This window comes from Streptococcus suis, from assembly GCF_016775005.1.
GTDB lineage: Bacteria > Bacillota > Bacilli > Lactobacillales > Streptococcaceae > Streptococcus > Streptococcus suivaginalis.
The window spans coordinates 57,672-114,377 of the sequence record NZ_JAEUXI010000003.1 but is presented as its reverse complement, the minus strand read 5'-3'; the positions used below and the strand labels follow the sequence as shown (position 1 = coordinate 114,377).

Below are 56,706 nucleotides of genomic sequence, written 5' to 3'. Positions count from 1 at the left end.
TAGAGATAGACCAAAGAGGTCCAGCCGGTTGAGCGGAGCAAAGAGCACCTCGCCCATCAGGACCATGTCCAAGTCCAGATGGACATTACGGGCAAAAAGGGAGATAAGGATAACAGCTAGGGCGAAGAAAAAGGTAAAGAGCAAGCCCGTCGCCGCATCCTGAGCTAGCTTGCGACTGTGTAGCCCCTCAATAGCTAGGACTGTCAGTAAGCCAAAGACCGCCGCCCCAAACAAGAGCAGGGGAGAATCTAGGTTTTGACTGACAAAAAAGCCCAACACAATGCCCAAGAGAACTGAGTGGGACAAGGCATCTGCCAACATGGCCTGATTACGCACCACCAAGACAGGCCCAATCAAGCCACAAGAAGAACCAACAGCCAGTAAAATCAAGAAGACCTCAAGCATGCACATTCTCCTTTCTGATATAGGTCACATAGGCAAAGGCCACTAGGGACGATACACTCAAACAAACGATGATGGTAGGTCCAGTCGATAGCCCCTTCACAACCGAACTCAAATAGGTTCCGACAAAGGCTGAAAAGCTGGCAATTCCAGCCGCCAAAGCTAAGGTTTGGCTATAGGATTTTCCCAGGAGCAAGCCAAAGACGGCTGGTGCTATCAAGAAACTACTCATCAGGATAGCACCGACCACCTTCAAGCCAACCGCAATCAAACTCAGCAGCAAAAACAGGGTCAGGCGGTCAATCTTTTCCACAGGAATCCCCACTAGCTTGGCAAATTGTCTGTCAAACAGATAGAGTTTAAGCGACTGGTAATACCAGCCAAATAAGAACAGGCCAAGCAAAGCAACCAAGCAAATGAGCAGAACATCGTCCAACTGCATAAAGGCGGCCTGACCAAAGACATAGTTTTCCAAACCTGCCTGGGCTGCTCCTTGAAAGGCAACATTGCCCTGAACATACTGCTTGAGAACCAAGCCCAGTCCAAAGAAGGCCGCTGAAACCAGAGCCAAGGCATTGACCCTACTGGTCCGCCCCCTTCGGCAGAGCCAGCCAACCAATCCGTAGGACAGATAGCCTGAACCCACCGCTCCAAGCAACAGAAGCAGGGGCTGGCGTGATTGAAAGACCATATAGGACAGGATAATGCCAGGATAGGCCGCATGTCCCAAGCTATCTCCGATTAAACTCTGCCTGGTCAAAACACTGATGGTTCCGATCTGACTAGCCGCCAGAGCCAAAACCAGAGTTCCCATAGCCACTGTCCAAAAAGAGTAATCCCGCAGGAGTTCAAGCATGACCAAGCCCCTCCTTTAGAAAGAAGGCTGGTTCCTGGCCATAGGCAAGCTGATAGGCTTGCAGCAGATCCACCTGATCCATTGGTCCCTCCGCTACCAAGCGACCATTAAGCCAGATGACATGGTCAAAGTACTTTTCCAAGGTCAGGAGGTCATGGTGGATGACCAGAGAGGTCTTTCCTGCCTGCTGAAACTTCTTCAAACAGTCCATGATAATTTGCTCCGTCGCCTGATCAATTCCCGCCAAGGGCTCATCCATCATATAGAGTTCAGCTTCCTGAGCCAAGGCTCTGGCTAGAAAGACCCGTTGCCGTTGACCTCCTGACAACTGATCAATCTGCCGATTACGTAACTCACTGATCTTCATCTCTTCCAAGGCCTGCTCTGCCTTTTCCTTATCACAAGAACTTGGTCGGCGGAAGAAACCACTGGTGTGGGCAAAGCGCCCCATCAGGACAATATCAAGGACCCTTGCCGGAAACTGCCAATTGACCTGACTGGCTTGGGGAATATAGGCAACCTTTTTCTGAATGACTTGGTCCAACTGCTGCGACTGACCCAGCAGCGAGACCTTGCCAGTCACCCCTTTTTCTAAGCCCAAGATAGCCTTGAACAAACTGGATTTCCCTGCACCATTTGGTCCGACCAAGGCTGCACGACAACCCTTGGGTAGCTGAAAACTGACCTGATCTAGAGCCTTGACTTGTCTAGCACCATAGTGCAAGGACAGGTTCTCCACTCTCAGAATTTCTTCCATTTTCCCAACCTTCCTACTGCAAATGCTCCACAATCAACTTGATATTGTGCTTGTACATCTCAATAAATGTCGCTCCGTCTTCCCCTTCTGGCGCTAGGGAATCCGAGAACAACTCCTTGCCCTCACCTGTTACAACAGCCACCTGACCACCCTTGGCCTTGACAGCTTCCTGCAATTTTTCCATCCGTTCAGGACTGGTCGTTGACTCTGTAAAGATAGCCTTAATACCATGTTCTAGAATCATATTGACCGTTTCAATCATATCGCTGTTGGCTACTTCCGACTCGGTGCTAATACCCTGCGGTGCATAGAGGGTAAAGTCATAGCTGGCTGCGAAGTAGTTAAAGGCATCATGAGGGGTTACTAGGTAACGGCTCTCAGTAGGCAGGACGCTCAACTCTTTTTCAATCCACGCATGCAAGTCATCCAACTGAGCCAGATAAGAATCGGTATTCTTCTGAATCAGCTCTGCTTTTTCCGGAAGAAGCTTTTGCAACTCCTCTGAAGCCACCGCTACCGCTGACTTATAGAGCGGAATAGAAAACCAGAAGTGGGGGTCCACAATCTGCTCGCCGTCCTCATCCATAGTTGTCAAATCCGACTGGGCAAAGTTCTTAGACACTGCCACACCCGTCTTTTCCAAGGCCTCCACCATCTTGCCCTCAAAGTGCAAGCCGTGGTAGAGAACAAGATCTGCTTTCTGCAGTTTGGACAGATCGCTGGTCTTGGCAACATAGAGGTGCGGATCCTCTCCCGCTGGAATCAGCAGGTCACGCTCCACCTCATCTCCAGCTAACTGATAGACCATATCACTAAGGAAAGAGGTTGTGACCGCCACTCGCGGCTTGCTGGAAGCCTCTGGGCTTTGCGTTGAACGACAAGCTCCTAGCCCGATTAGGGACAATAGCAGAGCGAAACTAAGAAGTAGTTTTTTCATATAGGTTCTCCTTTTTAAATAATTAGGTATACTTAACTTTGGTTTTAATATATACTAAAAAAATTATTCTGTCAATGAATTTCCTAATTTTTTGGTATAATATTTATAATTAGAAAGCGAGAGACTATGACACCAAACAAAGAAGACTACCTGAAAACCCTCTATGAATTAGGGCAAAGTCAAAATAAGATTACCAATAAATTGATTGCAGAAAAGATGAATTTTTCTGCCCCAGCCGTCTCAGAAATGATTAAAAAGATGCTAGCAGAAGGCTTGATTGAAAAGGACAAGACAAGCGGTTATCTCCTCAGCCAAGCCGCCTTGGAGATGGTCGCTAACCTCTACCGCAAGCACCGCCTGATCGAAGTCTTTTTGGTCGAGCAGCTGGGCTATTCCCCTGAACAAGTCCATGAAGAAGCTGAAATTTTAGAACACACCGTTTCAGACCATTTTATCAACCGACTGGATAAACTCCTGGACTATCCCCAGACCTGCCCACACGGCGGCAGCATTCCAAAAGAAGGACAGGCCTTGATTGAACGCTACCAGACACGGCTAGCCCAACTGACAGAAACAGGCACCTACCAACTGGTTCGTATCCATGATTTCTACCAGCTCCTCCAATACTTGGAGCAACATGAGTTAGCCCTCGGCGACCAACTGCTTGTGACAGACTTCGACCACTTTGCTCAAACCATTACTATCCAGTACAAGGACAAAGAACTGGCTATTCCTACAACCATCGCCCATGAATTATTCGTAGAAAAAACCAATCGCCCAGCCTAAACAAGCTGAGCGATTTTTCATTTTAAAACTCAAAATTAGTCATCATCTCTTCTTCCAATTGTGGAAAATTGACCTAGCTGCAAAAAACGCCTGACCGAGGATATAGAGGAGCCCGAGCAAGAGCCCAATATAAAAACAGGCTAAAAGGACGGAAGGATTGTAGGTGAAGGGCTGCAGGACAAATACTATGACTGCTACCAAACCCCACCGCATGCCCCAGGTCATCTTTCTCTGGATAATCCACTCCAGCCAATCTTCTCTAGTTGAACTTCTGGTTTCCAGATAGTCTTGATTAAGGTCTTGAAAAAATTTTCTCATCTTCCTGCCCCCCTTTCTCCTCTAAATCAACTGCTATTTAGCACATCTCCTTTAAGTATAGCACATTGGATGACACCAACCAATGCCTAGTAAAAAACCAACCTACTTGGGCTGGTCTTCTTGGAGTCGCTCTTTAAGGCGACGACGGTACAAAATCTGCGAAGGGATAAAATAGAGAAAGCTCGCTAAGATAATCCATCGCTTGTCGATTCCACTAAAGTAAATCACCAAAATCAAGGTGAAAGCCACCGTTAGGTAGAAAAAATGATTGGTCAGTAAGTTTTTCATGGCAAACCTCCACGTCTAATTCTCCTTTAGTATATCAAAATAGACATAAAAAGTATAGACGACTAGCGATTTTTCGTATCCAAAACAATGGTCACCGGCCCATCATTGACCAGACTGACCGCCATATCCGCCCCAAAAATACCCACTTCAACAGGCACAAAGGCTGACAAGGCTTGGTTAAAAGCATCATAAAGTTGGCTGGCTAGGGCAGGAGCTGCCGCTCCTGTAAAGGCAGGGCGATTGCCTTTTTTGGTGTCCGCAAAAAGGGTAAATTGGGAAATGGATAAAATCTTGCCCCCTATATCTTGAACGGACTTGTTCATCTTGCCTGCTTCATCTGAAAAAATCCGCATATTGACGATTTTTCGAACAGCATAGTCCAGGTCTTCCTGGCTGTCATCTGGCCCCACACCGACTAGGAGCAAAAGCCCTTGTTCAATCTGCCCATGGATACTTCCGTCGATGGTCACACTGGCCTGTGATACACGTTGTAATACAATTTTCATCTTATCCGTTGGTCCTTTTCACTGAGTAAACTTCTGGCACTGATTTAATCTTGTCCACCAGACTGGTCAAGGTTGCCAGGTTGGAAATACCAAAAGAAACGTGGATAGTTGCAAACTTCATATCCTTGGTTGGCTGAGCATTGACCGAAGAAATGTTCTTGCTGGCATTGGTCAAAACCTTGAGGACATCGTTGAGGAGACCTGAACGGTTGAGCCCGTAGATGTCAATGTTTGCCATGTATTCCTTGGTCGAATTTTCATCCTCCCAACCGACATCAATCAGGCGGACATCATAGTTTTCTTGACTCTTGAGGTTCATACAGTCTACACGGTGAACGGCTACCCCACGCCCCTTGGTGATGTAGCCGACAATTTCATCGCCAGGTACTGGATTACAACATTTGGCAATCCGTATCAGCAAGCCTGATGCCCCCTCAATGACCACGCCACCTTCGTGACGGATTTTCAGACTATCTTTGTTGTCGTGTTTGACTTCGCCACCGTTGACCAATTCATCCGCGACAGCTTTGGCCTTAGCCCGCTCAGCTTCGCGACGCTCTTTTTCTGTCAGACGGTTAAAGATTGATATGGCAGAAACTTCTCCAAAACCAACTGCCGCAAAAAGGGATTCGTCGGTCTTATAGCTGGTCTTTTGCAGGACCTCATCCATGTGGCGACGGTCCAGGTATTGGTTGGGAACGTAGCCATTTTCTTGGAGTAGGTTCTGAAGCATCTCACGCCCTTTTGAAACAGACAATTCCTTGTCCTGGTTCTTGAAGAACTGCTTGATTTTATTGCGGGCCTTGTGGGTTTTAACCAAGTTGACCCAGTCACGACTTGGACCGAAAGAGTTGGCAGAGGTGATGATTTCCACCTGATCGCCTGTCTTAAGCTTGGTCGTAAGAGGAACCATACGACCGTTGACCTTGGCACCTGTCGCCCGCTCACCGACCTTGGTATGAATTTCATAGGCGAAGTCAATCGGTACGGAGTCCTTAGGCAATTCACGCACCGCGCCATCTGGTGTAAAAACGTAAATACGCTCTGTAAAAATATCGTCCTTGACAGAATTTACAAAGGTTTGCGCATCCCCAGCTCCTTCTTGGAGTTCAATCAGGTTGTTAATCCAGCGCAACTCCTTTTCACTAGCAGTTGCCTTGCCACCACGCTTGTAAGCCCAGTGAGCTGCCACCCCGTACTCTGCTACCTGATGCATTTCCACTGTCCGAATCTGGAACTCAATCGGTCCCTTTGGCCCATAAACTGTCGTATGGATGGACTGATAGCCATTGGCTTTGGGACTGGCAATGTAGTCCTTGAATCGACCAGGCATGGGCTTCCATAGTTCATGGATATAGCCCAACATGGCATAGACATCGCTTGGGGTATTCATTAAGCACCGAATGGCAATCAAATCATAGAGTTGATCAAACCGCTTTTTCTTATCGTGCATTTTGCGATAGATAGAGTAAATGTGCTTGGGTCTACCGTAAATCTGACCATGTAGATGGCGCTCTTCTGTATAATCTCTTAGCTTATCAACAACTTCATTGACCAACTCTTCCCGTTCACGACGCTTCTCGCTCATCATTCGAGTAATCTTGTAGAATTCAATCTCATTGAGATAGCGGAAAGACATGTCTTCCAATTCCCATTTGATAGAAGAAATACCTAGACGGTGGGCAAGCGGTGCATAGATTTCCATTGTTTCACGTGAAATACGTTCCTGCTTGTCCTTGCGCAAGTGCTTAAGAGTCCGCATGTTATGCAAACGGTCGGCTAATTTGACCAGAATTACCCGCATATCTTGAGACATAGCAATCAGCATATTTCGGTGGTTTTCAGCCAACTGCTCCTCATGAGACTTATACTCAACCTTACCCAGTTTGGTAACACCGCCGACAATATGGCGAACCTCTGGACCAAATTCAGCCTCCATATCATCCAAGGTTACATCCGTATCCTCAACCACATCATGTAAGAAACCACAGGCAACCGTCACAGCATCCAGCTTGAGTCCTGCTAAAATACCTGCTACCTGGATCGGGTGTACAATATAGGGTTCGCCCGATTTACGAAATTGGGACTTGTGTGCCTCTGTCGCAAAATCCAAGGCTTTTTCAACAAAACGAACATCCTCGGCTGGAAGATAGGTGGCCGTTAGCGCAACAACCTCTTCCCCCGTAAAATTAACTTCTTTCATCTTCTTCCCTCATCAGAAACTGTTTCCTTTTATTGTACCACTTTAGGGGCAAAAGAAAAAGGGAAGCGCCGCTTCCTCCCACTTGCTCAGCCTGAAAAATGCCTGATAGTGCTTGATTCTCCTAGCCTTACCTCGCGCATCGTTCGGTTTTTGCTTGTCTTTCTGAAAGTTTTCCATCTGTTTTCTTGGATATTTAAGAAAAAACCTTGCTGATTCCGTTTTCAACCGGTATAATATTCTTGAGATAATATCAAATGGAGGTTCTCATGAAATTTCGTTTTAGTAAGTGTGCCCTAGCCCTCAGCCTAGCTTTACTGGCTAGCACCAACACCGCCCTTGTCTCTGCTGAAGAAACCAACACAGAGACCCCAGTCGTAAATGCTGAAACAGGACAAACAGAGACGAGCAGCTCCGTAGTCGCAACTGGGACTGAAACCGCTCCTTCTGAAACAGTTGTTTCAACAGCGATTGAGTCTGCCCCAGCTACTGAAAATCCAGCTAGCACCGAAACAACGACTGAAACTAGCACCCCAGCTAGCCTTGTAGCAACTAGCGACGAGACAACAACTAGCCCTACAACTGAAACACGCGTAGCCGCGACGGAAACAACAACTCCTGTCGAAGGCCAATCTGTCGATGTCCGTATCCTCGCAACAACGGACCTCCATACCAACTTGGTCAACTACGACTATTACCAAGACAAGCCTGTGGAAACCCTCGGTTTGGCCAAAACTGCCGTGCTCATTGAAACAGCCAAGGCTGAAAATCCAAACGTCATCCTTGTGGATAACGGTGACACCATCCAAGGAACACCTCTTGGAAATTACAAGTCTCTTATTGATCCGATTGAAGAAGGCGAACAACACCCTATGTACACTGCCTTGGATACGCTAGGCTTCGATGCCGGCACCCTCGGCAACCATGAATTCAACTACGGTCTAGACTATCTCCGTAAGGTGATTACAACAGCTGGCATGCCCCTTCTCAATGCCAATGTCCTCGACCCTACAACCAAAGACTTCTTATACCAGCCCTATACCATCATTGACAAGACCTTTACAGATACGACTGGCAAGGCTGTCAGCCTGAAAGTTGGTATCACAGGAATCGTTCCGCCACAAATCCTCAACTGGGACAAGGCCTACTTGGAAGGCAAGGTCATCGTGCGCGATGCGGTTGAAGCAGTCCGTGACATTGTTCCTGTTATTCGTGAAAATGGCGCAGACATCGTTTTGGTTCTTTCTCACTCGGGTATCGGTGATGACCAGTATGAAGTCGGCGAAGAAAATGTCGGTTACCAAATCGCCAGCCTGTCAGGAGTTGATGCGGTGATCACAGGTCACTCCCACGCAGAATTTCCAGGAACAGCTGAAAAACCAAGCTTCTACGCTAAATATGCTGGCGTGGACGACACAAATGGTAAAATCAACGGCACTCCTGTCACCATGGCTGGTAAATACGGTGACCACCTTGGTGTCATCGACCTCAACCTGACCTATACTGATGGCAAATGGACAACGACTTCTAGCAAGGCAGCCATCCGCAAGATTGACACCAAGTCATCTGTGGCCGACAGCCGTATCATTGACCTTGCTAAAGAAGCTCACACAGAAACCATCAACTATGTCCGCCAGCAAGTCGGTGAAACAACTGCACCAATCAACAGCTTCTTCGCCTTGGTACAAGACGACCCATCTGTTCAAATCGTCAACAATGCCCAAATCTGGTATGCCAAACAGCAACTAGCAGGAACCCCTGAGGCTAACCTACCAATCCTTTCTGCAGCAGCCCCATTTAAGGCTGGAACCCGTGGCGATGCAACAGCCTACACAGACATTCCTGCTGGCCCAATCGCTATCAAGAACGTAGCAGACCTCTACCTCTACGATAATGTCGCGGCTATTTTGAAGGTCAACGGTGCCCAACTAAAAGAATGGTTGGAAATGTCTGCAGGTCAGTTCAATCAAGTAGATCCAAGCTCTACTGAGCCACAAAATCTCATCAATACCGACTATCGTACCTACAACTTCGACGTCATTGACGGCGTAACCTACCAATACGACATCACCCAGCCAAACAAGTACGACCGCAGCGGTAAGGTGGTTAACGAAACTGCCAGCCGTGTTCGCAACCTTCAGTACAATGGACAGGCTGTTACAGATGAGCAAGAGTTCATCGTGGTGACCAACAACTACCGTGCAAATGGTACCTTCCCAGGTGTCAAAAACGCCTCTGTCAACTACTTACTCAATCTGGAAAACCGCCAAGCGATCATCAACTACATCATCGCTGAAAAGGTCATCAACCCAACAACAGACAATAACTGGACCTTTACCGATAGCATCAAGGGCTTAGACCTCCGCTTCTTGACGGCAGATCGTGCAAAAGACTTGGTAGTTAATCAAGAAGGTCTTGTTTACCTCCAAGCCTCTTCTGAAAATGAAGGTTTCGGTGAGTTCCGCTTTATCTATACCGAGCCAAAAGTAGTGACACCTCCAACTGGTCAAACAGATACCAATACGAACACAGCAACTGGTCAAACTGGCGTTCAAATCACACTTCCGTCTGGTCAGGTTATTACTCTTCCAGCTGAAAAAACAGCAGCGCCCGCACCAAAACACAAGCTGGCGACTACTACCTCAGCAGCAAGCAAAGCTTTACCAGCTACTGGTCAAGCCACTTCACTCCTTAGCCTAATCGGCTTCAGCCTGATTGGTTTTGTTGGTGCATTCCGCAAGAAAAAAGAAAACTAAACATAGATAAAAGTCGAGAGTTTGGGTCACCCAAGCTCTTGTCTTTTGAAAGGACAACCATGTTTGACACCTTCCCTACTCTACAAGCCGCCTCCTTCCAACTGCGGAAAATCGAGGAAACAGACCTTGATGACTTGTGGGAAATCTACTCCAATCTCATTCACTTTCAGATGACCCCTAACACTTCCACGCAAAACAAAGAAACCCTCCGCAAACGCATTGGGCATTTTCAGAGGGATTTTGATAAGAAAAAGCGTTTGTTCTTGGGGCTGGAACACCAAGGGAAATTGATTGGCGTTTTGGAAGTTTTTGACTACAAGAAACGGGCTGCGTCGGTGACCATTGGCTATCGGCTTCACCATGCCTTCTGGAATCGTGGTCTGGCCAGCCAAGCGGTCAGTCTGCTCTGCCATTTCCTACTAGACGAATGCCAAATAAAAACAATCACCGCCTTTGTCCTGCCGGAAAATCAAGCTTCTCAGCAAGTGCTCCTGAAAAATGACTTTCAACAGGTCGGGCAAGTCGAGGAGGTCTGGAAGGGCTTGGGACAGGTCAGCCTCTTGCAGTTTGAACGAAAACAGTAAAAACCAGGGAAATCCTGGTTTTCTTATGCAAAATAGCTCCAAATCACCGCAATGAGAATAGCCGGTAGCATATTGGCCACGCGAATCTTTTTGTCCCAAATGATATTAACGCCGACACAGAAGATGAGGGCGGAGCCGATAAAGGAGAGATTGGCAAGGGCCTGATCCGTCATCAAAGGCTCAATCAAGCGCGCCAAAAGAGTCACAGAGCCTTGAAAAATCAAGACCGGTACTGCTGAAAAGCCAGCCCCTTTGCCCAAGCTGGCCGTCATGATAAAGATGATGATAAAGTCCAGAATGCTCTTAATGGCGAGAAGGGTATAATCCCCCGTCAAGCCGTCTTGGATAGAGCCGATAATGGCCATGGCACCGATACAGACCGTCAGGGATGCGGTTAGAAAAGCATCTAAAAACTGTGAATCCTGACCATTGCCAGACTTTTCACGCAGCCAGATACCCAAGCGCTCAAACCAGCCTTCGATATGAAGCACTTCTCCTAAGAAAGTACCGAAAGCCAAACTGAGTACAAAGAGCATGGTATTCTGGGTAACCAGTTGACCATTTTCCACTCTTAAAAGACCTGTCAGCGTTCCTGAAATCCCTAAAAAGAGAATAGCAACACCACTCGCCATCGTCAACCCCGATTGATGGCGTTCTTTTAGTAAATGTCCAAACCAAGACCCTAGCAAACCTGCTAGGGCAATGGCCAAGGTATTGATAATCGTACCTAAGGCAAACATGGACTACCTCAACAATTCCGTCGCGTAGCTAATGGCAGAAAGAGCATAAAGTGGAGCCGTTTCCGCTCGTAAGATACGTGGACCTAGGCCTGTCTTGACCGCTCCTGCTCCTTCAAATGCAGCTACTTCCTCAGGCGACACGCCTCCTTCTGGACCGACGATGACAAGGACTGATTGGCCAGCTTCTAAGCCAGATAAGATTTTCACCAGGTTGGCTTGTTCGCCTTCTTTGGCAGCCTCTTCGTAGGCTAAGATAATCTGGTCAAATCCTGCTAGTTGGGCTAGGAAATCCGATTTTTTCTCAAATAAACGAACAGCTGGAATGCGATTGCGTTTGCTTTGCTCCGCTGCTCCTTGGGCAATTTTTTCTAACTTTTCTACTTTTTTGGCTAACTTTTTACCGTCCCATTTGACCACAGACCAATCCGCTGGGAAGGCCCAGAGGGCTGCCATGCCTAACTCTGTTGCCTTTTGGGCGACAAATTCGAGCTTGTCGCCCTTGGGAAAGCCCATAGCAATGGTAACGGAAACAGGTAATTCAACATTGTCTGTTAGTTCTTCGATGATTTCAACAGATTGGCTCTGGCTGTCCACTACCCGCGCCAAGCGTTTGATGCCGTCATCAAAGACCAGGACAATCTGGTCGTCTGCCTGCAAACGCATAACAGAAAACATATGCTTAGCAGTGTCCTTATCCTTAATCTGGAAAATGCCCTGCGGTGCTCTGCCATTGACAAAATACTGCTGCATCCTAGCCTCCAATCACACCTGAGCGGTCAGCGGTTTTCTTGAAGATACAGCAATTCCACTCACCCTGAATCATGTGGGTCTCAAGGAAGAAGCCAGCCGCCTCCGCAGATGCTCGCACCATGTCCCACTTGTCCGCAATGATACCGCTCATAATCAAGTAACCCTCGTCCTTGACCAGACGGTAGGCATCCTCGGTCAGATGGATGAGAATATCCGCCAAGATATTGGCAACGATGACTTCCGCTTCAATGTCAACGCCACGAAGCAGGTCGCCTGCCGCGACATGGATGTTACCCGTATGGGCATTGAGGTCAATGTTTTCCTGGGCCACACGCACCGCCACTTCATCCAAGTCATAGGCATAAATCTCCTTAGCACCCAAGAGAGAACTTGCAATGGAGAGGACGCCTGAGCCTGTGCCGACGTCAATGACCGTTTCGCCACCACGCAAGACCTGAGAAAGAGCAAAGAGGCTCATCTTGGTCGTCGGGTGGGTGCCCGTACCGAAAGCCATGCCTGGATCCAGGCGGATAATCTTCTCACCAGCAGTCGCCTCATAGTCGGTCCAAGATGGCACAATGGTCAAATCGTGGGTAATGCGGGCTGGCTCATAGTATTTCTTCCAGTTGTCCGCCCAGTCTTCCTCTGCCAACTCCTGACTTTCTAGGCTGACCTGACCAGTTTCCAAGCCAAAGCCGGTCAAATCCGCCAAGCGAGTCGCCAAGTCTGCCTTAACTTCCTCAATATCCACAGAGTCAGGATAATAGGCCGTAATCGCAATCATATCCGACTGCTCCACCTCGGGATAGAGTTCACCGAAACGGTCCTCCTGTCCCACATAGTCAGCCGAGTCGCTAATTGCCACCCCCTGACTGCCCGTTTCAATCATCAGATTTGAAACTGCTTCTTCTGCATCACGATGAACGTGAATGGTTAATTCTTGCCATGAGTTCATGTTTGTTTCCTTTTGTAAATTTCATTTTCCCAAACGCTTCAATACAGTTTACTTAATTACAAGCCAACTTATAACTAATCTGATTGAGCATTTTCTTGATTATAGATACTTTCCCATATCGTTTTCAGATCGTCTTGCTCTGTTGTATGCACCAAATTGTTATCGTTACTTCTATTGACAACCTTACCAGAAAGTATAGATATGGCTATTGCAAGAATAAATAGTATTACAGGCACTAATAAGAGATTAACGAGATTAACGAGATTAACGAGATTAACGAGATTATCAAGATTAAATATATCACCTAGTCTTAAATCAAAAAATTGAACATTTCTGGACAATTTTTCATTGCTGTTGGCAAAAAATAGTCCCTGTATCATCAATAAAGTAAATAAAGTTGAGCAGCCTACCAGCCAACCTGTCACCCAAGCTCCATTTGCCTCTGACTTTGAATTTTGAGATTGAGTTGAATTTGCCATTTGTATCCTTCCTCCCCATTTTTTAAGCAATTTCCTATAATTCTCATAAGTTTCTTCTACCAAACGACTATACCGCTTATTTTTATTTTCCCTATTAAACCAAAACAAATAATCTTTTGCCCCCATAGTACTTCTATAATCAAAATGATACTTGAGTAAAAACATAGCAAACAATCGAACAAACTGAGAGTTCATCGTATTCAACTTTTTAGACTTTTGGACAGTTGCCTCAGACTTCTCAAATAACGATAATCCTCCTACCTTAATTTGTCCGTTTGTAGTAGAAGATTTATCATCCTCCACTGTAACAACTTCACTATTCAAAATATACTTATCCAAATGAACAATCATAATATTACTAAACCATGTAAAAGAATATTCCTCCACCTTTTCAAAATTCGGAAAAATCCTAAGAGCTGTTCTCACTGTCTGTGCATCATCTAATGTCAACTCATATTTTGAAGCAACTGCAAACAATTTTTCACGCCAACCAGACTTTGTATCTAAGGAATCACTCAGTGTTTGATTGGAAACCCAAAATGCCATAATTGCCCCTAGGATAGCTGCTGTAATCTCTTTCATCACGTTTCCCTCTTCACCATATTACTTCACTTCTCCTAATACCTCGGATATGGGTAAAACTCCCCTTCCACCAAGTCTGCTCTGCCTTTTTCAAAAGCCTCACCGTCCCAAGAAATTACAAATTCTTGGGCTTCTGGGTCCGCCAAAAAGTCCATGAGGTCATCTAAACCTTGGTCGGCAGTGTCCTTGAGAAAACCTGCGAAGTAGGTCAGAAACTCTGCTGAAAAGCCCTTCTTGGCGTCAAATGGCAGAGCGACCAAGTAGTCTTCCTCGTCAAAGCGAGACTTGTCCTGGTTGTAGAAAAGGACATACTCCTCTAGGAAAATATCCTCCGCAGAGGCATTACCTTCATCGTCCACCGTTTCAATCCCAGCCGCGTTCTGTGCTTCCAAGATGAAAGCCAACTCAACTGCGTGGTTTTTCTTGTCCCAATTAAGCTCGTAATCGTAAGTAAAATGTTTGTCCAGTGCCGCTTCCAGCACATCTAAAAAGCCATGTTTTGCCATTCTATTTCCTCTTTTCTATAAATTCCAATAAATTTATTTCTCGACCGTATTTGACGGAAGCCTGCTTGTCTTTCTCCAAAATGGACTTGGTTAAATCTAGTTGATTCACCGCCGCCAAGGCTACAGCATAGTGAATAACATCAGCTAATTCTTCTGCCAGACGAGCAGAGCTGTCGTCTTCGCCATCCATCATCTTGCGGCCTGCACGTTGATTCAGTAGCTCTGCCACTTCACCAACTTCTTCCACTAATTTCATAAAGAGACTTTGCTCCGGAACTGTCGTCCCATAGTGGTCACGCAAGTATTCTTCCAAAACACTCACCGTCAACTCCGCCATCTTCGTTTCTCTCCAAATCCTAAAATTGTAGTATAATGATTATACCATAAATGCACTGAAAGGAAGCCTATGCCAGCCAATCTCGCCCTTCGTATGCGGCCCAAATCCATTGATGATGTCATCGGTCAAGAACACCTAGTCGGTCCTGGAAAGATTATCCGTCGCATGATTGATGCCAATATGCTGTCATCCATGATTCTCTACGGTCCGCCGGGGATTGGCAAGACCTCGATTGCGTCCGCCATTGCTGGTACGACCAAGTATGCCTTTCGGACCTTTAATGCCACGACCGACAACCAAAAACGCCTGCAGGAAATCGCTGAAGAAGCCAAGTTTTCTGGTGGCCTGGTCCTCATGCTCGATGAGATTCATCGCCTCAACAAGACCAAACAGGACTTTCTGCTTCCTCTTTTGGAAAATGGCAATATCATCATGATTGGGGCAACGACTGAAAATCCCTTCTTCTCAATTTTACCTGCCATTCGCAGTCGGGTACAGATTTTTGAATTGCAGCCTTTGCAAACCAGCCACATCCGACAAGCCTTGGAACTGGCTCTGACAGACAGCGAACGCGGTTTTGATTTTCCTGTTACCATTGAGCCTGAGGCTCTGGACTTCCTAGCTAATGCTACCAACGGTGACCTTCGTGCTGCTTACAATTCGCTAGAACTGGCTGTGCTATCGACCAAGGAAAGTGACGACGGTAGTCGCCACATTGATCTAGACGCTGTGGAAAATAGCCTGCAAAAGTCCTACATCAGCATGGACAAGAACGGCGATGCCCACTACGACATTCTCTCAGCCCTGCAAAAAGCTATTCGAGGCAGCGATGTCAATGCCAGCCTCCACTACGCCGCCCGTTTGATTGAGGCGGAAGACCTGCCTAGTCTGGCTCGTCGCTTGACGGTCATTGCCTATGAAGACATCGGCTTGGCCAATCCAGAGGCTCAGATTCATACGGTGACTGCCCTTGAAGCTGCCCAGAAAATCGGATTTCCAGAGGCACGCATTTTGATTGCCAATGTAGTAGTCGATTTGGCTCTTTCTCCCAAGTCCAATTCTGCCTATCTAGCTATGGATGCAGCTCTGGCTGATTTACGGAAAAACGGTCATCTACCTATTCCAAATCACCTGCGAGACGGCCATTATGCTGGTAGTAAGGAGCTGGGAAATGCCATTGGCTACCAGTATCCGCATGCCTATCCTGAAAAATGGGTGGACCAACAATACCTGCCCGATAAGTTACTGAATGCAGACTACTTCACCGCCAACAACACCGGAAAATACGAGCGTGCCTTGGGCATGACCCAAGAAAAAATCAAACAACTGAAAGGGAAAAGTTAGCCTCAAAAGCTAGCGCAACTAGTTTTTTGCGACACCGCTTACATTTTTTGCCGATTTTCTCTTGATTTTTCCAAAAAATATGGTAATATTAAATCATAAATAAGAACTGCTGTGGTATACGAATTCATACCTATGTGTTGACCGACTATTTTTGTATTACTAGGGAGACAAAGATCTTTTGACAGTATGCAGGCTGGTTCACCCAGAAGCAACTAAGTCAGAAACACGTCACCCACCTGCTTTTAGCGTGCGGGATCAATACAATCTTTGAATAACCGGTACCAATACAGCATTTTTATTTTGCCCTTCCTTAGCTCAGCTGGCAGAGCAGCGGACTCTTAATCCGTGGGTCGTAGGTTCGATCCCTACAGGGAGGATTTTCATATATCTCCGAAGCCTTGTCCTGCAAGGCTTTTTGCATGTCAAAATGTCTATTTGGTCATCTTTGATCAAAAAACACCAGCTGCCCAGGCAAAGAGGACAACTGGTTATTATTGTTTGCTTTTAGCTCAAATTATCTGGGAGATAAATGAATACCCATCATTTCTCCAACCTCTCCCAAATAACTACCTTTCCTTGTTTGAGCGACCTTTGCACATCAATGATGCGTTGGTTGGAAGAGCCTCTAAATTGCAACATGAGGTTGCGTTTGCTTTTGTCATAGCGGCCATCTACGAGAATATCCAAATGACTGAGTAGCTCTAGCTTGTCTGGCGTTTCCTGCATCAATTCTTCCCATGTGTAGCCTGTCCAGGACCAGATATCCTTGTCTGGCAATTCCTCCCGAACTAGCTTGACGAGTGGGAGGACCGTACCTGTGTTCAGAAAGGGCTCGCCACCCAAGAGGGTCAGACCCTGTACATAGGGCTGAGCCAAGTCTGCTAAGATGCGATCTTCCAGCTCCTTGGTGTAGGGAATCCCGGCCTTGAAGGACCAGGTGGCAACGTTGTAGCAACCGGGGCAGTGAAAGAGGCAGCCGCTGACATAGAGGGAGCACCGCACGCCTTCGCCGTCCACAAAATTAAAGGCCTTGTAGTCCATAATCCGTCCCTGACTGAGCTCCTCACTCTTCCACTCGCCTGGTTTGGGATTGTTCCAGCTCTTTTCCGTCATAGCTACCTCCTTCTGTTAGCCAATCCAGTAACGCTCTACTCCTTCGCGGACATCTTCTAGGCTACCGCCACAGGATATAATCGTGCGGCGACTGGCTTGATTGTCTGTCGAGCAGGTCACGAGGACCTTGGAAATATTTTTGGTTGCAGCTTCCTGCAAACCGAGTCGCAGTTGTTCCTTGGCATAGCCCTTTCCACGCTCGGTCGGGCGAATGGAATAGCCAATATGACCGCCTTTATTGAGCAGGAAATCGTTGAGCCGTAGGCGTAAACTAAGAAAACCAAGGGCTCGACCTGTTTGGTCAAATGATACATATTGAATGGAAGGAACAAAACCGTCTGGTAGGTTTAGGCCTGCTTCATAATCTTGGTTTCGCAAAATCCAGTCTTCAAAGTCCACATCTTTGGAGATAAAGCCTCCGTCCATAGCAGAGCCTGCTGCTTCAAACTCGGCCAACATATCCAAAATCGTTTCCTTATCTGCCACAGTTGGTCTTCTTAGTTCCATACTAGCCTCCATATTGTCTCTTGAAAAATTCGCTGATAATGTCAATATCCAGGCCCAAGTCTTGCACAATTTCTGCCTTGTGGAAATCGTCATAGTTGTCTTTGCCGCTCCAGACAAAAGAGTTGGTCACAATCTGATAGACCTTGTCTGGCTCGACTGCTCTGCCATTAACCATAAAACCCTCACCGTCTGGGATAATGCCCCACATCTGAGGGTGGAGGCCGGTCTGCAAGCTAGTCACCAAATCACTGCCCTTGATAGCAACCAGCAGGACACGTTTGGAAAAGGGCAAGACCTTAACTAAGTCTGAGTAGTAAATCGGTCCTGCCGACAAGGAAGCCCGAATGCCGAAGCCGTTGATAACCGCACCGTCCGCCTGCAAACCCAACTGACCGCCCCGCTCAAACAGGGCCTGACAAATGACAGGAGCTAGACTGGATACCCCTTGACGAATGCTGTCTCGTTCTCCATCTAGCGCCTGAGGTAAAGTCGCTATCGGTTTGGAAAAAGCTGCGTCACGTTCCGATTTCATCTGGTCGATAATGGCCTTGACCGCCCTGTCTTCTTGGGTCAGTTTTTCCACCTCAATCAAGTCATAGGCCAGGACTTCATGTCGCCCGTCTGCAAAACACCGCAGGGATAGATGACCGACAAAGCGACCGTATTGACCTGCTTGGCAAATGCTGACGCTCCCTACTTGAGTTGGTTCTTTCAAGATTGTGTGGGTATGTCCACCCAAAATCACATTGACTTCTGGGAAATCCTTGGCCAAATTCACATCTTCATCATAGCCTAGGTGACTGAGTACGACCAGATGAGCCGATGAATTCTGGCTCACAATCTGGTCCACCAATCGCCGCAGAGCTTGTTTATGGTCTTCAAAAATCACATTCTCCGACGGTGAAGCAACCTCCTGGGTTTCCAGAGTCGTCAAACCGAGGACATAGAGGTTTTTCCCATTCATATCAAATTCAAGGACATCCTCAAGCGGCACCAATTCATCAGCCGCCTCCTCGTCACGGTAGCAGAGATTAGAAGACACAATTGGAAACTGGGCAAAGTCATCCAAGCGACTGAGCAACTCATCTCCATGGTCAAATTCATGATTCCCCAAGGTCATGGCCTGGCAACCAATTTGATTCATTAGCTCGATTTCCTTAACCCCTCGGTACATATTGAAAAAGATGTTGCCCGAAAAAAGATCGCCGCTGTCAAAGACAAAGGTCGGAACCCTTTTTTGCTCATTACGAGCTCGAATATCCGCAATCAGTTGCGCCTTCTTTGGAAAATTCTCCATGTAGGAATGCATATCATTAGTATGGAGAATGCTGATATCTGTAAAATCCATATTATTTTTTCTTATTCTTGGCTTGCTTGAGCAATTCCTGCACACGCGCCTTCTTGTCCTGTTTCACATTGGAATTCTTCTCATGATAGCGTGCCACCAAGGCCTTGCCCTTGTCGTCTAATTGGTATTTTCCCATTATTTTCTCCTTTTTATGTAGTCGTTCAGTTTACTTTTAGTACTAGGCAACGAGCTGTAGGCAGTACTGGCGTACGGCAAAGCGAGTTAACGACGTAATAAAAGATAAACTGGATGACGATGAAATAGCAGAGCTATTAATTGTTTCCACTATTATAACAAACTTCCGTAGTTCCTCAAAACTACGGAAGCCCTCATGTCCATTCTTTATAAACTAGACCCGTTCATGTGTTTGACACGGGAAATAATTTCCTTGTGGCGACCCTTGACCATGGGTCTGGCCTGCGGATTGCCTAAGTAACCACAGGTCCGCTTGACCACGTCAACTGTTTTAGGATCGCTATTGCCACAGTTTGGGCACTTGAAACCACGCTCTGTCGGCTCGAAGTCCCCCTCAAAATCACAGGCGTAGCAATGATCAATCGGAGTATTGGTCCCCAGATAGCCCACACGGTCATAGGCATAGTTCCAAACAGCCTCCAAGGCCTTTGGATTTTGTTGCAAGACAGGGTACTCACAGTAGTGGATAAAGCCACCGCTGGCACCTGCCTCCACATAGACCTTTTCAAAGTCCAGTTTTTCAAAGGGAGTCGGATTTTTCCGTACATCATAGTGGAAAGAGTTGGTGTAATACTGTTTGTCGGTGATGTTTTCAACCAGACCAAACTTCTCCGTATCCAAGCGGCAGAAACGATCCGTCAGGCTCTCAGACGGGGTCGAATAAACAGAGAAATGATAGCCGTATTGGTCCGACCAAGCCTCTGTCAATTCCTTCATCCGCTTGATAATGGCAATCGTAAAGTCCTTGGCTTCTGGATTTTCCTCCCACTGCCCACCGTAGAAAACTGTCGCCACTTCATAGAGTCCTATATAACCCAGCGAAATGGTCGCTCTGCGATTTTTGAAAACCTCATCCACCGCATCGGTCTTGGCCAGTCGCTTGCCGAATGCCCCATACTGATACAAAATCGGTGCATTGGCAGGTATCGCCTCTTTTACTCGTTCCACACGATAAACCAAGGCATCCTTGGCAATGGCCATACGTTCTGCAAAGATTTCCCAGAACTTATCCATATCTCCTGCAGACTCCATAGCAATCCGTGGCAGATTGACAGTCACGACACCTAGGTTCATACGACCAGATGTCACATCCTGCCCATTTTCATCTTTCCAACCTTGAAGGAAAGAGCGGCAGCCCATTGGCACCTTGAAGGAACCTGTCAACTCAACAATCTTGTCATAAGATAGCATATCTGGATACATCCGCTTGGTTGCACATTCTACTGCCAGCTGCTTGATATCATAGTTTGGCGAATCAGGCTCCAAGTTCAAGCCCCGCTTGACTGTGAAAATCAACTTTGGAAAAATAGCTGTTCGACCTTCTCGCCCCAGGCCCTTGATACGAATATTGAGAATGGCCTTTTGAATTTCCCGTTCAAACCAGGAAGTTCCGAGGCCAAAACCAAGCGAGGTAAAAGGTGTTTGTCCATTGGAAGTAAAGAGGGTGTTAATCTCATACTCCAAAGACTGCATGGCATCGTAGATATCCTTTTGAGTCTTGGCACGCGCATAATCTTCCTGCTTGTCTGGCAAAACCCAGTCCGTTGCTTCCTTCAAATGTTTCTGATAATTGAGTTCCGCATAGGGAGCTAGCACCTCATCGATGCGATCAGCTGAGCAACCTCCGTACTGACTAGAGGATACATTGGCGATAATCTGCGAAATCTGTGCCGTAGCCGTCTGAATCGACTTGGGACTCTCCACATCCGCATTCCCAATCTTAAAGCCCTGAGCCAACATCCCCTTGAAATCAATCAAGCAACAGTTGGTCATGGGAGTATAAGGGCTGTAATCCAAATCATGATAATGTATATCGCCTTTTTGGTGGGCATTGGCCACATGGGCAGGCAAGAGTTTGAGGCCAATGGATTTTCCAACGATCCCCGCTGTCAAATCCCGCTGGGTATTGAACACATCCGCATCTTTATTGGCATTTTCATTGACCAAGGCTTGATCCTTGCTCAGCAACTTGTGAATTTCAAAGTTAATATCGGTCGCCTGATGTCGACGAAAATCTCGCTGGGTTCGGTACTGGATATACCGCTCTGCCAGCTCATACAAATGAGCCTTGAGCAACTCCTGCTCCACAATGGTTTGGATTTCATAAATCTGGATATCGCCTGTAAAACGGCGTCCAATCTCTTGCAAGCTTGCCTCTAAAACCAGCTGCAAACCAGCCTCTGACACTGGATGTTCTAACTCCTGATTGGCCCGCGAAAGAGCAGAAAAAATCTTTTGCTCATCAAAGGACACCGTCCGACCATCTCGTTTCAAGACAACCAAATCCAAGGTTTCTAAGTCGTTTTCTCGCACATTCATCTGACTGGCCTCCATTTTTCACTGGTTATAGTGTAACATTTCACAAACAATTAATCAATATATTGTGGAATTTTTTTTAAAAATGTTTGACATGCACTATATATAGTTTCATAATGCAAAAAAATGACTGCATTTGCAATCATTTTCAATTATTTTTTTCATATAAACGGAACTGCGTCAAATTCAAATCCAACTCCGAATAAGAGGAGTCCAAGGTAGCCTGAACCTCCTCCAAAACCGGTATATCCTTGTTGACCAAGATATACTTAGCATTGGTCCGGTTCAAATCATAGACAAGGGTTGACTTGCTCAACTCCGTTTCCAAATAAGGTTCAGCGGTGATAACCGTTGCCGATGAAAAGCGCTGGGCAGATAGATACAGAAGGGCACTATCATCCCAAGCAAAGATAAGGTCGCTCTGGCTAGTGTTTTCCTGAATGTACCGCGCCACCTCTTGTCTCTCTTCACGAACATAATCCTGAGTAATGTACTGGTAAAACGGCTGCCCGATGAAAAATCCAACGACTAGAAGGGGCAGATAGAAGGACCAGCCAAGGTAAGAAAAGTCTTCTCTCTCCTCCTCTTCCTTAAGACTCATGGCAATTAAAATGAGGCCATAAGGTACCAAAACCGTCGCCTGACTCCAGTCACCATTGGCATTATAGACGATGAAAACAGTCTGCAAAAGCATGGTCAGTAGGACAAATACGCGAATAAAGGCATTTGAGGCACGATTGGGGAGGAAAAGAGATTGGAAAATTCCTCTAAAAATACCTGAAACTAGCAAAAAGATAGCCAGATAGAGCGATGACTGCAACTGGAAGCTAAAGTCAAAGTTAAAGAGGAAGGTCTGTTGGATAGCCAAACCCAAAATCTGTTCAATAAAGGTATAGTAGCCGACAGAGTATAGGACCAAAAGGAAGCCAAAAATAGAAGCTAAGGTTTGATAAATCCCCCTTGCAAGCTGACGGTGACGGGTATTGAAGACCAAAAGGACCAACTGAGACACCACCCAGAGGATAATGGCCTTGGGATAAATCAAGAAAACCAAGGCTGCATCAATTCCAAATAGGATAAAGCTCTCATCCTTTACAGCCCTTTCGAAATACCGCACCAAGAACCATACCGAGGTCAAGACAAACGGCAAGGCATACAAAGGAGCCGTAATCCCACCTATGTTCAGGGCCCCAATCAACAGGTAGAACCAGCTAAGCAACTGATTCGCAACCTCTCTTGAACGCGCAAAATAGGCTAAAATCTTATGAAGATAAATCCCTGCAATGACCAGACAGAGAAATTGGAGAAGCGCCAAACCGATGCTGGTTTGAAAAAAGCTCCCCAAGTAGGTCAATAGATAAAACAGAATCCCGCTAGTCCCAAAGAAATCACTGTAAGGAACTTGGCCAGCTTGCATGGCTACACCAGCATACAGATTCTGGCTTTGAAGATTAGACGCTAAAAAGGTCAAAAAGGGATTGGCAACACTCAAAAGACTCAACAATAAGCTCCAAAAAAGTGGCAACCAAACTGCGACCTTGTAATCTTTGGGGTTGAAGTCCGTAGGTTCTTCAACAGCACGGCTTGCCCTTTTTCTTCTTTCTGTACGTGACAAATGGCTATCTTCTGAATGAGAAGCAATGAATTCCGTCATAGTTTTCTCCTTGCTATAATCTCAATCATTATATCAAAAAGACTGCTCCTTGTCACTCTTCTCCCTGATTTCCCTTACCTGGGCCAATTGTTCCAACTGGCGAAAGCTATACCATCCCGTCACCTTTGGCTGGGACTCAGTTTGATAGGGTATTCTTGTTTCCATACTTATCTATTCGAAAAAAGGATGACATTCGCCATCCAACTTCTTATTTTTTTTGATCCAAGAGCCATTTTCGAACTTCTGAGATAAAATAGAGAGAACCCGTCACAAACAGTCTGCCTTGCCCCTCTTTGAGCCAGGTTGCTAACCAACCTTGGTAGTCCTCAGCCCAGGCCCCCTGCCACTGCAAATCCTCTTTTTTTACAGCCCCATCATATGAAAAACTTGTTAAAACAAGCGTCGCCTCCGGCAATTCTCTTTCTAAACAAGCTAGCATCTCTTGAAAATCCTTGCGTTTCAAAGCCGAAAAAAGAATCGTCTGAGGACCATCCTCCTCTTTGATAAAAGCCACTAAGCTCTCAATAGCCGGCAGATTATGGGCACCATCTAGATAAATTGCAGGTTCTGACACTAACAATTCCAAGCGCCCCATCCAGCTTGTCTCTGCCAAAGCTAACGCAATACATTCTCTCTTCCATTCTTTCCCCAACAAAGGCAAGAGCAAACGACTGGCCTCCACAGCAAGTGCTGCGTTCTTGCGCTGATGATCCCCCTGCAAACCAAGTTGATCCAAATGGATTTCTACACCCTCTGACCAGAATAAATCTTCATTCCAACCAAAATCACGACCAAATTGATAGACTTCCGTTTCCTTAGCGCTAGCAACTTGCAGACATACCTGCTGGGCTTCTAGCGGCAAATCACCCAGGAGGACTAGACGATGTGGTTTGATAATCCCTGCTTTTTGATAAGCAATATCTTCTATCGTCTCGCCCAACAAGTCCTGATGATCCAGACCGATTGAAGTAATCAAACTCATTAGCGGATCAATGACATTGGTCGAATCATGCAGACCACCAATACCCACCTCAATCAGCGCTAGGTCCAAATCCTGGTCTTGAAAATAGAGAAACATGACCAGAACCATTACTTCAAAATATCGAAAGCCCTCATAGACCTGCGCGACTGCTACCTCTAAATCATGCACTTGCCTAACCAATTCCCAAAATCGAGGAGTAGGAATCGGCTCTGATTGTATCAAGATACGGTCCTCGATGGTCACCATGTGGGGGGAGACAAACCGCCCCACACAGAGTCCATGACTTTCTAGGATTTTTTGCAAGAAAGCAAGGGTCGACCCTTTTCCGTTGGTCCCAGCCACATGGACAAGTGGCACCTTCTCCTGCGGATTGCCCAAGAGTTCCAAGGCATAGCGCATCTTTTCTTCTTTAAAGCGGAAAACCTGACCTTGTTTTCCATCTAACCATTCTTTCACCTGCCACCTCCATCCTACTATACTAGCAAGTTGCGGGTAATTTTGCAAAAGAAAGGTCAACTAGGAAATCCACCAATCCTTCCAATTGGTCAATACAGCTGTCAGACTAGATAAGAATACAAACATGAGAAGCAAACTCCTTTTCTTTTTGCCACTAGTGTACTGTTTCCATAACAAAAAGAACAGGACATAAATGTCCTGTTACTGGGTCTCCTCTTTCCAATCTTCTTCCAATTGCTTTACTAAATGCGAATTCCCAATCAACTGGGCAAAAGCAATGGCTTCTTGATAATAATGAAAGGCTTGCTCTTCTGATTTTTCCACATGTCGGGCGTATTTCCAGCGCAACATGGACAAGATAGCTTTTTTCTGAAAATCCTGGGTGGCTTGCATGATACGATCAATCGCTTCAAATAGATCCGGCATCGGATGATGGACATGCCAATTTCCCAAAAGACCAACAATCGCAAACAAGAGGTCTCGCAAAACAAACAAATCGGCCTTGGCCAAATGATTTTGCTGCGTCAGCAAGGTCTTAATCAGTGCCAAGAGTTGCTCTTTGGCGTTTGAATAATCTGGATGATAGCGCACATGTTCCACAAACAGTCGGATAATCAGCAAGTCATTGAGGCTAAATCGATCCTTGATCTGAATTTGATGAAAATATTCAGCAATGATGCCATGCCCAAAATCACTGGTCTTGGTCTCGATCACATCATAGGTGGATTGGAGGGCATCCAAGGCGACCTGTTCATCCTCAGGCAAGTCATCATAGTAGTCCTCATACACCGTCTGAAGCAAGTCCGCCCGCTGTTGCAGCAAGTCTGGATGACCATAAGTCGGTGTCCGCAGCAAGTCATACTTGATTTGGAGATAGGCGGCAGGCAAGGGTTTGTAGTCAGGCATCAACTGATAGAGACTGACTCCCAAGCGCTTGGCAATACTATTCATCTTAGATAGGGTTGGCTTGGATTTTCCAGCCTCAATCCTTCCTAATTGACGGACAGAGATTTCTTTTTCATCCTCGCACAGCTGTTCCATGGTCAAGCCCTTTTCACGCCGCAATTGCCGCAAGCGTCTTCCGAATCCCTTGTCGTCCATAGCACTACTCCAAAACCTTTTTCTCTTTAATATTATACTAAAGTAATCCAGTATCGACAAGATGATTTTCTGAAATTTACACAAAAAACGATTGCTTTCGCAACCGTTTCTGTTTAGCCTTCTTCTTCGATGAAACTGTTGAAAACTTCTTCAATCATATCCCACTCTGCAGTCGCATCTTCTGGGATTGGTTGAAGGTCGCCTTCCGTACCATTTTCATTTTCAATGAATGAGTAAGCTTGAATTTCAATCTCGCCGTTCTCATCTTCGTCTGCTCCAGCAGGAACAAGCAAGACATAGTTTTTACCAAATTCTTCTTGGCCATCGATAGTCAAAAGAATCTCGAACAGGGTTTCATTTCCTTGGTCGTCAACGAGGGTAATCATTTCGCGCTCGTCGTGGTTGTGATCGTGGTCATGGTCATGATGATGTGACATGGTATTCTCCTTAAAATGTTCTATCTAAATAATTTTGTAAAATCAGCTGGGCAGCCAATTTATCAATAACTTTTTTGCGCTTATTGCGGCTGACATCTGCCTGTTCAATCAGCATACGCTCGGCAGCCACTGTAGTCAAACGTTCATCCTGGTAATCAACTGGGAGTTGAAACTCCTTTTCAACCAAGGAACCGTAGGCTTGACTGGCCTCCACTCGGGGACCACTTGTATTGTTCATGTTCTTGGGCAAGCCAATAACAAATTTTTCTACCTTGTATTGTTCAACCAGCTCGCGCAGTCTGTCCAATCCAAAGACACCCTTTTCTTCATCGATTGCGATGATTTCCAGACCTTGGGCGGTAAATCCAAGTGGGTCTGAAATGGCAACACCAACTGTCTTTGAACCGACATCTAATCCCATAATCCTCATTAGAGGTCAATCCCGTTGTTCTTCAAGTAGAAGCGAACCAATTCTTCTACGATTTCATCGCGCTCATACTTACGGATTTGATTACGAGCGTCATTGTAGCGTGGTATGTAAGCTGGGTCTCCACTCAATACATAGCCAACAATCTGGTTGATTGGATTATACCCTTTCTCGTCTAACGAGCGATACACATTGGTCAAGGTTTCACTGATTTCTTGTTTATTGGTATCATCTAAACGGAAACGGACAGTTTCTTCTGTAAATCCCATACACACACCTTCTTTCTTCTTTATTATATTCTATTCATTATAGCATAAAAGCGCTTAAAACTCAATAAGAACGCAGAAAAGAACCCTTTAAAACAGAGTTCTTTCCATCCATCTTATAGAGCTGCCCTCATTCTTGCCTGGGCGTTTTCAACATTCCGAACAGAGCGAGGAAGAAAAGCGCGAATATCGTCTTCTTTATAACCAACCTGCAGGCGTTTCTCGTCAATTAAGATTGGGCTTTTTAAGATACGCGGATTTTCAGTAATCAAATCGATCACTTCACTGACGCTTAATTCTTCAATATCGCATTCCAAACTTTTGGCATAACGGTTTTTTGAAGAAACGATTGAAGCAATCCCATTTTCTGTTTTTGTTAAGATATTCAAAATTTCTTCCTTGGTAATGGATTCCTTACCGAGGTTGTGCTCATTATAAGATAGCTGGTGAGCATTCAGCCAATTTTTTGCTTTTTTGCAACTTGTACAACTAGAAACAGTATAAATTTTAATCATGTAGGCACTCCTTTGCTACATCGTCCTATACACATTATAGCCCATTATACCACATTCTAACTCAGTCTGAAGACCTATTTTTCGATTTCTTTAGATTTTTTAGGAGAATTTCCTCTTTTTCAACCGTTTTCCTAAAAAATGAGAGAAAAAAGTTTAGGTTTCCCCAAACTTCTTCCTTAGTCTTCCAATTCGATGCCACCGTCCAAGTCCAAAACAACATCTTCAACGCTGTCGATAGCTGGAGCAGTGTCTTCTTGAACTTCCGCTTGGTCATCTTCAATCAAGCCATAATGCACACGAATCTTGCGATCAATTTCTTCAAAAATAGCTGGATTTTCTGCCAAGAACTTCTTAGCATTTTCAGAACCTTGACCAATCTTATCACCGTTGTAAGAGTACCAAGCTCCTGCTTTCTGTATGATGCCAAGATTGCTACCAATTTCAATCAACTCACCAGTTTGTGAAATCCCCTGACCGTACATGATTTCCACGACAGCTTCCTTAAATGGAGGAGCTACCTTGTTCTTCACAATCTTAACCTTGGTTTCTTTACCGACGTTTTGATCTTTCTGGTCACCAGTACCCTTGATTTGTGTATTACCACGAACATCCATACGAACTGATGCATAGAATTTCAGCGCACGGCCACCAGGTGTTGTTTCAGGGTTACCAAACATAACACCCACTTTTTCACGCAACTGGTTGATAAAGATTGCAATGGTTTTGGTTTTGTTAATAGAAGCCGATAACTTACGCATAGCCTGACTCATCATCCGAGCCTGCAAACCAACGTGACTATCACCGATATCACCATCGATTTCTGCACGTGGGACTAGGGCAGCAACAGAGTCCACAACAACCAAGTCAACTGCACCAGAGTCGATCAACTTGCCTGCAATTTCAAGACCTTGCTCACCAGAGTCTGGCTGTGACAAGAGCAACTCGTCAATGTTGACACCAAGAGCTGCCGCATAAGCCGGATCCAAGGCATGCTCCGCATCGATAAAAGCAGCAATTCCACCTTCTTTTTGCGCCTGTGCAACCGCATGAAGAGCAACGGTTGTTTTACCTGATGACTCAGGGCCATAAATTTCAATGATACGGCCTTTAGGATAGCCACCAGCACCCAAGGCAATATCAATGGACAAGCTACCTGAACTCATTACTTGCACTTTTTGCTCAGCCCGCTCACCAAGGCGCATAATGGCACCTTTACCAAAATCCTTTTCAATTGTTTTTAAGGCATCATCGAGCGCTTTTTTACGCTCATCACCAAATTTTTTCGTAATATCTTCTAATTTTTTACCAGGTTTTTTTGCCATTTCTTTCTCCTCTTTTGTAATCAATCCATTATAGCAAAGTTTTACTGTTTCACAAAGTTTTTCGCACGAAATCAAGGGCCTGCATCACTGCCAATTGACGAATGTGACTCCAGGAATACCCTCCCAGGTCCACCTCCATTTGGGCAATCCCAGAGGTACTTGCCAGAGCAAGACAAACCTTGGCAATGACGTTGTCCTCTGTCGATTCAGGCTTGATACGCACCGACACAGACAACCCCAAATCCGCTTGCAAATCCTGCCGAATGCGACCAGCTTCTTCCCAGCACCTGCCCGAACCTGTTCCCTGCTGACCGATGACTTTCCCACCGCTAAAATAAGCCTGATTTTCCAGAGCCAGGCTCAATTCAGCCTGCAAGAGGCCACCTGTACCTTGCTCCACGATGGCTATGCTTTCTTGTTTCGCCACCAACCGATCCGCTACCGTTTGTACCAGGCTATTTTCTTCACCATAGGCATAGAAGTAATCTGCCAGTTTGTCACGTTGCAAGATTTCTTCTTCCAACTGATTCAGACGTTGATCTGCAACTTCTTGGCTGGTTGCCTTGGTAGATAATCGAAGCGTGACTTCTCCAACTTTTGCATACGGAGCAAGAGTCGGGTCTGTTTGCTTGTCAATCAAATCTGCCAAAACAGTCACCAACTGACTTTCCCCTATTCCAAAAAAGCGTAGGACACGAGAGTAGAGTTGTTGACTTGACTGAATAAGCAAGGGCTGTAAACTTCTTGTAAACATAGCCTTGAGTTCGCTAGGCGGACCCGGTAAGACAACATAGGACACCCCATTTTGCTCAATCATGCCTCCAACTGCCAAACCAGTTGGATTTTGCAAGGCAAAGCTTCCCTCAATAATCTGTGCCTGACGTTCATTGTTAGGCGTACGGACACGACCTGGCCGACTGGCAAAAAAGCGGTCTAATTTTTCCATAGCCTCATCATCAAAAACCAAGTTTCTACCTAAGAAGGCCGCCAAGGTCTGCTTGGTCAAGTCATCTTCCGTTGGACCCAGACCTCCACACAAGATAACCAAATCACTGCGTTGGCTAGCCACCTCCAGAACAGACAAAAGCCTGCTTGCATTATCCCCTACAGCTGTGTGGAAGTAAACATCAATTCCAAGCTCTGCACATTTCTCCGAAAGGAACTGGGCGTTTGTATTAACGATTTGACCTGTCAAAATCTCTGTCCCAACTGCGATTAGTTCTGCTTTCATATTCCTCCTCTGATAAAGATACAGTTACCTGCTCATTTATTCATTCGTAAATCCGTCACAATCTGGTTCATTGTATCATAAAATGTCAAAAATCTCTTGAATTTTCAAGAGATTTTGATAAATAATAGAGTCTATTTCTTCGATTCCAGCCTATCCCTTTCATCGATGAAAACGAGTGAGGTAAACAAAGGTTATCGCAATAATTAGAACGAGACAGTGCATGGCATACACGACTGAATACTCCGAAGCATAATTTACACCTGTCATGCCTAGCCACTCATAAACTAGGGTAGGTACCAGCAGATAGGCTACAACAAATGGAAATTTTTTCTTGAACCAGTTCATAAATCTCACCTCTTTTTTGTATATTATTATACAATAAAACTGTAGCGATTAGTAAATTTGTACACTTTATTCATATTTTGGAGGCATTATGCGTTGGGATTTTGGAAGTATTTATAAAATGATTAGAGAGTCCAAGGGACTGACACAGGAACAAGTCTGTGGAAATGTTCTTTCACGAACAACTCTTGCTAAAATTAAGAACAATCAATCCATGCCTAAGTTTGAAAATATGATTTTCTTACTGGATCAAATCAATATGAGCTTAGAAGAATTTCGGTATATCTGTAACCTGTATCAACCCAGCTTACGACAGACTATTTTCAATAGAATATATCATTACAGCTCGTCATCAAACCGTTCTAATCTAAAGGATATTCGTGAACAATGCGAAAAACATCTAAAGACGCATCACGATATACCTATCGAATATATCCTTGACATGGTAACGGTTGGGATTGCTGTCCGCGAACATGGTTTTTTTACAGCCGTCCCAAGAACAGCAAATTGTTACTCAGAAAATGTGGAGTATGCTTGAAAAGTAAGATACTTGGTATGAGCGTGACCTAAAGATGCTCAATGCTATTTTGTTTCACTTTCCTCTAGAGCAATTGCCAGACATTACCAATAAGATTATAGACAGCCTTAAAAAATATACGGATTATTCTCAAATCTCTGATACCAAACACAGCTTGTTGAGCAACCTAGCCACCATCTACCTTTATAACCATCGCCTAAAGGAATGCGAAAAAATTACTTGCCTTGCATATGATTTTGCCAAACAAACCAAACGTTATGACCGACTTGGCTTTTCTTCCATTCGACTGGGAATCTGTCAGAACAATCAGGAATTAATTGATCAAGGATTGACAATTCTTGAATTAACTCAGGAAGAAACTTTATTAGAAACCATGCGTATCGAGTTGGAAAAATTCTACAAAAAATGAGCTGGATTATTCCGCTCATTTTATTTATATTGACAATTTACCTCATGCTCATTCAGCAAACCCGCCGCCTGTAAATAAGAATAAACACAGACAGGACCGACAAATTTGAAGCCTCGTTTTTTCAAATCTTTGGACAGGCGTTCGGACAGGGCATTCTTGGTCGGCAAATCTCGGAAGGACTTGACAGGATTGTCAATCGGTGTAAAGCCAACCCAATCCCAGAGATAATGATCAAAGCTCCCAAACTCCTCCTGTACTCGAAGAAAGGCCTGAGCATTGGTACGGGTTGCATACAGCTTAGCTTTGTGACGAATGATGTATGGGTTAGCCAGCAGTCTATCCAACTCACTGTCTGTCATAGCTGCAACCTTTTGAACATCGAAGTTGAAAAAGGCAGAGCGGAAAGCCTGGCGTTTGTTGAGGACAATTTCCCAAGAAAGTCCAGCTTGATAGGACTCCAAGCAGAGCAACTCAAACAGAGCCCACTCATCATGAAGCGGCTTGCCCCATTCTTCATCATGGTAAGCAATATATAAGGGATTATTGGGATTGACCCAAGCACAACGGGACATAGAAACTCCTTATCGGGAATAACTAAGATGCACTAGAGACCTACTAAAAGTTGCAGTAAAAACAAAGAAAGTCACTACTTGCTTCGTTTCACCTAACTCCTTAGTATCTGGACACGACATGAGCCACAAAAATCGATATTATTTTTGTGGCGAGTTAGTAAGGTAACTAGGCAAGTCGCAAATAGCGATTGCCGTAGTGGGAGCAGGAAAGAATTCTACAGATAAAAAAGAATTCGTCTTCCTGCCCCCGCACAGTTGATTAGGTCAGATTTGAAGTGTGAAACACGAACAAATCTGCCAATCAACCACTGCGCTGAGATGTTGACTCAAACTTTGAGTAACAAAACAAAACTTTTTAACCATCATATTAGTACGTTAATTGAACACGGACTAAGGACTGTGAGAAACATAACCCTAAATCCTAAATATCACCGAATAACGCAGTTGACATCTGGCAAGAGGCGTCGTTAAAACTCGCCTCTTACCTAGCTGTCATTGCGGAGGCCTCACAACGAAATTTCTAGCAAAATTTCTGTTCGCCCGTCTATTTTCTCTTTGTCCTTTACGTCCTTTGTATCTTATTACTTGAACACGGCTACGATACTTTGCAAAAAGATAAAGACTTCCTAGATGCCAAAGCATCTGCGTCAGCTTTCCTATTTTGCTTTGTATCGTTTAACGCCTTAGTATCCTATCACTTCATCAACATTTTGAGGGCTGACTTGATGTAGTTTTCTGCGGTGTCGTTGGTACCGTCGAAGAATTTCTTGATTTTCTTGAGTTCGGCTGGACGGTAGCCAAGAGCTTCCATAGCCTCCATAGCTTCATCGAGGGCGATATTTTCACTGGATGGTGCTACTTGTTGAACAGGACCCGCTTCTTCACTCATGACAAACTTGCCTTCCAGGTCCAAAATCATTTGCTGGGCTGTTTTTTTGCCTATTTTTGGAAACTTGGTCAGATAGGTAATATTCTTCTGCTCAATAGCCCGCACCAGACCGTCGTTATCATCAACTGCAATAATCGCTAGAGCTGTTGTCGGACCGATGCCTGAAACAGAAATCAGGCTGAGAAAAACAGATTTTTCAGCTTCTGTCATAAATCCGTAAAGCAAATGAGCATCTTCACGAATCACTTGATGCGTATAGACAGTCACTTCTTGGTGGACCTGCCCAGAGTAAGCGTAGGGATTGGCCACCTGCAAGAGATAACCTACTCCATGCGTTTCTACTACAATATACTTTGCAGTGATTTTTGTTAAAATTCCTTTGATATAGTCGTACATATACTTCCTTTACTAGTGTGTCAACTCTTTGTCAACTATGTTAATACTTGCCTAGTTCACGTAGACTCGTATGATTTTCCTGAATGCGACGGAACATCTTCTCCATATCCGATTTGCTAAAATGAACTAAAACTGGACGGCCGTGCGGGCAGTTATAAGGATTTTGACAATGCGATAATTGCCGCAATAAGTCGCGTGCTGAATAGTCATCCAAAGCATGGTTGGCCTTGATTGACCGTTTACAGGACATCATGATAGCCAACTCTGCCCGATACTGCTTGATGGACACCTGATCGGTCAAGAGCAACATATCGCACATCTCATAAATACCTGACTCAATCTCCTCTTCCTTCATCCAGATAGGATGCTCCCGCAAGATAAACTGGTTGACACCATACTCTTCCAAGTTGACACCAACTTGACGGAGGGCGTCCATTTTGTGAATCAGATTCATGGCATCATTTTGAGGGAATTCAAAGATATACGGTACTAATAACTGCTGGGCGGAGTTATCTACCTGACCAATCTTTTCCCGATAATATTCATATTTGACCCGCTCCTGTGCGGCGTGTTGGTCAATGATGTACAATCCTGTCTTCCCTTGTGCAAACAGGTAAGTCCCGTGCATCTGCCCAAAGTATTCCAATTCTGGAAAGGTTGAGGTTTCCTCTTGGTCTAGTTTATCTGCTAATTTAGCCAATTCTTTTGAAGACAGGTGGGGATGGTCGAGATCTTCCAGTTCCTCTTCTAATCTCTGCGCAAATTTGATGTTGACAGACTTGTCAACTTCTTTTGTCTTTTCTGTCAAGCCGGTGTCTTCTTCCAAGGGTTTGATTTCCTCGGAAACTACTTCTGGTTTTAAGTAGAAATCCTGCTTAAGGGTATCATAGTAAAGATTACTTTCCTTGAGAGGCAAGGTTCCCTGCTCTACCTTGACCTTTACCCTCGGACGGGTGCTAGACTGGGCAAGGTTTTCAAGAGCGTCAGGAATCAGGTCCTGTTCCTTAAGAGCCTTGAAAATAGCCTCGCGAATCAGGGTCATGAGTTCCTTTTCCTTGGAGATGCGGACCTCTTGCTTAGTCGGATGGACATTGACATCAGCAAGATAGGGGTCAATCTCAATGGAAATCACAGCCAGCGGAAAACGACCTACCATGAGCTTGCTGCCGTAGCCTTCCAAAATAGCACGATTGAGCAAGAAATTCTTGATGTAGCGACCATTGATGAAAATGGAAATATAGTTGCGGTTGGCACGAGTCAATTCTGGCAAGGAAACATAACCCGATACACGAAAATCCAGGTCTTCCGCCTCAATCTCCACCATTTTTTTGGCAGAAGCGATGCCGTAAATGCCTGAAATAGCTTGACGAAGTTTACCTGTTCCTGCCGTACGCATCAATTCTCGCCCTTCGTTAACTAGGATAAAGGAAATTTCAGGATGGGCCAGGCTCAGTCTGTTGATGATGTCTGCGATATGCGATAACTCCGCTTGTTGACTGCGGACATACTTGAGACGGGCTGGTGTATTGTAAAACAGGTCCGAAACGATCATCTGGGTGCCGACTGGGCGGCTGATCGGCTCCTCCGACTCGATCACTCCGCCTTTGGAAACCAGACGCAAACCATGAGCGTGCTGGTCTGTCGCCGTTTCAATGGTCATGTGACTGACAGAGGCAATCGACGGCAGGGCTTCACCACGAAAACCCAAAGTCCGAATGCGGAAAAGGTCTGCCTGATTTTTAATCTTACTGGTCGCATGACGTCGCAGGGCCAATGCCACTTGGTCAGGAGCAATCCCCTCTCCGTTGTCTGTGATTTGAATGGATTTGAGTCCAGCTTCTTCAATGCGAATCTCAATCTGGCTCGCACCTGCATCAATCGAGTTCTCCACCAACTCCTTGACCACGCTGGCTGGACGTTCAATCACCTCGCCCGCCGCAATCTGGTTGGCTAAAATCTCTGGTAATTCAATAATTTGTGACATGATATTCTTCCTGTATGTTTAATAGTCCTATTATACCACAAAGCAAAAGCAGTCCCTATTCGGACTGCTGCTTGTTTTTCCAAAGAAAGTAGAGGTTGATCGAACAGGCGATGATAATGACCACCGACCACAAGAGGTTGAACATCGACGTCCGCTGGACATTATAAGCCAAGTACAAGAGGTTGTAGCCGATAGCCACGCTATATAAAATGGTTAATAATAGTTTCATAAACACTCCTATCTTTCTAGCCATTATACCACAGATTGCCCTCCGCCTACAATTTTCCATTGATCTCCTCGATGTGTCGCTCCATTTTCCGATAATTTAGAAGAAATAGCAGAGCGTATATCAAGACAAAGATAAACCAGAAGAAGAAAAGAGCACCTAGTTTCACAGGAAACCAACCTGCCAAAATACTCAACGGTGTGAAGCCTAAAGCTGTGATGCAAAAATGTGTCGCAGTCATTCGCAAAAGGCTCCAATCCTGTTCAAAAATCTTGTCTGCCAGCTGAAACAAGAGACCGATTGCCGCCCAAGTCAGCACACAGATGAGCATAACGGTTACCTGATTAAAATTGCTTAGGTAGTAAACCCCCATGGTTGAAAAGGGATTGAGCGGAAGATAAGCTCCTTGTCCGAAGACGGCAGATGTGATGATAGAGATAATGGTTCCAATTGTAACGCCTAAACTGACTGATAAGATGTATTTTTTCATAGTCCTAACCTTTCTTTGATGGATTTTAAATAACGTCGAGACGAATAGGTGACAGAGCCGTTTTTCATGACCAATTTGACCAGACCATTGGCTGTCAACTTGAGGTGGTCCAATTGCTTGATGTGAATGATTTCCGACTGGGAAATTTGTAAGAAATTGACCGGCAACTCCTCCTTAACCTGATACAAGCGTAGGTTGGAAGTAAAGGAATCTCCCACCGTTTCCACCTGTAAGATTTTGTCTTCCAAGTAGATCCTGACAATCTCATCATGTTCCAAAAGATAGACCTGCTCTCCTTTTTTGACCGTCAACCTGGAAGCCTGCTTGTCTAGATTTTGAACATAGGTCACCAACTGCGTAATCTGCTCAGACATGGTTTGAGCCTCAATAGTCACTAAGTCTTCCAAAATCTCTGGTGAAATAGCTAGTTTTACTTTCATCTTCTCTCCCTTCTCTTTCTGACCCTATTAAACACCATTTCTTTACTGGTTTCAAGGGCTTTTGACTATGTGGTCATATTCCTAAGCTAAACGGCAAAAAAGCCAGAACAGCTGTCCTGACTTTCATTGTCTTATAATTTTTTCTTCAACTCCGCAACTGCCATCATGACTTCCATTGGGGTCATATTGTAGATGTCCAGTTTTGCCAGTTCATCGAGGACTGGGTGAGAAGGCGTGTCTGCGAAGAGGTCAAGTTGACCTGACGGCTCTTCCACTACTGTCGGAACTGGGTGAGTTGGTGCAGTAGGGGCTTGGTTTTCAAGCGTCTGCAAAATCCTATCCGCCCGCTGCAATAGTTCCTCTGGCATTCCCGCAATCTTAGCCACATGAATCCCGTAGGACTTGTCAGCTGGGCCTTGTGCAATCTTGTGAAGGAAGGTGACTTGGCCGTCTTTCTCCAAGGTCGATACATGGACATTCTCTAAGTGTTCCAAGGTCTGGCTAAGGTCTGTCAACTCATGGTAGTGGGTAGCAAAGAGAGTCTTGGCACCAATCTTGTCGTGGATGTACTCGATGATAGACTGGGCCAGAGCCATACCGTCATAGGTGGCCGTTCCCCGTCCAAGTTCGTCAAAGAGGATGAGCGAACGATCTGTCGCCAGACGGACCGCCTTATTGGCCTCCATCATCTCGACCATAAAGGTGGACTGTCCGCTGACCAAGTCGTCTGCTGCCCCAATACGGGTGAAAATAGCATCGAAAATCGGCAATGCAGCCTGATCCGCAGGCACATAGGAGCCCATCTGCGCCAGAATGACGATAACCGCCAACTGCCGCATATAGGTAGACTTACCGCTCATGTTTGGACCAGTAATCAGTTGCATATGCGTATCAGTATCTAAATGAATAGAGTTTGGAATGTAGGTCTGCTTGCCCATGACCTTCTCCACCACTGCATGACGTCCACGGTCGATGGTCAATTCTCTTTGATCTGTAAAGCGTGGACAAACCAAATGTTGCTGCTCCGCCACAACTGCAAAAGCCTGCAAAACGTCGATGGTTGCAATGGTCCGAGCCAACTTCTGCAAGCGACCGATATACTTCTCAACCTCTTGGCGAATCCGCATGAAAATCTCGTACTCCAAATTAGCAGACTTATCACGCGCCTCCAACATCTGCCCTTCGATCTTAGCCAACTCTTCCGTTCCATAGCGCTCCGAGTTTTTCAAGGTCGCCTTACGGAAGAAATGACTAGGCACATTGCCCAGATTGGAATTGGTCACATGGAAATAGTAACCGTCTTTTTTATTGTAATCAATCTTAAGATTGTTGATACCAGACGCTTCACGCTCCTTGGCCTCAATCTCCGCAATCCAACCCGCTCCCTCACGCATGACCAGACGGTACTGATCCAGCGTTTCGTCAAAGCCCGTACGGATGATGTTTCCATCTGTGATGGTCCCTTGGGCTTCTGGGTCAATAGCAGAGCTGATGAGAGCATGCAGTTCTGGGATTGGGTCCAATCCAACCACCAGATTGCCTAGAGCAGGCTCATTGATTTGTAGCAAGATATTCTTGATTGCTGGGATATTTCCCAAAGTCTGGGAGAGCTGCAAGAGATCTTTGGGCATGGTTTTTCCAAAAGACACCCGACTGGCCAAGCGTTCGATGTCATAGACACCCTTCAAAGCCTCGACCAAGTCACTCCGTTCAAAGAAGTAATCCAGAAAAACCTGAACGACAGCCTGACGATTCTCAATCCGCTTAAGGTCAATCAAGGGACGATCAATCCATGTCCGCAATAGTCGCATACCCATGGCTGTCTTTGTTTCGTCTAGCAACCAGTACAAACTACCATGCTTCTTACCTGTCCGACCGTTTTCAAGCAGGTCCAGACTGGACTTGGTTGCATAGTCCATTTGCAGATAGTCCTTGATTTCATAATGGACCACCTTCTGCAAGTGGCTCAAATCCCGCATCTGTGTCCGGTGCAGGTAGCTGAGGAGTTTCCCAGCCGCAGCCTTTTCCAAGTCTGTCAAGGAGTTATCAATCAGCTGGACATCCTCTGTCACCTCATCTTCAAAAGACAGCAACAAGTTCATCTGATTGGAGAAGACCTGCTCTTCTTCCTCCGACAGAGCATAGCCGATGACCAATTCACGTGCTCGTAAATTGCGGATTTCACCGCAAAGACTAGTAAAATCATCCAAACTAGTCACGAAAAATTGACCTGTTGACACATCCATATAAGAAAGTGCGAACTGCACTCCCTGACGGTCAATCGCAACTAAATAGTTACTGTCTGCTCCCATTTTGGACGAGTCTGTTACCGTACCAGGAGTAATGACCTGCACCACTTCCCGCTTGACCACGCCGACTGCCTGCTTAGGATCTTCCATCTGCTCAGCAATCGCCACCTTGTGACCCAACTCTACCAGAGTATCAATGTACTGCTGGGCCGCGTGATACGGTACCCCCGCCATAGGAATCGGATTCTCCGCATTCTTATTCCGACTGGTCAGGGACAGTTCCAAAATCTGCGCCGCTTCTACCGCATCTTCATAAAATAACTCATAAAAGTCTCCCATACGGAAAAGCAAAAAAGCATCTGGATACTGTGCTTTTATATCCAGATACTGCTGCATGCCTGGGGAAATTTTCTCTACTGCCATAGCCTACCCTCTTCCCCCATCAATATAAACACTGATTTCATCTTCTACCTGCTGAGCAGCTGCCTCATCACGACAGATAACCAACAGCGTATCTGCTCCCGCCAAGGTCCCCAATATATGGGCAGGCTTTTCAGCATCGATAATGTTTGCCATCAGGGCAGCCTCTCCCACTTCGCAGTGCAAGACAAGGATAAAGCTGGCGCGTTCAAGCTTGACGGCATACTGGGCCAAGCGTTGTCCAAAAACAGTCACTTCTTCTTTCTCTGGCAAGGCATAGTAAGCCTGACCGTCCTCATAGAGCTTAATCAGCCCCAGTTCTCGCAAGTCGCGCGAAAGGGTCGTTTGAGTCACTCGAATCCCTTCAGCCTCTAACCCTAATTGAATGTCTGCCTGGCGACCAATCTTTTGCTCTGTAATCATTTTCTTAATTCGTTGGTGACGAATTCGCTTGCTCATTTTTCTACCTCTTGCTGTCTATTTATAGTGCCATTATATCATTTTTTACGCTATCTGTTGACATTTTGTGGTAGAATAGAAGAATGAAATTGGAGGAAGAATTATGAATCAAAAACAAGTAGTTGCTGAACGTTTGGCAGCTGTTTTACCCAATCTAGAATTAGAAACCATTTATTCTCTACTGGAAACACCAAAATCATCAGAAATGGGCGACTTAGCCTTTCCCGCCTTCTCCTTGGCAAAAATCGAACGTAAGGCACCACAAGCCATTGCAACAGATATCGTCGAAAAACTGGACACCTCTGGTTTTGAAAAAGTCCTTGCAACTGGTCCTTATGTCAACTTCTTCTTCGATAAAGCAGCAATCTCTCATCAGGTTTTGACCCAAGTCATCACTGAAAAAGAGCAGTACGGTCAAGCCAACATCGGTCAAGGCCATAATGTTACCATCGACATGTCTAGTCCAAACATTGCTAAGCCTTTCTCGGTTGGGCATTTACGTTCAACCGTTATCGGAGATGCCCTTGCCAACATCCATGCAAAGCTAGGCTACAATCCTATCCGTATCAACCACTTGGGAGACTGGGGCAAGCAATTTGGTATGTTGATCGTTGCTTACAAACTCTGGGGTGATAAGGCCGCCGTCGAAGCTAATCCAATCGCTGAGTTGCTCAAACTGTATGTTCGAATCAATGCTGAAGCTGAAGAAAAGCCTGAATTGGATGAAGAAGCACGCCAATGGTTCAAAAAATTGGAAGATGGTGACCAAGAAGCCTTGGAATTGTGGCAATGGTTCCGTGATGAAAGCTTGGTCGAATTTAACCGCATCTACGACAAGCTAGGTGTCCAATTCGACAGTTTCAATGGCGAAGCCTTCTATAACGACAAGATGGATGAAGGCATCCAAATCCTAGAAGAAAAAGGACTCCTTAAAGAATCAAAAGGCGCACAAATCGTTGACCTTGAGAGCTACAATCTTCCACCAGCTCTCATCCGAAAAACAGACGGTGCGACTCTTTATATCACGCGCGATATGGCGACAGCTATGTACCGCAAACGAACCTATGACTTCGTGAAAAGCCTCTATGTCGTTGGCCAAGAGCAAATCAATCACTTCAAACAACTGAAGGCCGTTTTGAAAGAAATGGATTACGACTGGAGCGACGATATGACACATATCACCTTCGGTTTGGTAACCAAGGATAAGAAAAAGCTCTCTACTCGTAAAGGAAACATCATCCTGCTCGAGCCAACTCTTGACGAAGCCATTTCACGTGCCCTCACTCAAATCGAGGCCAAAAACCCTGACCTTGAAAACAAGGAAGAAGTGGCGCACGCAGTTGGTGTCGGCGCTGTTAAGTTTTACGATCTTAAAACCGACCGTGACAACGGCTACGACTTTGACCTGGAAGCCATGGTTTCCTTTGAAGGTGAGACAGGTCCTTATGTGCAATACGCATACGCCCGCATCCAGTCTATCCTGCGCAAAGCAAACTTTATTCCAAGCGCAGAAAATGACTACAAACTAGCCGACGCAGAAAGCTGGGAAATCATCAAACACATCCAAAACTTCTCAACTGTTGTAGAACGTGCTGGCAATAAGTTTGATCCATCACTCATCGCTAAATATGCTATTAACCTGGCACAAGCCTTCAACAAGTACTACGCACACACTCGTATCTTGGATGAAAGCCCTGAACGCGATAGTCGACTGGCTTTGGCTTATGCAACTGGCCTTGTCCTCAAGGAATCTCTTCGTCTCCTAGGTGTGCAAGCTCCTGAAAAAATGTAAGAAAAAAGCTGAGTAATCAGCTTTTTTTCTATGCAATCAATTACACCTAGGCAACAAAAAAACTGACCTATGGTCAGTTTTTTTGAGGGAATGATAGGAAAGGAACTCTAACGAATACCTTTATATCCGGAACCATTTTTAGGAAAACCGGTTTTTCACGTTTTTTATAAAAAAGATTCCATTCATGTATTTGTTTTGAACAACAAATACTGACTATAGTTAGTATACACTTTTACAAAAAATTGGTCAAGAAATAGCACTATAACGACAAAAATAGCTCTAGGACAGCTTTTCTGCTATCTTCACATTTTCGCGTCGGTAGATTGTCGTCAGATCTAACAACATAGATTCAACCTCTGATGTCAACTGTTCAGCAGTCATTCTCCAAGCCCAGTTTCCTCCCAAGGTATTTGGTAAATTCATTCTCGCAGTACCGTCCAAATGCAGTAAATCCTGCATGGTTACTACTGTCATAAAGGCTGGGGAGCCAAAGAGAAGTCGGAAGAGAGCATGGTTAACCGTTTCACCTTCTGTTCGATTGCTATAACGGTCCAGAAATGCGCGTGATGCTGGACTAGTGTCTGATTGGTACCAACCTAAAATTGTGTCGTTATCATGGGTACCTGTATAGGCCACAACATTGTTACGGTGATTGTGCGGCATTTCGATACTGTCCCCTTCTGGATCAAATGCAAACTGGAGCACTTTCATACCAGGGAAGCCGGTTGTTTCACGCAACTGAATAACCTTATCCGTTACAGAACCCAAATCTTCAGCGATAATGTTCAAATCACCCAACTCCCGCTTGATGGTCTCAAATAACTCAAAGCCAGGCGCTTCTACACGATAGCCATTGACAGCTGTCTCTTCGCCTGCTGGAATTTCCCAGAAAGAGGCAAAGCCGATAAAGTGGTCGATACGTACCATGTCATAAATCTTGAAGGATTCTCGCAAGCGAGCCACCCACCAAGTAAAGCCGTCCTGCTTCATAGCTTCCCAATCATAGATAGGATTGCCCCAAAGCTGGCCGATTTCTGAAAAGGCATCTGGTGGGCATCCTGCAACCACACTTGGCTTGCCTTCTTCATCCGTCTTAAAGAAGTGTGGGTTGGCCCACATATCAGCTGAATCAGCTGCGATATAGATTGGCATATCTCCAACAAACTCGATCCCTTTGGCATTGGCGTAAGCCTTCAAAGCATGCCACTGGCTGAAGAACAAAAACTGGGTGATGCGGTGATAATCCATCTGGTCCGCCAAAAGATGACGGTAATACTCTAGAGTATCGTGGTATCGCAGGCGAGCCCCCTGATCTTCCCACTCCGTCCAAGGTTTGAGGTCAAAATGCTCCTTGATCGCCATGTACTCCGCAAAAGTATGCAACCAAAAACCATTTTCCTCTGCAAAAGACCAATAGTCAGCCGGCAGTCCTTCCGCCTTCATCCTCTGCACTGCCTTTTCTAAAATAGGGCGACGATTCTCAAACAATTTGGCATAATCGACCTCTACCTCATTTTGGCCAAAGTCCACACCAACCAAATCTTCATTGGAAATCCAACCTTTTTCAATCAAGGCATCCAAATCAATAAAATGTGTGTTTCCTGCAAAAGCAGAAAAGGACTGATACGGCGAGTCTCCGTAACTTGTTGGCCCCAAAGGCAAAATTTGCCAATACCGTTGCTTGGTTCGTTCTAAAAAATCTACAAATTGATAAGCAACCTGACCAAGGCTTCCGATTCCGTAACCTCCTGGCAAGGATGAGATGTGCATTAATACGCCACTTTGTCTCTTTTTCATAGGCATTCTCCTTTTGTATTTGCGCACAAGAAAGCGCAAACGTTTCCGCTTTTTCATTATATAATGACAGCGCTAACAAATCAAGGAAAAATTGCCATTTTTTCCTGAAAATAAAACGAAAGGATAACTTTCTTCTATATATTACACCTAAATTAGTATCTCCTTAAAAATTTTTTTAAAAATTTTTTTAAAAACGCTTGCAAGCGGATACATTTTGGTGTATAATGATGTCAAGTTAAGAAAACGTTTGCGTTAGTGAACGAAGATCATCAAATTTTATTCTTGGAGGAAATCCCATGAAACACAAATTGCTCAAGAGCGCTGCTCTTCTTGCTGCATCTACTGCTGTTCTTGCTGCATGCTCTTCTTCATCATCTAGCTCATCTGAGTCAACTACAGAAGAGGCTCAAACATTAACGATTTACGTTGATGAAGGCTACAAAGATTATGTTGAGGCTGCTGCAACAACATTTGAAGAAGAAAATGGCGTTGATGTAACCGTTAAAACTGGTGACGCCTTGACTGGTTTGGACAATTTATCACTTGACAACCAATCTGGTTCAGCTCCAGACGTTATGATGGCACCATACGACCGAGTAGGTAGCCTTGGTGCAGAAGGTCAATTGAACGAAGTAACACTTGCTGAAACAAGCATGGTTGATGAAACAACAACTGCTCTTGTTACAAACGACGGTAAAGTCTACGGTTCACCAGCAGTTATCGAAACTCTTGTTCTCTACTACAACAAAGACTTGATTGCAGAAGCTCCTAAGACTTTTGCTGAATTGGAAACATTGGCAAAAGATAGCAAGTACGCTTTTGAGGGCGAAAGTGGTAAAACAACTGCCTTCCTTGCTGACTGGACAAACTTCTACTACACTTACGGTCTCCTAGCTGGTTACGGTGGTTATGTATTTGGTGAAAACGGTACAGATCCATCTGATATCGGTCTTGCAAACGAAGGTGCAGTTCAAGCGATTGAATATGCAAAAACTTGGTATGAAAAATGGCCTCAAGGTCTCCAAGACGGTACAGCTGCTAACAACTTGATCAACACTCAATTTACAGAAGGTAAAGCTGCTGCTATCATCGAAGGTCCATGGAAAGCTGCGTCTTACAAAGATGCAGGCGTGAACTACGGTGTTGCAATGATTCCTACTCTTCCAAACGGAAATGCTTATGAAGCATTCGGTGGTGGTAAGGCTTGGGTTATCCCAACAGGTTCACAAAACCCTGAAATGGCTCAAAAATTCGTTGACTACTTGACTTCAACAGAACAACAACAAGCATTGTACGACGCAACAAACGAAGTTCCTGCTAACACAGAAGCTCGTAAATATGCAGTAAGCAAAAACGATGAGTTGACAACAGCTGTTATCGATCAATTTGCAAACGCACAACCAATGCCAAACATTTCTGAAATGAGCACAGTTTGGGAACCAGCTGGTAACATGCTCTTCGAAGCAGCTAGCGGTGCGAAAGACGCTAAAACTGCTGCTAGCGACGCAGTTGCATTGATCAAAGATACCATTGCACAAAAATACGGTGAATAATACTCACTAATATCACAGATGATTGCCAATCATCTGGAGATTCATCGAGTAAAAATGGTAAATGAAGCGGGGCTGGATAGGACCAGTCCCCTTTATTTATAAGACAGATTTTGCTATAATAGACAGAGGAAGTTTCCGAACAATTCTGTTGACTAGCGCTGATTTGGCAAGACTTTCTTGAAGTTTTTTTCCAGATCATTTCAAAAAAAGGAGTTTTATGATGACAAAACAAAATCCAGGTAAGGCCCTGCTCCTGTCCCTTATTCCCGGACTTGGACAAATCTATAACAAACAGAAGGCCAAAGGGTTCATTTTCTTGGGTGTCACCATCGCATTCCTTCTCTACTTTGTAACGATTGCTTCAGGTGAGCTGGGCAATTTGATTACCTTGGGAGACATGCGTGGCCGTGACAATTCCCTCTTTATGTTGATCCGTGGTTCCTTCCACTTGATTATCACCGTCGTGTACCTCGCTTTCTATGCTTTGAATTTGAAAGATGCACACGATACAGCCAAGCGTTGGAATAACGGCTTCCCAGTTGCTACTAGCTTTAACGACATGGTCAAAGGTATCTATGAGAATGGCTTCCCATATCTTTTGATTATCCCTTCTTACATTGCCATGACCTTTGCGATTATCTTCCCTGTTGTCGTAACGCTCTTTATCGCCTTTACCAACTACGATTTCCAACATCTTCCTCCTGGAAAACTCTTGGATTGGATTGGTTTGACCAACTTTACCAATATCTGGAAATTGAGCACTTTCCGTGCAGCCTTTGGCTCTGTCCTTTCTTGGACAATCATCTGGGCCTTGTCTGCTTCAACCGCTCAAATTGTCATCGGTATTTTAACGGCTATTATTGCCAACCAGCCATTTATCAAGGGCAAACGCATCTTCGGTGTTATCTTCTTGCTCCCTTGGGCTGTACCAGCCTTCGTAACTATCTTGACTTTCAGTAACATGTTTAACGATAGTGTCGGCGCGATTAACACACAAGTCTTGCCGTTTTTGAGTAAGTTCTTGCCATTTATCGATAACTTCCTCATCCCTTGGAAGACAGATCCATTCTGGACAAAAGTTGCCCTCATCATGATGCAGGCTTGGCTTGGTTTCCCTTATATTTACGTATTGACCTTGGGTATTTTGCAGTCTATTCCAAACGACTTGTATGAGGCAGCTTATATCGATGGTGCGGGACCGATTCAAAAATTCCGTAGCATCACCTTGCCAATGATTTTGGCAGTAGCTGCACCAACTCTTATCAGTCAATACACCTTCAACTTCAACAACTTCTCTATCATCTACCTCTTCAACAACGGTGGACCTGGTAGCGTCGGTGGGGGAGCTGGTTCAACTGATATCTTGATTTCATGGATTTATAAATTGACAACAGGTACTGCACCTCAGTATTCAATGGCTGCAGCGGTAACCTTGATTATCTCTATGATTGTCATCAGTATCTCTATGATTGCCTTTAAGAAATTAAATGCCTTTGAAATGGAGGACGTGTAAGATGAAATTATCTGTGAAATTTAGACGTCGTCTCAACCAGACCTTGACCTATCTTTACTTGATTACCCTCTCAGTCATCATCATCTACCCACTCTTGATTACAATTTTGTCAGCCTTCAAGACAGGGAATGTGGTGGCCTTCAAGTTAGATAGTTCTGTTAACTTTACTCTTGAAAACTTCAGCAAACTTTTTAGCGAAACTCTTTACGGCACTTGGTACCTAAATACCTTGATTATTGCCCTCGTGACCATGGCGGTTCAAACCAGCATTGTGGTCTTGGCCGGTTATGCTTATAGCCGATATAACTTCTTGGCTCGTAAGCAAAGTTTGGTCTTCTTCTTGATTATTCAAATGGTGCCAACCATGGCGGCTCTTACTGCCTTCTTCGTTATGGCCCTCATGCTCAACGCGCTCAACCAAAGCTGGTTCCTCATCTTCCTCTATGTCGGTGGTGGTATCCCAATGAACGCTTGGCTCATGAAAGGTTACTTCGATACGGTGCCAATTTCCCTCGATGAATCTGCAAAACTAGATGGTGCTGGTCACTTCAGACGTTTCTGGCAAATCGTTCTTCCTCTTGTTCGCCCAATGATTGCGGTACAGGCGCTTTGGGCTTTCATGGGACCATTTGGAGATTACATCCTATCAAAATTCTTGCTTCGTGAAAAAGAATTCTATACAGTTGCTGTTGGTTTGCAAACCTTCATTAGTGATGTGAAAAACTTGAAGATTGCTTATTTCTCAGCAGGTGCGATTCTGATTGCCCTTCCGATCTGTATCTTGTTCTTCTTCCTACAAAAGAACTTTGTATCTGGTTTAACAAGTGGTGGCGACAAGGGGTAACCTTGTCCCACCTTTTCCCTTTTCCTACTCTTAATATGTTGTTTTTACTGTTGTATAAGAGTAGCGCCCCACATGATTGAGAAAGGTGCTTATGTTCCCTTACCCCTTTTCCTACTTTGCTAGTATCTTCCAGCCTCGAAAGATGTTTGCCAATCGCCGGCTAATGACTGTCTGGCAAGGGCTATTTACGACTATTTTTCTAATCGCTCTCTTGGTCATTCCTGCCTCCTTGCAACCTCTTTCTTGGGACACCTATCCTATGGAAAATTTTGTTCAGGGTGTCTATACACCACTAACAGAAGAAGTTGTCGCTGACCTTAAGGAGCATGCCCAACTCACCAATCAGGAATTAACCTATACAGGACAAGGTGTGACAGATAGTGTCACATTCGGGGAGCAAGTCAGCACTGCTAGTGGTTTTACCTACCAATTCGGCAAACAGAAGGTAATCATTCGTAGTGGCACAGATGTTCTGGCAGAATTGCCCTACCAAGTGTTCACAGCCAGCAGTTTCGATAGTAAGGAAAACCTGACAGCTAGCCTCTCAAAGGCTTGGTTTCAAGAATATCCTTTACTAATTAGTCTGTCCATCACCCTGCTATCTGCCTCGATATTGGCTACCAATTTCCTCTTCATCCTTGTCGGAGCGAGCGTATTCCTCTATCTGACCAAAAAATCACGTTTTTTCCATATCGGTTCTTTCCGAGAAGCTTACAATCTCAGCCTAAACTGCCTTGGTTTGCCAACCTTATTGGCTTGTTTAGTGGGGATTTTCGGACAAGCTGTCACGACCGTCTTAACCCTGCAAAACATTTGTTTTGTTCTGGTATTGATTTGGGTCTTTTTCAAAACAAAATTCAGAGATCAAGTTTAGGAGGTTTTTATGCGCGCAACAATTAAAGATGTTGCCAAATTGGCGGGAGTCTCCCCTTCTACCGTAACACGGGTCATTCAAAACAGCCCTGCTATCAGCCAAAAAACAAAGGACCATGTCCGCAAGGCCATGCAGGAACTCAATTACCACCCCAACCTCAATGCCAGGAGTCTGGTATCTAGTTATACTCAGGTCATCGGCCTTGTCTTGCCAGATGATTCGGATATTTTCTACCAGAACCCCTTCTTCCCAACTGCCTTGCGAGGAATCTCTCAGGTCGCTGCAGATTACAACTACGCCATCCAGATCAGTACTGGTAAGGACGAAGAGCAGCGCCTAGAAGCTATTTCTCAAATGGTCTACGGTAAGCGTGTTGACGGGCTGATTTTTCTCTATTCCAAGCCGGATGATCCTCTTGTACAACTGGCGATTCAGCATAACTTCCCCTTCTTAATTCTAGGGAAGGCTTCTTCTCCGTTTGTTTCCTTGGTCGATAATGACAATATTCAAGCAGGATTCGAGGCGACGACCTACTTCATCAACAAAGGTTTTCAAAATATCGCATTTGTGGCAGGTAACAAAGAATTAGTTGTATCACAAGACCGTTATCAAGGCTATAAAAATGCCCTCAAGGCCCACAATATCCCCTTGGATGAAAACAAGGTCAAGTTTACCTCTGGTTTCTTGTTGGAAGATAGCGCCTATAAAATCACACGGAAGCTCATCAAGCAAAAACCGGATGCTATTGTGACCACCGATACCTCTGTTGCAGAAGGGATTGTCCAATATCTCACAGAAATCGGCGTAAAACTGCCCATTATTTCCTTTGACTCTGTCAAACCAAAACTAGCAATCGATGCCTACGTCGATGTCCATGCCATTAAATTGGGCCGGGTAGCCTTTAATACTCTCCACCAAATCATCAACGATAGCAAAGAAAATAAGCAAGTCTGCTACCGTCGTGTGATTCCACATACTATTACTGAACTCTAACTTAGAAAGGAGCCTTTTGGCTCATGGCACTTCGTGTATTTCAAGCATATCTAGAGGATGTTGCAAGCATCCGTTTGGTGATGGAAAAGCGTTTCGACTCTGATTCCATGTCCTTCTCTTTGGAAAATTCCAAATCACATGTGGATCTCTTTATCCACTCCCGATTGGAAGATGACCAGCAGGTTATTTACTATCTGACCAGCCTTCACGCCCTCAATCTTCAAGAGAATTATACTCTCTACGACCAAGACCGCAATGCTGTGGAATTGGGCTATGGGGCTATTGTCCGCTCTGCTTTATTTGAAAAGACCTTTACTTATTCAGGCAATGACCTAGGGGCTAGCTATACTGCCCAAGAAACCTCCTTCAAGTTCTGGGGGCCGATTTCCAAGGCTGTCTTTGTCGTGGTAGAGGGCCAGCCCCATGCCATGACCCTGACAGAAAAAGGCGTCTGGCAGGCGCAGGTGGCAGGGGATTTGGAAGGCAAGTCCTACCACTATCTCCACAAGGTCAACGGCCAATGGCTGTCTGTCCACGACCCTTATGCTCTATCTTCCAAAGTCAATTCTGGTGATTCCTACATCATCGATCTCAAAAAACTGGCTAAACCAAGTCGGGCAAAAACACAGCTTCCGATGTCCCAAGCCATTGTTTATGAAATGAGCGTCCGTGACTTTTCACAACAAAGAGAGGCTGGATTCCAACACCGCAGTCAATTTGCTGGCTTGACCGAATCACCTGTCCTAGACGGTATGAAACTGGGCATGGACTATATCAAACAGCTGGGTGTAACTCATATCCAACTCCTGCCTCTTTATGACTTTGGTAGTGTGGATGAAAATAAACCCCAAGCTGTTTACAACTGGGGCTATGACCCTGTTCAGTACAATGTTCCTGAGGGATCTTTCTCCAGCCAGCCAAACGATCCCTATGCCCGCATTCGCGAATTGCAAGCTGCCATTCAGGCCTATCATGATGCGGATATTTCTGTCATCATGGATGTGGTTTACAACCACGTGTATCATGCAGAAGAATATGCCTTTGAACGCATTGTTCCCGGCTATTTCTACCGTTACAACCAAGACGGTTTCCGGACGGACGGAACCTTCTGTGGCAACGATGTCGCCAGCGAACGCAGCATGGTCCGCAACTATATCAAGCAGTCCCTCCGTCAATGGACCAGCCTCTATGGTTTTGACGGCTTCCGCTTTGACCTCATGGGTATCCTGGATATCCAGACCATGAATGAGATTGCGGCGGAACTCAAAGAACTTCACCCAAACATCTACCTCTACGGTGAAGGTTGGAAAATGGGGACTGGTTTGGACTTTGACCTGCTGGCTCATCAGTATAATGCTGGTCAAATGGAAGACCTTGGTTTCTTCAATGATGACTACCGCGATACCTTCAAGAAGCTCCTGCTCAACCCGCAGCGTTTGGTAGAGAAGAACTTGCATGAGAAAATCCAGCATCTGCTGGGAGGCAGTCATTACAGCCACTTCCTGTCTCCTGAGCAGTCTGTCAACTATCTGGAGTGCCATGATAATGCGACTGTCTTTGATTATCTCCATATTGAAAACCCTGACTGGACACCGCAGCAGCAAAAACGGGCTGCCAGCTTTGGTCTGCAACTTGTCTTGATTTCGCAAGGTTTGGCCTTTATCCATGCTGGACAGGAGTTCTTCCGGACAAAAGATGAGATTGACAATACCTACAATGTCACCGATGCCATTAACCGCCTGGACTGGACCCGTGCTGTTCATTATCAAGAGCATATCCAGTTCATCCGCGCCTTGATTGCTCTTCGCAAGCAATACCCTGAACTCAGTCAAGCCAGCTATGACACGATTGGTCAGACCTGTGATTTCTATTGGTTGACGGAATTTGTCCTACGCTACCAAGTGAAGACGGAAGTGGGTGTTCTCCAATTTATCATCAACTTTGCTACAAGCGATTTTACCTATGAAAAAGAAGAAGACAAGGCTGTCCTCTTCAATTACCCTGCTGTAGATGATCCAGACCAACAAATCCTGACCATTGCCGGACAAAGTATTTGTGTCTTAAATGGCTAAAATAGGACTTGAGACGGAGGAAATGGAGAGCGAGATTGGTTATACTATAGTCAATCCTAAATATTTTTCATAATCTCCTTAAAAACTCACCGATTACTCGGTGAGTTTTTTGCGTCTATGCTTTTTCTTCCATGAGGGCTATAATCTTATGACCGATTCGTTCAATATCATTTTGAAGGCCACGGAGTTCGAAGTTATCAATCACAGGAAAGCCAAATCGCTCGGCATATTGCTTGGCTGTCAAGCAATATTGGTTGTTGAAATTGCGATTGCCCGATCCCACAACTCCCAGACAGAGCTCTGCATTGTCCCCAAAAGCGATAAAATCACCCAAGGGATTGGTCAGAATCTCCACATCTCCGTTATCAACACCATTTCCACCTTCCAGATAGGTGGGAAGAAAGGCGACAAAAGGAGCATCCAGCTGGTAAAAGGGAATGTCCTGCTTGACCAGGTCCTTGACATGAACGGGCTCCACCTGCCAGTCGGTCTGGAATTGGAAAAAGCCTTTCAGGCGTTTGACAAAACTCTCTGTATTGCCACTCAAACTAATATAGACGAGGTAAATGGTCGGTTTCATAAGTCTCCTCTCCAAAGAAAAACACTACATATAGAATACGAATACTATTGTACTCCTATATGTAGTGTTTTGTCAATTAGTCACTTTCCACAAAATGTCCGATGATGTTGACATTATCTGCAACAGAAACAAAGGCTTTAGGGTCGGCCTTTTTCATAATCTGCTTGAAATCATTGAACTCTGCACGAGTGATGATGGTAATGAGAATCGTCTTTTGCTCATGGTTATAAGCACCCTCAGCACCGTTGATAATGGTCACACCGCGATTGAGCTTCTTATGGATTTTCTTAATGACTCGTTCAGGATGATTGGTAATAATCATGGCCTGCATCCGTTTTTGTTTCACGAAAATCGCATCTGTCATGCGACTGGAGATAAACAGCGCAACCATTGAATATAGGGCATATTGCCAGCCAAAGGTCATCCCTGCAATCAACATAATCATAATGTTGACAATCAAGGAAATGGAGCCAACTTGACGTCCCGTCTTCTTGCGAATAATAATAGAAACAATATCAGTACCACCACTGGATACATTGTTCCTAAGCGCAAAGCCAATCCCAGTTCCCAGCATGAGACCACCGAAAATAGCATTGACTAACGGATCCGTCGTCAGGGTAACTGGCGGCATAAATTGGATAAAGAAAGAACTGAAGGATACCGTAATAAAGGTAAAGATAGTAAATTTATAACCAATTTTATACCAAGCTAAGATAAGCAAGGGGATGTTCAGACCGTAATAGACCACCGCAATCGGTACATTCCAACCAGCGTAAGAAGCTGCTAAAGCAGAAACAATCTGAGCCAATCCTGTTACGCCTGAGGAATACACCTGTCCTGGCCGAAAAAAGAAATTGACCGCAATACTAGATAGGAGTCCATAAATAATGGACCCCGATATCCGTTCCGCATAGCGTTCTTTGGAGATTCCTGATAGAATCGACCAGAACTTGTTCTTTTTAGCCATCCTCAAAAAAACAACTCGTTGTTTTCTGAAAAATCTATTCATTTTCAAGTTCAATCTGTAATGCTAATTCCTCTAATTGAGCTGATGCAACTGTACTTGGCGCCTGGGTCATCGGATCAGATGCCTTGTTATTCTTCGGAAAGGCGATAACTTCACGAATATTATCCTCACCAGCCAATAACATAACAAAGCGGTCCAAACCGATAGCCAATCCACCGTGTGGTGGGAAGCCGTAGTCCATAGCTTCAAGCAAGAAACCAAACTGCTCATGCGCATCTTCAGCTGAGAAACCAAGAGCCTTGAACATCCGTTCTTGCATGTCTTTTTGGTTGATACGAAGGCTACCGCCACCCAATTCATAACCATTCAAAACAATATCGTAGGCAACTGCACGTACCTGCGCCAAATCACCATCCAAATGATGAGCTGTTTCTTCCGTCGGCAAAGTGAATGGGTGGTGGGCACTCATGTAGCGACCTTCCTCTTCAGACCACTCGAACATTGGCCAGTCTACAATCCAGAGGAAGTTGAATTTGCTTTCGTCAATCAAACCTTGCTCTTTTGCCAAGCGGTTACGCAAAGCTCCCAGGGTATTGTTGGCTACTTCCAATTCATCCGCCACAAAGAGGACCAGGTCCTTATCTTCAAGTTGTAAACTTGCTGTCAAGTTTGCTGTAATGTCTGTCAAGAACTTAGCAACTGGACCCGCTAATTCTCCCTTGTCTACTTTAACCCAAGCAAGTCCCTTGGCACCAAATTGTTTGGCGTATTCTGTTAATTTATCAATGTCTTTACGGGAGTAACTATCCGCTGAACCTTTGACCACAATGGCTTTGACAACTGGTGCTTCTGAGAAGACTTTGAAGTCAACTTCCTTGACAAGTTCTGTCAAGTCTTGTAAAAGCATCTCAAAACGAGTATCTGGTTTATCTGAACCGTAGAAGTTCATAGCATGATTATAGGCCATACGAGGAAATGGCAAGGTCACATCAATTCCTTTGGTATCTTTCAAGACCTTAGCAATCAAGCCTTCTACAATGTCTTGGATTTCAACTTCATTCAAGAACGAGGTTTCCAAGTCCACCTGTGTAAACTCAGGTTGACGGTCCCCACGCAAGTCCTCATCACGGAAACACTTAACGATTTGGTAGTAACGGTCAAAACCAGCGTTCATCAAGAGCTGTTTGGTAATCTGTGGGCTCTGTGGAAGGGCATAGAAATGACCTTTGGACACACGAGATGGCACCAAGTAGTCACGCGCACCTTCTGGTGTTGACTTGGTCAACATTGGCGTCTCCACATCAATAAATTCCAAGTCATCCAGATAATTGCGAATGCTGTGGGTTACAGCCGCACGTAATTTGAAGTTGTTGAGCATTTCTGGACGGCGAAGATCCAAATAACGGTAACGAAGACGGGTATCATCGCTGGCTTCAATGCCATCCTTAATTTCAAATGGAGTTGTCTTAGCCGTGTTCAAAACTGTCAAGCTGTTTACTTGTAGCTCAACCGCTCCTGTTGGAATGGCGTCATTGGCCTGCTCACGCGCTACAACAGTTCCTGTCACCTCAATAACAAATTCAGAGCGAAGCCCCTCTGCTTTTGCCATCAATTCTGCATCTACTGACTCAGGATTAATCACCAACTGCATAATCCCTTCACGGTCACGTAAATCGATGAAAATCAGACCGCCTAAATCACGGCGACGCCCAACCCAACCTTTCAAAGTTATGTCTTGTCCGATGTGCTCTGTCCGAACACGTCCTGCATACATAGAACGTTTCATTTTCTTCCTCTTTTACTCTTTAATATACTCATTCATTCTATCATAAAACGGTTGATTTTTGGGGGAATTTGGCAAGAAAATTACAAAACCAGCCTTATAAAGCTGGTTTTACATACAACATATCTAAATGAGGAATGCCGTCCTCCAGATAGACTTCCGAAACTGGCTCAAAGCCCAGTGATTGATAAAAATTTTCTAGGTAGGCTTGGGCTCCTATCTTAATCTGACTTTCTTGCAAGTCTTGGACAATATAGTCAATCGCCTCTTGCATCATAGGCCTCCCCAATCCTCTTCCGCGGTGGCTGGCCCTGATGACTACCCGCCCAATCGATGCCTCCTCATAGCTTAGTCCAGCTGGCAAGATACGGAGATAGGCGATCATTTCTCCTGCTTCTTCGGCAAAAAGGTGGTAGGAGGCTGGGTCTTTGCCGTCTATTTCTGGATAGGGGCAGGCTTGCTCCACCACAAAGACATCTGTTCTCAAGGCTAGGATAGCGTATAGCTGGTCCAAGGTCAGTTGGTCAAAGCTACGTAAGCTCCACTTCATTTCTTTCTCCTTATGGCAAGATGTTGCCGGCACTTTTGTAAATCTCGTACCATTCTGGTCGAGTGAGGGTAATCTGGCTGGCCTGGGCAATCTTTCTCAGGCGATCTGGATTCATAGAGCCAACAATGGTTTGAATTTTAGATGGATGTCTCAAAATCCAAGCTACGACAATGGTTTCATGTGAAACATGGTACCGCTCTGCTATTTCCCCAAGAGTCTGATTAAGGGATGCATAGTCAGGGTGGTTGGCGAAAATCCCCTGCTGCAAGTCAATCAGGAAGGGAGACCAGGCCTGAATGGTAATCTTCTTTAGTTGACAGTAGTCGATGAGGCCGCCATCCCGCATGGTCGCCGCATCATCTTTCATATTGACGTGAAGCCCCGCATCAATCAGAGGCGTGTGGGCAGGCGATAGTTGAAGTTGGTTGACCGCTAGGGGCTGGTCCAGATAAGACTGGAGCAACTCCATTTGGTATATGTTCTGGTTGCTGACTCCAAAGTGTCGGACTTTGCCTGCTTGCTTCAAGAGACGGAAGGCTTCTGCCACTTCCTCTGCTTCCATAAGGGCATCTGGTCGGTGGAGGGCCAAAACATCCAGATAGTCCGTTCCCAGCCGCTTGAGAATGCCGTCCACAGACTCCAAAATGTGATCCTTGGAAAAATCAAAATAGCCCTTACGAATGCCGCATTTTGACTGGAGAATCATATCCTCACGCTTGAGTCCTGCCAACTTAGCTCCCTGAGAAAAGCGAATTTCTGACTCACCGCCGCCATAAATATCGGCATGGTCAAAGAAGTTAATTCCCTGCTCCACCACGGTTTCTAATACCTTAGCCGTTTCTTGCTCGCTTAAGCTGGCCATTCGCATACAGCCCAGACCAATCCGCGATACTTCCAAACCTGTCTGTCCTAATTTTTGCATGTGATTGCCTCCTATTCTGACTTCATTATATACGAAAAAAGAGATTGTTGCCAATCTCTTACAAGGTTTTTTTCTTTTGTGCCAGCTTGCTGATATTGATTTCAATGTCTTCATTAATTGCCAAAAGACGGTCAATGACTTGCTTGTCTGTTAGAGAAGCATCCAAATCAACATTGTAGGATAATTCCAACGTGTTGGATTTTTTTACGTTTTTAATGCCAACTAGCTCGACATACTTGCAGGCATTGACGAAAGTCGCTTCGAATAAAAGCTCGTAATCCAAATCTCGGGGAACACGTATGGTAATTTGCCGTCTTGTTTGACTCACCCTTGCAAAGCTTGTATTCTCCAATATCAAGAGTACAAAACAGACAAAGACTGTAAAAATTGCAGCTAAGACCAAAAAACCCATGCCACAAGCTAAGCCAATTCCTGTCGCAATAAACACTGATAAGAGCTCCTTAGCTCCACCTGCTGCGGAACGAAAACGAATCATCCCAAAAGTTCCTGCGATCGCAACACTGGTTCCCAAATTGCCATTGACCATAAAAATAATCATCGCCATCAACATCGGCAACATGGTCAAGGTAATGACAAACTCCTTTGAATAAAGGGTCTTGTGTTTGTAAACAAGCGCTAGCAAAATCCCCAATGCCAAACTAACCACTAAACTGAGAGCTAATTGAATGGGATCTGCTACCCCTGAAGCACTGTCAAAAACACTCTTAAACAACTGCTCTTTCAACTAATTTCTCCTCTGCTAACTCTTCTACCAATTTTGTGTGTGCTGTTCCATATTTTGAAAATGAAACTCTTTCCAAGCCATACTTATCGATGATGGCCTGTAACCAGGTTGGGTAGACTTCTGGAACCTTGATTTCCATAATAACCTGATTTTCATCCAACAATGGGTAACCATACTTTCCTGCAAACAAGCTAACATCGTATGGACGATATAGAATATTTTGATCAATCGTCACGCGCACCTTCTTATCCTCAATGCCCTTCATAGAAAAACGATCATAGTAGATATACATCATTGGCTCAATTTTTCCATAGCGTGCTCGCAATTCTGCCATTGTTTCCAATAGTGTCGGAT

57 protein-coding genes, 1 tRNA gene, 1 other RNA gene and 1 pseudogene (2 of these 60 running past the window's edge) are annotated in these 56,706 nt (G+C 45.1%); 15 read left to right on the top strand and 45 right to left on the bottom strand.

Features of this window, described 5'->3' with window-relative positions:
• The 4 genes in view from JNG37_RS04185 to JNG37_RS04170 are tightly spaced (at most 13 nt apart) and all read right to left on the bottom strand, a layout consistent with a single transcriptional unit that may run on beyond the window.
• Positions 1 to 405: the 5' end (the start) of a metal ABC transporter permease gene (locus JNG37_RS04185; protein ID WP_158456295.1), read on the bottom strand. It extends 423 nt beyond the left edge of the window; 405 of the gene's 828 nt are visible here — the first part of the coding sequence; its start codon is at positions 403 to 405; the stop codon falls past the left edge of the window.
• On the bottom strand, positions 398 to 1,258 hold the full coding sequence (locus tag JNG37_RS04180; RefSeq protein WP_158456293.1) for a metal ABC transporter permease: 861 nt from the start codon (positions 1,256 to 1,258) through the stop codon (positions 398 to 400). Before JNG37_RS04180 ends, JNG37_RS04185 begins: the two co-directional genes overlap by 8 nt.
• The gene (locus JNG37_RS04175; protein ID WP_158456291.1) at positions 1,251 to 2,015 is read right to left on the bottom strand and encodes a metal ABC transporter ATP-binding protein; all 765 of its coding nucleotides are present in this window, start codon (positions 2,013 to 2,015) and stop codon (positions 1,251 to 1,253) included. The genes JNG37_RS04180 and JNG37_RS04175 overlap by 8 nt, the downstream gene beginning before the upstream one ends.
• A gap of 13 nt (positions 2,016 to 2,028) precedes the next feature.
• On the bottom strand, positions 2,029 to 2,952 hold the full coding sequence (locus JNG37_RS04170) for a metal ABC transporter solute-binding protein, Zn/Mn family (protein WP_158456289.1): 924 nt from the start codon (positions 2,950 to 2,952) through the stop codon (positions 2,029 to 2,031).
• A 126-nt stretch (positions 2,953 to 3,078) separates the two neighbouring features.
• On the opposite strand from JNG37_RS04170, the gene JNG37_RS04165 reads away from it, so the two are divergent.
• Positions 3,079 to 3,738 carry a metal-dependent transcriptional regulator gene (locus JNG37_RS04165; protein WP_158456287.1) on the top strand — a complete coding sequence of 220 codons (660 nt, stop codon included), beginning with the start codon at positions 3,079 to 3,081 and terminating at the stop codon, positions 3,736 to 3,738.
• A 42-nt stretch (positions 3,739 to 3,780) separates the two neighbouring features.
• Here the strand turns inward: JNG37_RS04165 and JNG37_RS04160 are convergent, their stop codons facing one another.
• The 4 genes from JNG37_RS04160 to JNG37_RS04145 form a co-directional block, all read right to left on the bottom strand.
• Positions 3,781 to 4,056, bottom strand: a complete 276-nt coding sequence (locus JNG37_RS04160; RefSeq protein ID WP_158456285.1) for a hypothetical protein — start codon at positions 4,054 to 4,056, stop codon at positions 3,781 to 3,783.
• A gap of 102 nt (positions 4,057 to 4,158) precedes the next feature.
• Complete coding sequence (locus JNG37_RS04155; protein WP_024407687.1) at positions 4,159 to 4,344, bottom strand: hypothetical protein; 186 nt, start codon at positions 4,342 to 4,344, stop codon at positions 4,159 to 4,161.
• A 62-nt stretch (positions 4,345 to 4,406) separates the two neighbouring features.
• Entirely contained in the window at positions 4,407 to 4,850 is a 444-nt protein-coding gene (gene dtd / locus JNG37_RS04150) for a D-aminoacyl-tRNA deacylase (protein ID WP_158456283.1), read from the bottom strand.
• Between the two features lies 1 nt (position 4,851).
• Positions 4,852 to 7,053 (bottom strand): RelA/SpoT family protein, encoded by a 2,202-nt coding sequence (locus JNG37_RS04145; protein WP_158456281.1) that lies wholly within the window; start codon positions 7,051 to 7,053, stop codon positions 4,852 to 4,854.
• Between the two features lie 266 nt (positions 7,054 to 7,319).
• Here JNG37_RS04145 and JNG37_RS04140 point away from each other — a divergent pair, with 266 nt between their 5' ends.
• Both JNG37_RS04140 and JNG37_RS04135 read left to right on the top strand, forming a co-directional pair.
• On the top strand, positions 7,320 to 9,806 hold the full coding sequence (locus tag JNG37_RS04140) for a bifunctional 2',3'-cyclic-nucleotide 2'-phosphodiesterase/3'-nucleotidase (RefSeq protein WP_158456279.1): 2,487 nt from the start codon (positions 7,320 to 7,322) through the stop codon (positions 9,804 to 9,806).
• A 59-nt stretch (positions 9,807 to 9,865) separates the two neighbouring features.
• Positions 9,866 to 10,390, top strand: coding sequence for a GNAT family N-acetyltransferase (locus JNG37_RS04135; RefSeq protein WP_158456277.1), 525 nt, complete (start codon positions 9,866 to 9,868; stop codon positions 10,388 to 10,390).
• Between the two features lie 23 nt (positions 10,391 to 10,413).
• Here JNG37_RS04135 and JNG37_RS04130 read toward each other — a convergent pair whose 3' ends face one another.
• From JNG37_RS04130 to JNG37_RS04105, 6 genes are all read right to left on the bottom strand, one after another.
• Positions 10,414 to 11,130, bottom strand: a complete 717-nt coding sequence (locus JNG37_RS04130) for a DUF554 domain-containing protein (protein ID WP_158456275.1) — start codon at positions 11,128 to 11,130, stop codon at positions 10,414 to 10,416.
• Between the two features lie 3 nt (positions 11,131 to 11,133).
• The gene (locus JNG37_RS04125) at positions 11,134 to 11,880 is read right to left on the bottom strand and encodes a 16S rRNA (uracil(1498)-N(3))-methyltransferase (protein ID WP_158456273.1); all 747 of its coding nucleotides are present in this window, start codon (positions 11,878 to 11,880) and stop codon (positions 11,134 to 11,136) included.
• Position 11,881: 1 nt separating this feature from the next.
• Positions 11,882 to 12,835: a 50S ribosomal protein L11 methyltransferase gene (gene prmA / locus JNG37_RS04120; RefSeq protein WP_158456271.1), complete on the bottom strand. Its 954-nt coding sequence runs from the start codon at positions 12,833 to 12,835 to the stop codon at positions 11,882 to 11,884.
• A gap of 74 nt (positions 12,836 to 12,909) precedes the next feature.
• Entirely contained in the window at positions 12,910 to 13,896 is a 987-nt protein-coding gene (locus tag JNG37_RS04115) for a hypothetical protein (RefSeq protein ID WP_158456269.1), read from the bottom strand.
• 35 nt (positions 13,897 to 13,931) lie between these two features.
• Entirely contained in the window at positions 13,932 to 14,402 is a 471-nt protein-coding gene (locus tag JNG37_RS04110; RefSeq protein ID WP_158456267.1) for a DUF3013 family protein, read from the bottom strand.
• A 1-nt stretch (position 14,403) separates the two neighbouring features.
• Entirely contained in the window at positions 14,404 to 14,739 is a 336-nt protein-coding gene (locus JNG37_RS04105; protein ID WP_158456265.1) for a MazG nucleotide pyrophosphohydrolase domain-containing protein, read from the bottom strand.
• Positions 14,740 to 14,808: 69 nt separating this feature from the next.
• Between JNG37_RS04105 and JNG37_RS04100 the strand changes: the two genes are divergently transcribed.
• From JNG37_RS04100 to JNG37_RS04090, 3 genes are all read left to right on the top strand, one after another.
• The gene (locus tag JNG37_RS04100) at positions 14,809 to 16,083 is read left to right on the top strand and encodes a replication-associated recombination protein A (protein ID WP_158456263.1); all 1,275 of its coding nucleotides are present in this window, start codon (positions 14,809 to 14,811) and stop codon (positions 16,081 to 16,083) included.
• A gap of 103 nt (positions 16,084 to 16,186) precedes the next feature.
• A non-coding RNA gene (gene ssrS, locus JNG37_RS04095) (6S RNA) lies at positions 16,187 to 16,380 on the top strand.
• A 7-nt stretch (positions 16,381 to 16,387) separates the two neighbouring features.
• Positions 16,388 to 16,460 (top strand) — tRNA-Lys (locus JNG37_RS04090).
• Between the two features lie 163 nt (positions 16,461 to 16,623).
• Here the strand turns inward: JNG37_RS04090 and nrdG are convergent.
• The 15 genes from nrdG to JNG37_RS04020 form a co-directional block, all read right to left on the bottom strand.
• Complete coding sequence (gene nrdG / locus JNG37_RS04085; RefSeq protein WP_158456261.1) at positions 16,624 to 17,196, bottom strand: anaerobic ribonucleoside-triphosphate reductase activating protein; 573 nt, start codon at positions 17,194 to 17,196, stop codon at positions 16,624 to 16,626.
• Between the two features lie 15 nt (positions 17,197 to 17,211).
• Entirely contained in the window at positions 17,212 to 17,703 is a 492-nt protein-coding gene (locus tag JNG37_RS04080) for a GNAT family N-acetyltransferase (RefSeq protein ID WP_158456259.1), read from the bottom strand.
• Between the two features lies 1 nt (position 17,704).
• Positions 17,705 to 19,051, bottom strand: coding sequence for a bifunctional metallophosphatase/5'-nucleotidase (locus JNG37_RS04075; RefSeq protein ID WP_158456257.1), 1,347 nt, complete (start codon positions 19,049 to 19,051; stop codon positions 17,705 to 17,707).
• A 1-nt stretch (position 19,052) separates the two neighbouring features.
• Positions 19,053 to 19,187, bottom strand: a complete 135-nt coding sequence (locus JNG37_RS09980) for a hypothetical protein (RefSeq protein ID WP_014638808.1) — start codon at positions 19,185 to 19,187, stop codon at positions 19,053 to 19,055.
• A gap of 206 nt (positions 19,188 to 19,393) precedes the next feature.
• Entirely contained in the window at positions 19,394 to 21,565 is a 2,172-nt protein-coding gene (gene nrdD / locus JNG37_RS04070; RefSeq protein ID WP_158456255.1) for an anaerobic ribonucleoside-triphosphate reductase, read from the bottom strand.
• A gap of 145 nt (positions 21,566 to 21,710) precedes the next feature.
• Positions 21,711 to 23,216 carry a quinol oxidase gene (locus tag JNG37_RS04065; RefSeq protein ID WP_238336253.1) on the bottom strand — a complete coding sequence of 502 codons (1,506 nt, stop codon included), beginning with the start codon at positions 23,214 to 23,216 and terminating at the stop codon, positions 21,711 to 21,713.
• A 208-nt stretch (positions 23,217 to 23,424) separates the two neighbouring features.
• Complete coding sequence (locus JNG37_RS04060; protein WP_261979842.1) at positions 23,425 to 24,654, bottom strand: bifunctional folylpolyglutamate synthase/dihydrofolate synthase; 1,230 nt, start codon at positions 24,652 to 24,654, stop codon at positions 23,425 to 23,427.
• A gap of 201 nt (positions 24,655 to 24,855) precedes the next feature.
• Positions 24,856 to 25,755: a helix-turn-helix domain-containing protein gene (locus JNG37_RS04055; RefSeq protein ID WP_158456253.1), complete on the bottom strand. Its 900-nt coding sequence runs from the start codon at positions 25,753 to 25,755 to the stop codon at positions 24,856 to 24,858.
• Positions 25,756 to 25,868: 113 nt separating this feature from the next.
• Positions 25,869 to 26,192: a DUF1292 domain-containing protein gene (locus tag JNG37_RS04050; protein WP_158456251.1), complete on the bottom strand. Its 324-nt coding sequence runs from the start codon at positions 26,190 to 26,192 to the stop codon at positions 25,869 to 25,871.
• A 10-nt stretch (positions 26,193 to 26,202) separates the two neighbouring features.
• On the bottom strand, positions 26,203 to 26,622 hold the full coding sequence (gene ruvX, locus JNG37_RS04045; RefSeq protein WP_158456249.1) for a Holliday junction resolvase RuvX: 420 nt from the start codon (positions 26,620 to 26,622) through the stop codon (positions 26,203 to 26,205).
• On the bottom strand, positions 26,622 to 26,888 hold the full coding sequence (locus JNG37_RS04040) for an IreB family regulatory phosphoprotein (protein ID WP_158456247.1): 267 nt from the start codon (positions 26,886 to 26,888) through the stop codon (positions 26,622 to 26,624). Before JNG37_RS04040 ends, ruvX begins: the two co-directional genes overlap by 1 nt.
• Positions 26,889 to 27,001: 113 nt before the next feature.
• Complete coding sequence (gene spx / locus JNG37_RS04035; protein ID WP_158456245.1) at positions 27,002 to 27,400, bottom strand: transcriptional regulator Spx; 399 nt, start codon at positions 27,398 to 27,400, stop codon at positions 27,002 to 27,004.
• A gap of 176 nt (positions 27,401 to 27,576) precedes the next feature.
• Positions 27,577 to 28,722 carry a recombinase RecA gene (gene recA / locus JNG37_RS04030; protein WP_158456243.1) on the bottom strand — a complete coding sequence of 382 codons (1,146 nt, stop codon included), beginning with the start codon at positions 28,720 to 28,722 and terminating at the stop codon, positions 27,577 to 27,579.
• Between the two features lie 49 nt (positions 28,723 to 28,771).
• The gene (locus JNG37_RS04025) at positions 28,772 to 29,953 is read right to left on the bottom strand and encodes a competence/damage-inducible protein A (RefSeq protein ID WP_158456241.1); all 1,182 of its coding nucleotides are present in this window, start codon (positions 29,951 to 29,953) and stop codon (positions 28,772 to 28,774) included.
• Positions 29,954 to 30,112: 159 nt separating this feature from the next.
• Positions 30,113 to 30,298 carry a hypothetical protein gene (locus JNG37_RS04020; RefSeq protein WP_158456239.1) on the bottom strand — a complete coding sequence of 62 codons (186 nt, stop codon included), beginning with the start codon at positions 30,296 to 30,298 and terminating at the stop codon, positions 30,113 to 30,115.
• Positions 30,299 to 30,386: 88 nt separating this feature from the next.
• On the opposite strand from JNG37_RS04020, the gene JNG37_RS09855 reads away from it, so the two are divergent.
• Together JNG37_RS09855 and JNG37_RS09850 are read left to right on the top strand one after the other, a co-directional pair.
• Positions 30,387 to 30,833: a helix-turn-helix domain-containing protein gene (locus JNG37_RS09855; RefSeq protein WP_238336252.1), complete on the top strand. Its 447-nt coding sequence runs from the start codon at positions 30,387 to 30,389 to the stop codon at positions 30,831 to 30,833.
• A gap of 34 nt (positions 30,834 to 30,867) precedes the next feature.
• Entirely contained in the window at positions 30,868 to 31,242 is a 375-nt protein-coding gene (locus JNG37_RS09850) for a hypothetical protein (protein WP_238336251.1), read from the top strand.
• A gap of 20 nt (positions 31,243 to 31,262) precedes the next feature.
• Here the strand turns inward: JNG37_RS09850 and JNG37_RS04010 are convergent, their stop codons facing one another.
• From JNG37_RS04010 to argR, 8 genes are all read right to left on the bottom strand, one after another.
• Positions 31,263 to 31,814 carry a DNA-3-methyladenine glycosylase I gene (locus tag JNG37_RS04010; protein ID WP_158456237.1) on the bottom strand — a complete coding sequence of 184 codons (552 nt, stop codon included), beginning with the start codon at positions 31,812 to 31,814 and terminating at the stop codon, positions 31,263 to 31,265.
• Positions 31,815 to 32,508: 694 nt separating this feature from the next.
• Entirely contained in the window at positions 32,509 to 33,099 is a 591-nt protein-coding gene (gene ruvA / locus JNG37_RS04005; protein WP_158456233.1) for a Holliday junction branch migration protein RuvA, read from the bottom strand.
• 40 nt (positions 33,100 to 33,139) lie between these two features.
• A complete protein-coding gene (gene mutL, locus JNG37_RS04000; RefSeq protein WP_158456231.1) occupies positions 33,140 to 35,083 on the bottom strand; it encodes a DNA mismatch repair endonuclease MutL in 1,944 nt (647 codons plus the stop codon).
• A 55-nt stretch (positions 35,084 to 35,138) separates the two neighbouring features.
• On the bottom strand, positions 35,139 to 35,312 hold the full coding sequence (locus tag JNG37_RS03995; protein WP_187321620.1) for a hypothetical protein: 174 nt from the start codon (positions 35,310 to 35,312) through the stop codon (positions 35,139 to 35,141).
• Positions 35,313 to 35,358: 46 nt separating this feature from the next.
• Positions 35,359 to 35,799 carry a DUF3021 domain-containing protein gene (locus JNG37_RS03990; protein ID WP_158456229.1) on the bottom strand — a complete coding sequence of 147 codons (441 nt, stop codon included), beginning with the start codon at positions 35,797 to 35,799 and terminating at the stop codon, positions 35,359 to 35,361.
• The gene (locus tag JNG37_RS03985; protein ID WP_158456227.1) at positions 35,796 to 36,239 is read right to left on the bottom strand and encodes a LytTR family DNA-binding domain-containing protein; all 444 of its coding nucleotides are present in this window, start codon (positions 36,237 to 36,239) and stop codon (positions 35,796 to 35,798) included. The genes JNG37_RS03990 and JNG37_RS03985 overlap by 4 nt, the downstream gene beginning before the upstream one ends.
• Before the next feature lie 131 nt (positions 36,240 to 36,370).
• Entirely contained in the window at positions 36,371 to 38,911 is a 2,541-nt protein-coding gene (gene mutS / locus JNG37_RS03980) for a DNA mismatch repair protein MutS (protein ID WP_158456225.1), read from the bottom strand.
• 3 nt (positions 38,912 to 38,914) lie between these two features.
• Positions 38,915 to 39,367 carry an arginine repressor gene (gene argR / locus JNG37_RS03975; RefSeq protein WP_158456223.1) on the bottom strand — a complete coding sequence of 151 codons (453 nt, stop codon included), beginning with the start codon at positions 39,365 to 39,367 and terminating at the stop codon, positions 38,915 to 38,917.
• A 103-nt stretch (positions 39,368 to 39,470) separates the two neighbouring features.
• Between argR and argS the strand changes: the two genes are divergently transcribed.
• Entirely contained in the window at positions 39,471 to 41,159 is a 1,689-nt protein-coding gene (gene argS / locus JNG37_RS03970; RefSeq protein ID WP_158456221.1) for an arginine--tRNA ligase, read from the top strand.
• A 279-nt stretch (positions 41,160 to 41,438) separates the two neighbouring features.
• Here the strand turns inward: argS and malQ are convergent, their stop codons facing one another.
• Positions 41,439 to 43,013: a 4-alpha-glucanotransferase gene (gene malQ / locus JNG37_RS03965; RefSeq protein ID WP_158456219.1), complete on the bottom strand. Its 1,575-nt coding sequence runs from the start codon at positions 43,011 to 43,013 to the stop codon at positions 41,439 to 41,441.
• A 239-nt stretch (positions 43,014 to 43,252) separates the two neighbouring features.
• On the opposite strand from malQ, the gene JNG37_RS03960 reads away from it, so the two are divergent.
• The 6 genes from JNG37_RS03960 (at position 43,253) to pulA (ending at position 50,805) form a co-directional block, all read left to right on the top strand.
• A complete protein-coding gene (locus tag JNG37_RS03960; RefSeq protein WP_158456217.1) occupies positions 43,253 to 44,509 on the top strand; it encodes an extracellular solute-binding protein in 1,257 nt (418 codons plus the stop codon).
• 220 nt (positions 44,510 to 44,729) lie between these two features.
• Positions 44,730 to 46,022: an ABC transporter permease subunit gene (locus tag JNG37_RS03955; RefSeq protein WP_449276435.1), complete on the top strand. Its 1,293-nt coding sequence runs from the start codon at positions 44,730 to 44,732 to the stop codon at positions 46,020 to 46,022.
• A gap of 1 nt (position 46,023) precedes the next feature.
• Entirely contained in the window at positions 46,024 to 46,866 is an 843-nt protein-coding gene (locus JNG37_RS03950) for a sugar ABC transporter permease (RefSeq protein WP_158456213.1), read from the top strand.
• 142 nt (positions 46,867 to 47,008) lie between these two features.
• Positions 47,009 to 47,740, top strand: coding sequence for a hypothetical protein (locus JNG37_RS03945; protein WP_238336249.1), 732 nt, complete (start codon positions 47,009 to 47,011; stop codon positions 47,738 to 47,740).
• A gap of 9 nt (positions 47,741 to 47,749) precedes the next feature.
• The gene (locus JNG37_RS03940; protein ID WP_158456209.1) at positions 47,750 to 48,733 is read left to right on the top strand and encodes a LacI family DNA-binding transcriptional regulator; all 984 of its coding nucleotides are present in this window, start codon (positions 47,750 to 47,752) and stop codon (positions 48,731 to 48,733) included.
• Positions 48,734 to 48,756: 23 nt separating this feature from the next.
• Positions 48,757 to 50,805, top strand: coding sequence for a type I pullulanase (pulA, locus tag JNG37_RS03935; protein ID WP_158456207.1), 2,049 nt, complete (start codon positions 48,757 to 48,759; stop codon positions 50,803 to 50,805).
• Positions 50,806 to 50,920: 115 nt separating this feature from the next.
• Here pulA and nrdI read toward each other — a convergent pair whose 3' ends face one another.
• The 7 genes and pseudogenes from nrdI to JNG37_RS03900 all read right to left on the bottom strand — a co-directional run.
• Positions 50,921 to 51,385, bottom strand: coding sequence for a class Ib ribonucleoside-diphosphate reductase assembly flavoprotein NrdI (nrdI, locus tag JNG37_RS03930; RefSeq protein WP_158456205.1), 465 nt, complete (start codon positions 51,383 to 51,385; stop codon positions 50,921 to 50,923).
• A 76-nt stretch (positions 51,386 to 51,461) separates the two neighbouring features.
• A pseudogene (locus JNG37_RS03925) lies at positions 51,462 to 52,322 on the bottom strand (YitT family protein); the annotation flags it as partial.
• 64 nt (positions 52,323 to 52,386) lie between these two features.
• Positions 52,387 to 54,138 carry an aspartate--tRNA ligase gene (gene aspS, locus JNG37_RS03920; RefSeq protein WP_158456201.1) on the bottom strand — a complete coding sequence of 584 codons (1,752 nt, stop codon included), beginning with the start codon at positions 54,136 to 54,138 and terminating at the stop codon, positions 52,387 to 52,389.
• 94 nt (positions 54,139 to 54,232) lie between these two features.
• Positions 54,233 to 54,685 carry a GNAT family N-acetyltransferase gene (locus JNG37_RS03915; protein ID WP_158456199.1) on the bottom strand — a complete coding sequence of 151 codons (453 nt, stop codon included), beginning with the start codon at positions 54,683 to 54,685 and terminating at the stop codon, positions 54,233 to 54,235.
• A gap of 10 nt (positions 54,686 to 54,695) precedes the next feature.
• Positions 54,696 to 55,607 (bottom strand): aldo/keto reductase, encoded by a 912-nt coding sequence (locus tag JNG37_RS03910; RefSeq protein WP_158456197.1) that lies wholly within the window; start codon positions 55,605 to 55,607, stop codon positions 54,696 to 54,698.
• Positions 55,608 to 55,665: 58 nt separating this feature from the next.
• A complete protein-coding gene (locus JNG37_RS03905; protein ID WP_158456195.1) occupies positions 55,666 to 56,352 on the bottom strand; it encodes a DUF4956 domain-containing protein in 687 nt (228 codons plus the stop codon).
• Positions 56,333 to 56,706 carry the 3' portion of a polyphosphate polymerase domain-containing protein gene (locus tag JNG37_RS03900; RefSeq protein ID WP_158456193.1) on the bottom strand. The gene runs 370 nt beyond the window's last position, so only the last 374 of its 744 coding nucleotides appear in the window; its start codon lies off the right edge, out of view; its stop codon occupies positions 56,333 to 56,335. The genes JNG37_RS03905 and JNG37_RS03900 overlap by 20 nt, the downstream gene beginning before the upstream one ends.

What these genes read in the sequence shown, in the direction of transcription:
- JNG37_RS04020 (WP_158456239.1), bottom strand. Translation starts at nt 30,298, where the DNA reads ATGAACTGGTTCAAGAAAAAATTTCCATTTGTTGTAGCCTATCTGCTG.
- JNG37_RS04025 (WP_158456241.1), bottom strand. Translation starts at nt 29,953, where the DNA reads ATGAAAGCAGAACTAATCGCAGTTGGGACAGAGATTTTGACAGGTCAA.
- JNG37_RS04135 (WP_158456277.1), top strand. Translation starts at nt 9,866, where the DNA reads ATGTTTGACACCTTCCCTACTCTACAAGCCGCCTCCTTCCAACTGCGG.
- JNG37_RS03915 (WP_158456199.1), bottom strand. Translation starts at nt 54,685, where the DNA reads ATGAAGTGGAGCTTACGTAGCTTTGACCAACTGACCTTGGACCAGCTA.
- nrdG (WP_158456261.1), bottom strand. Translation starts at nt 17,196, where the DNA reads ATGACGGAAAAGAGCTGGAACAATCCCAAACCAGGCGAGTGGAAGAGT.
- mutL (WP_158456231.1), bottom strand. Translation starts at nt 35,083, where the DNA reads ATGTCACAAATTATTGAATTACCAGAGATTTTAGCCAACCAGATTGCG.
- JNG37_RS04055 (WP_158456253.1), bottom strand. Translation starts at nt 25,755, where the DNA reads ATGGACGACAAGGGATTCGGAAGACGCTTGCGGCAATTGCGGCGTGAA.
- JNG37_RS09980 (WP_014638808.1), bottom strand. Translation starts at nt 19,187, where the DNA reads ATGGGAAAATACCAATTAGACGACAAGGGCAAGGCCTTGGTGGCACGC.
- JNG37_RS09850 (WP_238336251.1), top strand. Translation starts at nt 30,868, where the DNA reads ATGCTCAATGCTATTTTGTTTCACTTTCCTCTAGAGCAATTGCCAGAC.
- JNG37_RS04105 (WP_158456265.1), bottom strand. Translation starts at nt 14,739, where the DNA reads ATGGCGGAGTTGACGGTGAGTGTTTTGGAAGAATACTTGCGTGACCAC.
- ruvX (WP_158456249.1), bottom strand. Translation starts at nt 26,622, where the DNA reads ATGAGGATTATGGGATTAGATGTCGGTTCAAAGACAGTTGGTGTTGCC.
- argR (WP_158456223.1), bottom strand. Translation starts at nt 39,367, where the DNA reads ATGAGCAAGCGAATTCGTCACCAACGAATTAAGAAAATGATTACAGAG.
- JNG37_RS03960 (WP_158456217.1), top strand. Translation starts at nt 43,253, where the DNA reads ATGAAACACAAATTGCTCAAGAGCGCTGCTCTTCTTGCTGCATCTACT.
- JNG37_RS04040 (WP_158456247.1), bottom strand. Translation starts at nt 26,888, where the DNA reads ATGGGATTTACAGAAGAAACTGTCCGTTTCCGTTTAGATGATACCAAT.
- JNG37_RS03995 (WP_187321620.1), bottom strand. Translation starts at nt 35,312, where the DNA reads ATGAAACTATTATTAACCATTTTATATAGCGTGGCTATCGGCTACAAC.
- pulA (WP_158456207.1), top strand. Translation starts at nt 48,757, where the DNA reads ATGGCACTTCGTGTATTTCAAGCATATCTAGAGGATGTTGCAAGCATC.
- malQ (WP_158456219.1), bottom strand. Translation starts at nt 43,013, where the DNA reads ATGAAAAAGCGGAAACGTTTGCGCTTTCTTGTGCGCAAATACAAAAGG.
- JNG37_RS03955 (WP_449276435.1), top strand. Translation starts at nt 44,730, where the DNA reads ATGACAAAACAAAATCCAGGTAAGGCCCTGCTCCTGTCCCTTATTCCC.
- JNG37_RS09855 (WP_238336252.1), top strand. Translation starts at nt 30,387, where the DNA reads ATGCGTTGGGATTTTGGAAGTATTTATAAAATGATTAGAGAGTCCAAG.
- JNG37_RS03945 (WP_238336249.1), top strand. Translation starts at nt 47,009, where the DNA reads ATGTTTGCCAATCGCCGGCTAATGACTGTCTGGCAAGGGCTATTTACG.
- JNG37_RS04125 (WP_158456273.1), bottom strand. Translation starts at nt 11,880, where the DNA reads ATGCAGCAGTATTTTGTCAATGGCAGAGCACCGCAGGGCATTTTCCAG.
- aspS (WP_158456201.1), bottom strand. Translation starts at nt 54,138, where the DNA reads ATGAAACGTTCTATGTATGCAGGACGTGTTCGGACAGAGCACATCGGA.
- recA (WP_158456243.1), bottom strand. Translation starts at nt 28,722, where the DNA reads ATGGCAAAAAAACCTGGTAAAAAATTAGAAGATATTACGAAAAAATTT.
- spx (WP_158456245.1), bottom strand. Translation starts at nt 27,400, where the DNA reads ATGATTAAAATTTATACTGTTTCTAGTTGTACAAGTTGCAAAAAAGCA.
- JNG37_RS04130 (WP_158456275.1), bottom strand. Translation starts at nt 11,130, where the DNA reads ATGTTTGCCTTAGGTACGATTATCAATACCTTGGCCATTGCCCTAGCA.
- JNG37_RS04115 (WP_158456269.1), bottom strand. Translation starts at nt 13,896, where the DNA reads ATGAAAGAGATTACAGCAGCTATCCTAGGGGCAATTATGGCATTTTGG.
- nrdD (WP_158456255.1), bottom strand. Translation starts at nt 21,565, where the DNA reads ATGAATGTGCGAGAAAACGACTTAGAAACCTTGGATTTGGTTGTCTTG.
- mutS (WP_158456225.1), bottom strand. Translation starts at nt 38,911, where the DNA reads ATGGCAGTAGAGAAAATTTCCCCAGGCATGCAGCAGTATCTGGATATA.
- JNG37_RS04080 (WP_158456259.1), bottom strand. Translation starts at nt 17,703, where the DNA reads ATGGAACTAAGAAGACCAACTGTGGCAGATAAGGAAACGATTTTGGAT.
- JNG37_RS03910 (WP_158456197.1), bottom strand. Translation starts at nt 55,607, where the DNA reads ATGCAAAAATTAGGACAGACAGGTTTGGAAGTATCGCGGATTGGTCTG.
- JNG37_RS04145 (WP_158456281.1), bottom strand. Translation starts at nt 7,053, where the DNA reads ATGAAAGAAGTTAATTTTACGGGGGAAGAGGTTGTTGCGCTAACGGCC.
- JNG37_RS04010 (WP_158456237.1), bottom strand. Translation starts at nt 31,814, where the DNA reads ATGTCCCGTTGTGCTTGGGTCAATCCCAATAATCCCTTATATATTGCT.
- ruvA (WP_158456233.1), bottom strand. Translation starts at nt 33,099, where the DNA reads ATGTACGACTATATCAAAGGAATTTTAACAAAAATCACTGCAAAGTAT.
- JNG37_RS03950 (WP_158456213.1), top strand. Translation starts at nt 46,024, where the DNA reads ATGAAATTATCTGTGAAATTTAGACGTCGTCTCAACCAGACCTTGACC.
- JNG37_RS04140 (WP_158456279.1), top strand. Translation starts at nt 7,320, where the DNA reads ATGAAATTTCGTTTTAGTAAGTGTGCCCTAGCCCTCAGCCTAGCTTTA.
- JNG37_RS04160 (WP_158456285.1), bottom strand. Translation starts at nt 4,056, where the DNA reads ATGAGAAAATTTTTTCAAGACCTTAATCAAGACTATCTGGAAACCAGA.
- JNG37_RS04075 (WP_158456257.1), bottom strand. Translation starts at nt 19,051, where the DNA reads ATGGATTTTACAGATATCAGCATTCTCCATACTAATGATATGCATTCC.
- JNG37_RS04050 (WP_158456251.1), bottom strand. Translation starts at nt 26,192, where the DNA reads ATGTCACATCATCATGACCATGACCACGATCACAACCACGACGAGCGC.
- JNG37_RS04180 (WP_158456293.1), bottom strand. Translation starts at nt 1,258, where the DNA reads ATGCTTGAACTCCTGCGGGATTACTCTTTTTGGACAGTGGCTATGGGA.
- dtd (WP_158456283.1), bottom strand. Translation starts at nt 4,850, where the DNA reads ATGAAAATTGTATTACAACGTGTATCACAGGCCAGTGTGACCATCGAC.
- nrdI (WP_158456205.1), bottom strand. Translation starts at nt 51,385, where the DNA reads ATGAAACCGACCATTTACCTCGTCTATATTAGTTTGAGTGGCAATACA.
- JNG37_RS04155 (WP_024407687.1), bottom strand. Translation starts at nt 4,344, where the DNA reads ATGAAAAACTTACTGACCAATCATTTTTTCTACCTAACGGTGGCTTTC.
- JNG37_RS03985 (WP_158456227.1), bottom strand. Translation starts at nt 36,239, where the DNA reads ATGAAAGTAAAACTAGCTATTTCACCAGAGATTTTGGAAGACTTAGTG.
- JNG37_RS04100 (WP_158456263.1), top strand. Translation starts at nt 14,809, where the DNA reads ATGCCAGCCAATCTCGCCCTTCGTATGCGGCCCAAATCCATTGATGAT.
- JNG37_RS04065 (WP_238336253.1), bottom strand. Translation starts at nt 23,216, where the DNA reads ATGACGGAATTCATTGCTTCTCATTCAGAAGATAGCCATTTGTCACGT.
- argS (WP_158456221.1), top strand. Translation starts at nt 39,471, where the DNA reads ATGAATCAAAAACAAGTAGTTGCTGAACGTTTGGCAGCTGTTTTACCC.
- JNG37_RS04110 (WP_158456267.1), bottom strand. Translation starts at nt 14,402, where the DNA reads ATGGCAAAACATGGCTTTTTAGATGTGCTGGAAGCGGCACTGGACAAA.
- JNG37_RS03940 (WP_158456209.1), top strand. Translation starts at nt 47,750, where the DNA reads ATGCGCGCAACAATTAAAGATGTTGCCAAATTGGCGGGAGTCTCCCCT.
- JNG37_RS04170 (WP_158456289.1), bottom strand. Translation starts at nt 2,952, where the DNA reads ATGAAAAAACTACTTCTTAGTTTCGCTCTGCTATTGTCCCTAATCGGG.
- JNG37_RS03990 (WP_158456229.1), bottom strand. Translation starts at nt 35,799, where the DNA reads ATGAAAAAATACATCTTATCAGTCAGTTTAGGCGTTACAATTGGAACC.
- JNG37_RS04165 (WP_158456287.1), top strand. Translation starts at nt 3,079, where the DNA reads ATGACACCAAACAAAGAAGACTACCTGAAAACCCTCTATGAATTAGGG.
- prmA (WP_158456271.1), bottom strand. Translation starts at nt 12,835, where the DNA reads ATGAACTCATGGCAAGAATTAACCATTCACGTTCATCGTGATGCAGAA.
- JNG37_RS04175 (WP_158456291.1), bottom strand. Translation starts at nt 2,015, where the DNA reads ATGGAAGAAATTCTGAGAGTGGAGAACCTGTCCTTGCACTATGGTGCT.